Source organism: Streptomyces klenkii (assembly GCF_003626645.1).
Lineage (GTDB): Bacteria > Actinomycetota > Actinomycetes > Streptomycetales > Streptomycetaceae > Streptomyces > Streptomyces klenkii.
Genome location: NZ_RBAM01000001.1, coordinates 1 through 55,145 on the forward strand (window position 1 = coordinate 1; position 55,145 = coordinate 55,145).

Genomic DNA, 55,145 nt, shown 5'->3' on the forward strand with positions numbered 1-55,145 from the left:
ACGTCAATGCCGTGAACGGTGTGCCGTCGAAGGGTCTGCTTCAGGTGATCGACCCGACGTTCAAGGCGTACCACGTCGAGGGCACGTCCTGGGACATCTACGACCCGGTCGCCAACATCACCGCCGCTTGCAACTACGCGGCCGACAAGTACGGCTCGATGGACAACGTCAACTCCGCGTACTGAGTCGTAGCTGAACATCATCGCAAGGGCGGTGGCGCCCCGGAACGGAATCCGGGGCGCCACCGCCCTTTACGGTTTGCGCCTGATGGCGATCAGCGCGGCGTCGTCGCCGAGGGATCCGCCCGCGTGGTCGAGCAGGTCCTCGTGGAGGCGCCGTACCAGGCTCCGGGGATCCCGCTCGCCCCACGACGCCAGCCGCTCGGTGAGGGGATAGAACGTGCCGTGGGCGTCGCGGGCCTCGATGACGCCGTCGGTGTACAGCAGGAGCAGCGCGCCGACGGGGAACTCGAAGGTGTCGGCTTCGTAGTCCTTCTCCGTCGTGGGCGCCCCCAGACCGAGGGGCAGGTACGGGTCGGGAATCTCCAGGGGTACGACTTCGCCGCCGCGGACGAGGATCGGTGGCGGGTGGCCGCAGTCGATGACGTGCACCCGGGGCTCGCCGTCGGGGATCTCCAGGACGGCCGCCGTGATGAAGCTTTCCCCCGCCGCGAGGTCGTCGGCCGGTTCCTCGGCGTCCCAGTACACGGTGTTGTGCAAGTGTGCGACCAGCCGGGGGAGCGGGGGGAAGCGGTGCGCGGCGGCGTGGAAGGCGCCGAGGAGCAGGGCGGCGTCCCCGACGGCGGTGAAGCCCTTGCCGCGCGAGTCGCCGATCAGGAGGCGGGTGGCGTCCCGGGCGCGGACCGCCGCGTACAGGTCGCCACCGATCTGCGCCTCGGCCTCGGCCGCCACGTACGCCGAGGCCAGCTCCAGCGGGCCGATCTGCGCCGGAAGGGGCTTGAGCAGGACCTTCTGCGCCACGTCGGCGACCCAGCGGGCGCGGTCGAGCGCTTGTTCGCGCCGTTCGTGGACGGCACGGAAGGCCACGAGGAAGATGGTGGCCAGGAACAGGGCCGCCGTCTGCGTCTGGTGGTCCGCCGTCAAGGTGCGGCCGAAGAGGAGGCCCAGGACGATCTGCGCGGCGACGGCCACGGCTCCGATCGCCGCGGTCAGCCGTGCGCTGCCGAACGTCGCGGTGAGCGCAGGAGCGGCGACGAGCAGCGGGCCGAGGTGGATGTCCGGGCCGGTCGACAGATCCGCCACCATGATCACGGCGATCAGCCCCAGGGGTGCGGCAAGCAGCGCGCGCCGGCCCCCCGAGAGACGGGCTCCTGCCGGCGGGAACTGGATGCGCATGTCCCTTGCTTACCGCCCGTCCCTGCCGTCCGGCCCCTGCGACACGGGGGAGGCGCCGGGACGGTGCCCGGCAGGGGACGCCTCCGGACGGCGTCGGACGCCGTCGGGCCGGGTCAGACGGCGTCCAGCGCCGGGGCGATGACGGCGAACGCGCGGTCGATCAGTTCGTCGGGGTCCTCGGCACCGTCGCTGCCGCTCCACCGGTGCAGCACCGCGTCGAACGCGGTCAGTGCCATCCCGGCGGCCAGCCGCGGATACAGGTCGGTGCCGGGGTCGCGCCCCAGCCGGTGCGCCAGCTCCGCCGCCAGGTCGTCGCGCCACTGCGCCTGGCGTTCGAGGAAGCGCGCGTGCAGGGCGGGGGTGCGCAGGATCAGCTGCACCACGCGCAGCGCCCGGTCGGAGTGGTCGGCGCAGGTGGCGATGGGGACGCCCACGGTGTGCCGCAGCGCCGCGGACGGCCGCTCCCCGGCGGGGCGGGCCGCCAGCGCCGTGTGCATGTCGGCGCCCATACCGGCCAGGAACTGGACGACCACGTCCTCCTTGGACGCGAAGTAGCGGAAGAACGTCCGCTTGGAGACGCCGGCGGCCGTCGCGATCTCGTCGATGGTGACCGCGTCGAACCCGTTCGACGCCAGTAGTTGCAGCGCGGCTTCGGTCAGCTCGTTCGAGACGAGCTGCCGTTTGCGCTGAGCCATGCTCACTTCGGGGCGGGAACTCACCGGACGATGGTAACGCCATGCCTCGCATGGCACTCGATGACACCTTGACACCGAGTGACAGCAGGGGCAGTGTGTGCCGCATGACCAAGCAGGTGAAGCAGGCTACGAAGCAGCAGTGGACCGCCGGGCAGATGCCGGACCAGACCGGGCGGGTGTTCGTCGTCACCGGAGCCAACAGCGGCCTCGGCCTGGCGACCACCCGGGCGCTCGCCCACCGGGGCGGGCACGTGATTCTGGCGGTGCGCGACGAGGAGAAGGGCCGCAGGGCGGCCGCCGGCATCACCGCCGGACGGCCGGGCGCCCGGCTCGACGTACGCCGCCTCGACCTGGCCGACCTCGACTCGGTCCGGGACTTCTCCGACCGGCTGCACGCCGACCACCCGCGGCTGGACGTGCTCATCAACAACGCCGGAGTGATGGCGCCGCCCCGGTCGCTGAGCGCGCAAGGCCACGAGTTGCAGTTCGCCTGCAACCACCTCGGCCACTTCGCGCTCACCGGGCTTCTGCTCGACCTGCTGACCGCCGGGCGCGCCCCCCGCGTGGTCACGGTGAGCTCGGTCAACCACCGCAAGGCGCGCCTCCGCTTCGACGACCTCGCCGGTGAGCGCGCGTACTCGCCCATGGGCTTCTACAACCAGTCGAAGCTCGCCAACGCCGTCTTCGGGTACGAGCTCCACCGGCGGCTGGCCGGCGTCGCCAGCCCGGTGCGCAGCGTGCTCGCCCACCCCGGCTACACCGCCACCAACCTTCAGACGAGCGCGCCGACCGGCCTGTGGCGGGTTGTCTTCGGCAGGATCGGCAACCCCCTCTTCGCCCAGACCCCGGCTCAGGGCGCGCTGCCGCAGCTCTACGCGGCCACCGCCCCGGACGCGGAGGGCGGTCAGTTCATCGGCCCCGACGGCCCGGCCGAGCTGCGCGGCGGCCCGACGCGGGTGCCGCTCGCCCCCGCGGCAGCCGACTCCGCGACCGCGCGGCGCCTGTGGGAGCTGTCGGAACGCATGACCGGGGTGCGGTTCCCGATCCCGGCCGGTCGGCCTGCTGGCCTGGTCTGACCGGCCCCGGCCTGCTCCGACCGGCTCTGACCTGTACTGACAGGCTCCCCCGGGCCCGGACCGCCCGTGTGAGATCCTCCCGCACTGGTGCACCAGTTGCACGGGTTCCGGCCGTGGAGGGCGAAGATGTACGCGATATCCCTGGGTGACGACGGCGCGGAGCTGCGCCCGCTCGAACCGTGGCAGGCCGGGGAGCTCCTGGCCCACGTGGACCGGGGACGGGAGTTCATCGGGCAGTACAACGGGCTGCCCGACATCATCACGGACCTGGGATCGAGCCGGGCGTTCCTCCGGACGTACGTGGAGAAGGCCGCGGCCGACACCGGGCGGATCTGCGGCATCTGGACGGGCGGCACGCTGGTCGGCGCGGTCTGCCTGCGGACGATGGACGTCGAGCAGGGCACCGCCGAGGCGGGCTGCTGGCTGGAGCCGGCGGCGGTGGGCAAGGGGCTGGTGACCCGCGCCGTGCGCGCGCTCATCGACTGGGCCGTCCAGGAGCGGGGCATCCACCGCGTGGAGTGGTGGGTCTCCGCGGAGAACGAGCCCAGCAAGGCCGTGGCCCGGCGCCTCGGCATGACGAGGGACGGCGTACTGCGCGAGAGCTTCCTGTACCGGGGAAAGCGGCACGACGAGGAGATCTGGTCGGTGCTCGCCCCGCAGTGGCGCGAGGCCGAGCGGGCTTCCTGAACCCGGCGGGCCGCGCGGCGGCGGGGAGCCCGGCGCCTCCGCGGATCGCCGGGCTCCGCCTCACAGCACGCGACGCGTGTGCGACGCATGCGAAGCCCGTGGCTCAGGCCCCGGCGGCGGTGTGCAGCGTGGCGAACAGGCCCCGGGCGCGTGTGCCGTCCGGCAGCTGCCAGCAGCCGCCGACGTGGCCGGCCGTTCCCGCGGTGGGGCCGTCGGTGCCGGGCCGGAGGAGCCGGTGCAGGCGGAGCGTGGCGCCGTGCGGAACGGGCAGCTCGGTGCCCTCCCGGCCGTCCGTGGCGGTGAGTTCGGCCGGCGACGCCGGGGCCGCGACCGGGCCGTCACCGGTGAACGAGCGGGTGACCTCCCGGTCGGGGGCGTCGCTGACGTCCTGGTCCTGGGCTTGCGCCCGGCCCTCGATCAGGGCGAGCAACTCGGCGACCAGCACCGGGTCGTGACACCCGTCGTAGACCCAGCGCCGCCCCAGCACCCCGTGCTGCATCGTGCCGACGAGGGCGTGCTCCGCTCCGTCCAGCGGGGCGCCGCGGTAGGTGAGCGGCACCAGGTAGGAGACCGGCTCGGCGCCACCGGTGTCGGTGACCACGATGAACTCCATGCCGACCTCGCCCTGCGGGTCGTCGAGCCGGAACCCGCCGGCCCTGGTCAGCTGCGGCTCTCCCGCGCCTCCCCGGTACCACGGCCTGGAGGGGAGCCAGGAGGTGAGCAGTTCGAGTTTGTTCGGCTTGAGGGTGGTGCTATGGATGACGGCCATACCGTGAGTCCTCTTCGGTTTCCGTAGCGCGTGCTGCGAACGCCCATACTTTCCCATGATCACCGAACCGGACCGCGGCACGGACCTCACGGACCTCACGAGGGACTACCCCGGAGCCCCGGGGGCGGTGAAGGCGCGGGCGCCCCTGCCTGCCGTGGCTACCGGGCCGGCGGAGACGTGAGGAAGGCGCCGATCTCCCGTGCCACGGCCTCCGGTTCGTCCAGCATGGACAGCACGTACGCGCCGGGCACTTCGGCGTACCGGCCCGCCGGCAGCAGCGCCGCCAGGCGGGGGCCGTGCTCGGGCGGCATGACGCGGTTGTCGGGGGACCACAGGACGAGCGCGTCGCCGGGGAAGCGGCGCAGGGCCTCCGTGTCGCGGATGAGCGTCTGCTTGTCGAACGGCCCGCGGCAGTAGGCGAGCAGGTCGCGCCGGACGGCGGGGTCGCGCAGGAGCGGCTCGGTCCAGCGGCGCGCGAGTGCGTCCGGCAGCGGCCGCCGCGCCATCTGCCCGAGCAGCATGGGCAGCCGGCGCAGCCGGGCCACGCGCAGCTGGCGGGCGGCGAGCTGGAGCCCGCCGGGCACGCGGACGGCGAGGGACACCATCCTGCCCGGCAGGCCGGGCGGGAAGTTGTCGAACGCCTCGCACGGGAGGATCACCTGCCGGGCCACGCGCCGGTCCAGCCCGTGGGCGGTGAGGAACAGCGCCCCGCCCCAGTCCGCGTGCACCAAGGTGACGCCGTCGAGACCGAGCGCGTCGAGGAAGCCGGCGACCAGGCGGACCTGCCCGGGCAGGGTGAGGTCGGCGTCCGGGCGCATCGGCCGGCGGTGGGCGCCGAGCGGCAGGACCGGCCGCACGTACGTGAACCCCGCCGGGAGGAGGGGCAGGACGCGGTCCCACAGCGTGTGATCCATCAGCAGCCCGTGCAACAGGACGACCGGCGGCCCCGATCCGGTCACGTCGTACTCGATGGTGCCTGCGGATACCAGGGCTTCCCTCATACACAGCACTGTAGGAGCGCCGTCAACGGCTCCTTTCGGGCCGCGGGCCGGGCCCACGGCGGCGGCCGTGGGCCCGGCGGGGCCGTTCACTTGTCGGCGGTCAGCTTTCCCGCAACGCCCCAGCTGTCGGCCGGCACCTCGTGGATCCACACCTGCACGGCCTCGGCCGGGATCTGGAGGGAGTCCACGAAGGCGTCGGTGACCCGGGCCACCAGGTCACGCTTGAGCTCGATGTCGCGGGGGCCCTGCTGAATGGTGACGATGGGCATGAGGGTGCTCCTTCACGGTGGGGCCGGTAAGGCCGATAGGCGTTGCTGCCGGGAAACAGTTCACCGCGCGGGCCCCCTCGCCACCCAGACCCGGATCGCTCTCGCAGCGATCACGATTGCTGATCGTCGCTGGTCAGGCGGGGGAAGGGGCGTCCATCACGGCGTCGCGCAGCAAGGCGAGCGGCCTGGAGGACGCGCCGCCGCGGACCACCAGCTCGACGGGCAGCCGGAGCCCGGGCGCGGCGAAGGGGACGAAGGCGACCCTCGGCAGCGTCATCCGCCGGGCGTTGCCGGCGTACACCACCGTCCACATCGGCGTACCCGATCCGATCGCCGCGAGGGTGTCCTGGAGGGAGCTGTACGCCGGGCCGGGCACGGGCTCGAAGCCCGCCCGCCGGCAGCTTCCCAGGACGAGGTCGACCAACGACGGGTGATTCCGGCGCTCGGTCAGGCGCAGCGGCAGTTCCGCGAGTTCGGCGAGGCCCACCGCAGGCCGCTCCGCGAGCGGGTGCCGGGCGGGTATCGCGGCCATCAGCTCGTCCTCCCAGACCACGCGGCGGCGCAGTTCGGCACCGTCCCGTGCCGCCGCCGTGCCGGCGGCCGGGGCGGCGCCGCGGACGAACGCGGCGTCCAGCCTGCCGTCGGCGAGCCGCGCGAGCCGCTCCCGTACCGGAAGCGTCACCAGCTCCACCCGTACGCCCGGCGCGTGCTTCTCGAAGGCGTCCAGCACCCGGTCGAGCCGCTCGCCGAGCCCGGTGACCGTGCCGAGCCGGAAGACGCCGGCACCGCTGCCGGCCAGCTCCGCCGCCACCGCCCGAGCGGCGTCTTCCGCGGCCAGCACGGCACGGGCCGCGGGCAGGAAGGCCTGCCCGGCCGCCGTGAGCCGGACCAGCCGGGGCGACCGGTCGAACAGCTCGACCTTCAGCTCCCGTTCCAGCCGCCGTATCTGCTGGCTGACGGCCGGCTGGCCGATCACCAGCCGCTCGGCCGCCCGCCCGAAGTGCAGCTCCTCCGCGACGGTCACGAAATAGCGCAGCTGACGCAGCTCCACCGGCGCCCCCTCCCCTGATTGACGCTCGACCCGGTCGATCCTGCCGCATCGGCACGGGGACGCGAGCGCCCGGGACCGCGGGCCCGGGCCGGGGGGCTCACCCTCTCGACTTCACTCTGTTGTCACCCGGCATTCATCTTTCGGCCCCCCTTGCGGCGCCGCATGGAGCACACACTGACCCCACAGCCTGATCCGCTGTTCCTCCCTCTGCTTTTCCCCTCTGCTTTTCCCCTGTTCCTCCGCTCAAGGATGCAAGGCCCGTGCCCGTACCTGTCACCCTCCACGGTCGCGCCGTCCGGCTCGAGCCGCTCGCCGAGCACCATGTCGAGGCCCTGGCCGCGGCCGCCGCCGAAGACCGCGGCAGCTATGCCTTCACGCCCGTGCCCAGCGGGGTCGAGGCGACCGGGCAGTACGTCGCCGACGCGCTGGCGGCGCGGGCGGCGGGGCGGGCGATGCCCTTCGCCACGGTGCGGGTCGCGGACGGGCGGGTCGTGGGGTCGACCCGCTTCTGCGAGCTGGACTACTGGCAGGGCCCGGTGCTCTGGCCGCCGGCCCCGCGCGGCCCGCTGGGCCCGCCGCTCACCGCGATCCCCGACGCCGCGGAGATCGGCGGCACCTGGCTCTCCGCGGCCGCCCAGGGCACGGGCATCAACACCGAGGCCAAGTTGCTGATGCTGCGGCACGCCTTCGAGACCTGGGGCGTACGCCGGGTGTCCCTGCGCGCCGACGCCCGCAACGTACGCTCACGCGCCGCGATCGAGCGGCTCGGCGCGGTCCTCGAAGGCGTGCACCGCGCCCACACCCGCGGCCTGGACGGCGTGGTCCGGGGCACGGCGTTCTACTCGATCCTCGACGAGGAGTGGCCCCGGGTGCGCGCACAGCTCCGGCGGCGGGTGGGCGAGCGCGGGCACCGCGGGACGACACGGATACGCACCCTCGTTCCGGCGTGACGGCGTGACGGCTCCTGCCGGGCGGGGCCGGCAGGAACCGTGCGCACCGGCTCAGGCGAGGGAGATCAGGTCCCGGTAGTCCTCGTTCCACAGGTCCTCGTCCGCGTCGGGCAGCAGCAGGACGCGGTCGGGGCGCAGCGCGTCGACGGCGCCCTCGTCGTGGGTGACCATCACGATCGCGCCGGGGTACGAACCGACGGCCGCGAGGACCTCGCCGCGGGAGGCGGGGTCGAGGTTGTTGGTCGGCTCGTCCAGGAGCAGGACGTTCGCCCCGGAGTGCACCAGACCGGCCAGCGCCAGCCGGGTCTTCTCGCCGCCGGAGAGGACGCCCGCCGGCTTGTCGGCGTCGGCCCCGGAGAACAGGAACGCGCCCAGGACGTGCCGGGCCTCGCCGTCCGTCAGGTGCGGGGCGGCCGCGGCGAGGTTCTCCCGTACGGTGCGCGCGCCGTCCAAGGTGTCGTGCTCCTGGGCGAAGTAGCCCAGCCGCAGGCCGTGCCCGTGCACCACCCGGCCGGCGTCGGGGCGCTCCTCGCCGGCGAGGACGCGCAGCAGCGTGGTCTTGCCGGCGCCGTTGAGGCCGAGGACCACCAGGCGGCTGCCGCGGTCCACGGCGAGGTCCACGCCGGCGAGGACCCGGTGGTCGCCGTAGGACTTGGCCAGGCCGGCGGCGCCGAGCGGCATCCGCCCGCACGGGGCGGGCTCGGGCAGCCGGATCTTCGCGGTCTTCTCGGTCCGGCGGGCCGGTTCGAGCCCGGAGAGGAGGCGGTCGGCGCGGCGCGCCATGCTCCTGGCGGTCACGGCCGTCGCCGACCGGGCCTTCATCTTGTCCGCCTGGGCGTGCAGGGCCGCCGCCTTGCGTTCGGCGCCGGCGCGCTCGCGGGCGCGGCGCCGTTCGTCCGTGTCCCGCTGCGTCAGGTACGTGGTCCAGCCGGTGTTGTGGACGTCGATCGTCGCGCGGGTCGCGTCGAGGTGGAAGACGCGGTTGACGACGTCGCCGAGCAGGCCCGTGTCGTGGCTGATCACGACCAGCCCGCCCGTGTGCGCCCGGAGGAACGCGCGCAGCCAGGCGAGGGAGTCGGCGTCGAGGTGGTTGGTCGGCTCGTCGAGCAGCAGCGTGCCGCCGTGGCCGGCGAACAGGATGCGGGCCAGCTCCACCCGGCGCCGCTGCCCGCCGGACAGCGTGCCCACGGGCTCGTGCATGACCCGGTCGGGCAGCCCGACCCCGGCCGCCACGCGGGCGGCCTCGGCCTCAGCTGCATACCCGCCGCCCGCCTGGAAGGCGGCTTCCGCGCGGGCATAGGCGCTCATCGCCCGCTCCAGGGCGCCGGGCCCGGCGGCGTCCGCCATCGCGGCTTCGGCCTTGCGCAGTTGCCGCAGGGCCAGGTCCAGGCCGCGGGCGGAGAGGATGCGCTCGGTGACGGTCGTGGCCGGGTCGGCGGCGCGGGAGTCCTGGGCGAGGAACCCGACGGGGCCGGTACGGGTGACGGTGCCGGCGGCGGGCCGGGCCCGGCCCGCCAGCGCGTTCATCAAGGTGGTCTTGCCCGCGCCGTTGCGGCCGACCAGGCCGATGCGGTCGCCGGGGGAGACGGTGAAGGAGACGCCGGACAGCAGCAGGCGCGCGCCGGCGCGCAGCTCGGCGCCGCGAACGGTAATCATGGGGTAACGCTCCGAAAAGACTGAAGGACACACTTCTGGCGTGGAAGCGGGTCCTCAGCTAGGAAATTCGGGGCGTAGACATGCGGCCACCGTAAACGCGGCCCGGTGCGCTGTGCATCTGCTTTTTGCGCTCAGCCCTCTCCGGGCTTGGACCACACGGCGGGTCCGCCGCCGCGCCAGTCGACCAGGCGCGGGTCCTCCAGTTGCATGTCGTCCGGGGCGACGCCGGCCCGCCGCAGGAACTCGATCACGTCCACGACGCCGTACGCCACGCCCAGGTTCTCCGCACCGACCGTCACCCGCCGGCCGCCCGACGACGACGGCGGGTGCACGACGACGCGTGCAGTACCTGACATGCCTCCAGCCTGCGCCCGGATCCGCCCGGACGCATCCGGACGTGTCCGGACGCGGACATCGAGGCGCGGTTCGCGCTCATGGACGAGGCGGGCGATATCAACCGGGCGGTATCAGCAGGGCCGCGCCGACCGGGCCGTGAGGCCGAGCCCCGGTGTGTACGAACCGGAGCCGAGGACGACGGCCCGGCCCGCGTACGACGGGCGCGGGTAGAGGCACCAGGTCTGCCCGGTCTGGTTCTTCGCGCTGCGGACGGGCGGGTTCAGGCGGGGCGCGGGGCGCTGGAGCATGCTCGCCGGGCCCTCGGCATCGGCCTCCGCCCACGTGCACAGGCCGATGACCTGCGGGCAGATGGGGAACCGCGCCTGAGCCCGGCTCTCGGTCCAGCCCGCTGTCCGGCTCTCTGCCTGCCCCGGTGTCCGGCCCTGTGCCGCGGCCGCCGGCAACAGGACCGACGCTCCCACGACCGCCGCGGCGATCACGGACCTCACTGATTTCCTCGACGCAGGCCTCACGCCTGTCTCCTCCCGGCTCGCGGCACTGGCATTCCGTCCGGATGGTGGCCTTTCCTGCCGATAGGCCCGTCAAACAGTGAATCGTCCCGGAGTCCGGCCGGGCCGGTACCGGTACGGGCAGCCGCGATCTTCAGCTGGCGGACGTACATGAAGACCGAGAAGCTCGCGCACAGCGCCAGCGCCGGGGCGCCCACGATGTACGCCCACACGTAGCGGATCCCGAGTCGCCGCGACTCGACGATCATGAAGGCCGACAGGGCGGCCCAGATCAGCACCAGGTCGGCGTAGATGAACTGGGAGGCGAGATTGGTCAGGGCGTCGTGGATGAAGTTCCGTATGACACCGTACGGGCCGGCGTCCAGGTTCTCCCGGACGAAGGCGACGGCCAGCGCCCCCATGATGAGGGTCCCGGCGAGGCCGAACAGCCCGTAGAAGAGGCACAGGGAGCGGTCCCGTCCCCGCACGTCGGCGAGTCGCATCACGCCGGCCTCCGGAGCGGTCGTTCGTCCTCGTGTGCCTTCGCGTGCGCGCCCTCGTATGCCTCTTCGTGCACGTCGTCGTACGCGCACTCGTACGCGTAGTCGTCGAGGTCGAAGCGCCTGGCCCGCCGGGCGGCCTCGTACGTGCTGGCCGGCCGGACGGCAGGCGCGTCCCCGCGCTCGTCGAAGTAGTAGCTGTTCGACACCCGGCAGCTCCCGTGCGAGAACACGGTGTGCGGCATGCGGCGCAGCGTCTCCCGGAACGACCTGTCGTGCTCCTCCGGCCGGACGACGGCTTGCGTGGCGCGCCGCCGCCGCGCCTCGCCGATCACCCGCAGGGCGTGGGTGACCTGATAGTCGATCATGCCGAACCACGACCCGCCGGTGAAGGAGTACGGCCCCACGATGAACCACAGGTTCGGGAACCCCTTGACCGACGTCCCCTCGTACGCCTGGAACCGCTCGGTCCGCCAGAACTCCTTGAGTTCGCGGCCGCCGGCGCCGTGCACCGGGAAGGGCGGGAGGTTCTCCAGGGTCTGGAAGCCGGTGGCCAGCAGCAGCACGTCGAACCTCTGCTCGTCGCCGTCCGCCGTACGGATGCCGGTCGCGGTGATCCGCTCGATGGGCTCGGTCACGAGACGGACGTTGTCGCGGGTGAAGGCCCGCCAGTAGCCCTTGCCGAACGACGGCCGCTTGCAGCCCAGCCGGTACGCGGGGGTGAGCTTGCCCATCAGCTCGCGGTCGCCCCTGACCTGCCTGCGCAGGTAGAGCCGGGAGGCCGCTTCCCCGGCCTTCACCAGGAAGGGGAACCGGCGGTGGTGGATCATGGCGATCACGAAGCCGACTTCCGTCGCGGTGTCCGTGACCAGCCGGATCGCCCGCTGCGTCCACGGTGCCGCCCCGAACAGCCGGCGGACGGGCTCCGGAACGGCGAAGTCCGGCTTGGGGAAGACCCAGATGGGGGTGCGCTGGTAGACGTGGAGCGACTCCACCCGCGGGGCGATCTCCGGGATCACCTGGACCGCTGACGCGCCGGTGCCGATCAGTCCCACGCTCCGGCCGGCCAGCTTAAGGGACGGATCCCAGTGCGCGGTGTGCAGGACGTCGCCCATGAAGGAATCCAGCCCCTCGATGGCGGGGCGCTTCGGCTCGGTGAGCCAGCCGGTGGCGCAGATGACGAACCGGGCCGTCATGGCGGTGCCGTCGGCAAGCGAAATCCGCCACAGGTGGTGCGGCTCGCTGTATTCGGCGCGTACGACTTTCGCGCCGAAGCGTAAATGGGGCCGGAGACCGTATTTGTCGATGCAGTGCTCCGCGTACGCCTTCAGCTCCGCTCCGGGAGGGAAGATCCTGGACCAGGACGGAAAGGGTTCGAAGGCGTAGGAGTAGGAGAAGGAGGTGATGTCCACGGCGATTCCGGGATACCTGTTGGTGTGCCAGGAACCGCCGGCTCCGTCCTGCTGGTCGATGACGGCGAAGTCTTCGATGCCGGCCCGGCGCAGGCGGATACCCGCGCCTATTCCGGCGAATCCCGCGCCTATCACCAGCACTTCGTGATCCGGTGTCACTGATGTCTCTCCTTCGGCTGGTTACAGGGCGAGGCCGATCGCCAGGAGGGTCCCGAACGCGAGCAGCAGCAGGCAGGTGTGCTCCAGCGCCGCTATCAGGTCGCTTCCGCGCGCCCCGCCCAGCACCCGGCGCAGCGGGAAGACGGCGGACGGGACCGCGGCGATCACCAGCAGTGCCCAGGGCCGGGCGCCGGCCAGGAGCAGCGCGGACGCGAAGGCGGCGGCGACGCAGAGCGCGTAGTACGCGCGGGTGCGCTTGTCGCCCAGCAGCACGGCGACGGTGATCTTTCCCGCGGCGGCGTCGGTCCGTATGTCGCGGAGGTTGTTCGTCGTCAGCAGCGCGCAGGCCAGCAGGCCGATCGGCACGGACGCGCCGAGGGCGAGCGGGGGCACGCGGCCGAGCTGGACGGCGGCTGTGGCGCACACGGCGATGACGCCGTGGAAGAGGAAGATGCTGAGGTCGCCGAGCGCCCGGTAGCCGTAGGGCCGGGGGCCGCCGGTGTAGAACCAGCCGGCGAGCCCGCAGTACGCCGTCACGGCGAGCATCCACCAGGAGACCGTCACGGCCAGGACCGCTCCTGCCAGGATCGCGACGGCGTACAGGAACATGCCGAAGCGCAGCACCTGTTGGGGCGAAGCCTGCCCGGAGCCCACGAGCCGGGCCGGCCCCAGGCGCTCGTCGTCGGTTCCCCGCACTCCGTCGCTGTAGTCGTTGAAGAAGTTCGTGCCGAGGACGAAGCCCAGCAGGAACAGCAGCGTCAGGACGGTGCGCCACCAGCTGACGTGACCGAGCGAATGGGCGATGCCCTCCCCGACCGCGATCGGAGCCAAGGTCACGGGCAGGGTCTTCAGCCGGGCGCCGACCAGCCATGCCCGCACCGCGCCGCTCCGGGCCGGCCGCTGTTGCTGTTGCTGATGATGAACGGTCGTCGTCATCGCTTCGTCCCCACTCCGAGGTAGAGGACGGAAGTGGACGTGATGGGCACCATGCGGACCTCCTCGCGTCGTCCGGCCAGATAGCGGATGAAGTCACGGAACCGCGGACGCAGCCCGAGCAGCCGCAGCTCCACGCCGTGCGCCCGCGCGACGCGGGTCAGGCGTTCCCGGTTGACGAAGAGGCGGTGGTCGTGGGTGCCGCGGGCGGGCCTGCCCGGAAGGGGCAGGTTCTCGGCGAGCGTGATGGCGACCAGCCGGGCGGTCCGGGTGTCGGGGATCGTGTCGACGATCAGCGTGCCGCCGGGGCGCAGGACCCGGCACAGCTCCGCCACCACGGCGTAGGGATCCGGTACGTGTTCGAGGCATTGCCCCGCCGTGACGACGTCGAAGGACGCGTCGGCGAACGGAAGCCGGGTGATGTCGGCGCGGGCGACCGCGTCGAAGCCGTGCCCGAGCGCTTCCTTGAGCGCCATGGCCGACAAGTCCACGCCGAACACGCGATATCCCTTGCCGGCCAGATGCGGACCGAAAAGGCCGCCCCCGCAGGCGACGTCGAGCAGCCGGGCCTGCGGGATATCGGCACCGCCGTCAGCGGTATTGGCAGCGGGAACGAATTCTGCGCGGGCCCGGGCGATCCAGCCGAGCGGCGCAAGCGGCCCGCGGGGGTCCCACCATTGACCGGCGAGACCGTCGTAATCGGAGATGAAATTCCGTCTGTACCCTGACACAACCACCGTCCGGGGTGGATCCGGGCCAAGTTTTTCCGGAGCCTTGGCATCAGCTGTGAAGCGGCCTTTCGGAGGCCGTTTCCACAGGCTAGGGCGACGGGTACGGTGGTGGCCAGAATTCACGCCCCGTTGCCCGCTTAGCCTGTCAGGTGCGACGCGGGCCACACGGAGCAGCTAAGGCTACGGCTGACGGCTTCGGCCGGAACTTCGTTGGGCCGTAGGGGGTAATGAGCCCGGCGGCCCTCCGCGCCTCCCGCGGGACCACCCGTACCGCGGTGAACAATCGCCATCACCGCGGCGGCAGGACCCAGGTGCCGGCGCGCGCGTGCGTGTCAGCGATGCCGAGGGGAACGACCGATGGACTCAGCAGGACATCCGCATCGCCGGGCGATGCTCGCCGGCGGTCTCGCGGCCGCCGCCGCGGCCGTGCTCTCGGGGTGCGCGAAGGACACCGGGCAGGCGAAGAGCGCGGGGAAGGCGGCGGCCGCCGACCTGAAGGCGACGCCCGCGTCGCCGACCGTGCGCCCGGTCACGTCCAAGGAGGCGCTCGCGCGGCTGCTGGAGGGCAACGAGCGCTGGGTGACCGGAAGGCTCCAGCACCCCGACCGCGACCCGGACCGCCGCCAGTTCGTGGCCCAGACGCAGGAGCCGTACGGGGTGATCCTCTCCTGCATCGACTCCCGCGTGCCCCCCGAGCTCCTCTTCGACACCGGCCTCGGCGACCTCTACGTGCTGCGCACCGGCGCGCAGGCGGTCGGGCCGGTGGTCACCGGATCCGTCGAGTACGGACCCATGACGACCGGTACGCCGCTGATCGTCGTCCTCGGGCACCAGCGCTGCGGCGCGGCGAAGGCGGCGTACGACGCCCTGCGCGACGGCGCGACCCTGCCCGGCAACCTGCAAGCGCTCGTCGAGGCCCTGCAACCGGCGTACAAGAAGACCCTCAAGCACCGCGGCCCCGACCCCGTCGACACCATGATCCGCATCCAGTCCGAGCTGACCGCGGCCGACCTGCGCTCCAACAAGGACCTCTCCCCGCTGGTGAAGAAGGGCGCGCTCGCGGTGGTCAGCGCCTACTACTCGCTCGACACGGGCCGCGTCGACATCCTCAGCGGCGCCCCTGCCTGAGCCGCCCCGCGGGTGTTCCGCACGGCGTGAGGGACCGGCCGGGGAGGCCGTGGCCGCTCGATAGGCTCGGCGCCTCTCCGCTCGCCACCCTCCGCAGGAAGACGCAGGCACCACGATGAAGACATGGGACAGGACGCTCACCGCCGCGGGCATACACGGCCCGCGGCTGCGGGACGACTACACCCGGCAGCGCTCCCTGGTCGCGGCCTACCGGCGGCACGCCTACGTGGCCGTACGTCTCCTGCTGCCCGCGGAGGTCGTTCCGCACGTCATCGCCGCGACCGCGTTCATGCACCACACGGACACGCTTCTCGACCAGGGCGCGGCGGAGGCGGGGAACGCGGCCGCGGAGGACGCCGCGGCGTGGGAGAAGGAGGTCGCCGACGCTCTGGCCTCCGGGGAGAGCGGGCACCCGGTGCTGCGCGCGCTGCTGCACACCGTCTCCGTCCACCCCCGCATGAAGGGCCACATCGAGGAGTTCCTCGCCGGGGCCTCCCTGGACCGGGACTTCACCGGATTCGCCGACGAGGCCGGGTACCAGCGCTACGTCGACGCGTACGCGCTGCCGGCGTTCATGCTCGTGGCCTGTCTCCTGCTGGGACCGGACACCGGCGCCGGGACCGACGGCGCCGCCGGCAGCCGCGCGCTGTGCCGGGCCTACATCGACGGGAGCCAGCGGCTCGACTTCGTCAACGATCTCGCCGAGGACCTGCGGGACGGGCGGCTCGCCCTTCCCGCGGAGGCGCTGGAGCGGCACGGCGTGTCCCGCGCCGACCTGGAGCGGGGACGGGACACGCCGGGGACGCGGGCCCTGCTGGCGGCCTCGCTGGACCGGGCGCGGCGCGATCTGCTGGCCAGCCGGCGGCTGCCGGGCTTCGCGCCGCCCGCCCACCGCGCGTTCATCCGGGCGTTCGTCTCCCTGGAGGTGCTCACCGCCGACGCGGCCCTGAGGAAGGGCGTCGCGCTGTTCGGCGGGCCGGCGCGCCCCGCCGTGCCCGCCGCGCTCGGGGTGCTCCTCCGGGAGTACGGCAGGCGGGGGCGCTGACGTGCGGGATGCGTGCGCCGGTGTCCTCCAGGTGGCTGGTCGTCGCGCCGTGGTTCCCCGGCGAGGCGCATCCCGGTGCGTTAGTGTGTGGGCTCGTCGGCCGGCCGCCCGGTGAGCGGCGGCCCTGCCGTCGCACGGCCGTGCCGTCACGCGGCGCGGGCGGAGGTGAGCCCGCCGCGGGACCGGAGTCCCGCGACGGGCAGCCGAAGGGTTGGCTCCACGGGGCGTACTGGTGATACGCCCCGCGGGTCATCCCCTGCCGGCCATCACCAGGGCCAGCGTGGTCATGGCCGTCAGCAGTTCCACCCACGGCGTCACTGCTCGGGCCACGCTGCGGACCAGGTTCCAGTCGACCGGCGCTTTCGGCCTTCTGTGCTGCACCATGTGTGCGCCTTTCCTCGGACCACGAGACCCGCCGGCCGGCGAGACCCTGAGAGAGCCCTCGGGTGCGGCAGCGCTACCGGCCCCGCCCGAGACCCCTGGGTGAGGCCCCGACGCGACAGGTTGACCCGACGTCAGCGCTGGTACGGCACAAGGTGACTTTATCGGTGAAGCACCCGAATGCGGGGCATTTGGCAGATGAACGTCGGCGAGTCCCTTCCTCCGCAGGAGTGGGGTCACGGCCCGGACGTCTCAGCGGATATCGGCGGACATCACAGGAGACATGGGGAAGAAGTAACGAAAATGGCCCGGAAAGCCGCCCTTTTGGGAGACGCTTCCGCCGGGAGAAACAAGACTTGAGCCCCCTTCCCCTTTCGGGCGGCCGTCGAGGAGCCTTCTCGTATCGAGGAGGTCCGGCACGCCGGACCTGAACGAGTTCGGAGGGGTCACCCCGTGAACGATGCACACACCGCCCGCCCCGGATCCGCAGACGACCCCGGCTGGTACGTGGACGACCGCTGCACCGACTGCGACGTCGCCAGGCAGCTCGCGCCGGGCCTGATCGGCGAGGGCGGCGGGCGCTCCGTCGTCATCCGGCAGCCGGCCGGCGCGGAGGAGGAACGCCGGTTGTACGCCGCCGCGTTCGCCTGTCACACCCGTTCCATCCGTCTCACTTCCGGCCGGCTGGATCCGGCGCGGGACCCCTACCCCTTGCCGCTCGACGAGACCGTGTACTTCTGCGGGCACAACTCCCCGGACACCGCCGCGGCCAACTCCTACCTCCTGCGGCGGCCGTCCGGATCCCTGATGATGATCGACACCCCGCGGTGGAGCGAGGAACTGGTCACCCGCTTCGAAGGGCTCGGCACCGTCACCGACGTCCTCCTCACCCACCGGGACCACGCGGCGCACGCCCGGCGCTACGCCGGGCGGTTCGGGGCCCGGCTGTGGATCCACGAGGGCGACCTGGCCGCCGTTCCCGACGCCGACCGCGTCCTGCGCGGCACGGAATCCGTGGAGATCGCCGACGGCGTGGTCGCCCACCCGCTTCCCGGCCACACCGAGGGGAGTGTGCTCTACGTGGCCGACGAGCGGTACTGCTTCAGCGGGGACAGCTTCTTCTGGTCGCGCTCGAAGAACGGCATCGAGGTGGCGGAGAGCGTCACCTGGTACTCCATCAGGGACCTGGCGGCGTCGCTGGCCCGGACGGCCGGCCGGCTGCGGTTCGAGTGGCTGCTGCCGGGACACGGCGACCGCATGGTCCTGCCCGCCGCGGCGATGGCCGAGAAGATGAGGGACCTGACGGCGCGCGCCCAGCACATGCAGCCGCGGCCGATCGACTTCACCGCGGTGCCCTGGTGAGGTGAGGGGGCCCGGCCTCGCTGGCGGAGGACGCCGCGGCGGCGCACCATGAAAGCGGTGGCCGGGGAGCACCGCGGCCGACGGCGGGCGGCAGGAGGAGTGCTGAGGTGCTGAGCGCGAGGGACGGCGCAGCGACCACACGAGCCTGGGTCGTCGACCGCACGGCACCGGCCGCGGAGCATCTCCTGCGGCGCGTGGAACGCCCCCTCGGCCCCCTGGGACCTGCCGGTCTGCTCGTCGAGGTGCGGGCCTGCGGCGTGTGCCGCACCGACCTGCACCTCGCCGAGGGCGACCTGGCGCCGCGGGTCCCGCACTGCACCCCGGGCCACGAGGTCGTGGGCCGGGTGCTCGACACGGGCCCCGAAGCCGGGGGCTTCGCCCGGGGCGACCGGGTGGGCATCGCCTGGCTGGCGGGCACGTGCGGGTCCTGCCGGTACTGCACGGCCGGCCGGGAGAACCTGTGCCCGGCCTCGCGTTACACGGGATGGGACGTCCACGGCGGCTACGCGCAGCACGCCGTCGTCGACGCCCGCTACGCCTACCGCCTGCCCGAGAACCTGCCGGACGAGGAGCTGGCGCCGCTGCTGTGCGCCGGGATCATCGGCTACCGGGCCCTGGAGCGCGCCGAGCTGCCGCCCGGCGGGCGCCTCGGGGTCTACGGGTTCGGCGCCTCCGCCCACCTCACCGCCCAGCTCGCCATGGCCAGGGGCGCGACGGTGCACGTGATGACCCGCGCCGCGGACGCGCGGCGGCTGGCCCTCGACCTGGGGGCCGCCTCCGCCACGGGCGCGTACGACGCCCCGCCCGAGCCCCTCGACGCGGCGATCCTCTTCGCGCCGGTCGGCGATCTGGTTCCCGTCGCCCTGGCCGCGCTCGACCGCGGTGGCACGCTCGCCGTGGCCGGCATCCACCTGACGGACGTCCCGCGGCTGAACTACCAGCGGCACCTCTTCCAGGAACGCACCCTGCGCAGCGTCACCGCCAACACCCGGGCCGACGGCCGCGCGTACCTCGCCGAGGTGGCGCGGCACCGCCCCGTCGTCCACGTCCAGCGCTATCCGCTGAGCAGGGCGGACGAGGCGCTCGCCGACCTGGCCGCGGACCGCGTCACCGGGGCGGCGGTCCTCATGGCGGACTGAGCTGCCGGGGCGCGGCCTCGCCCCGCGGCGCGGCCTCACCTTGCGGCGAAGCCTCGCCCCGCAGCGCGGGTGTGGTCTCCGGCCGCCACGCCGTCGGCAGGTCCCGTGTCCGCCCCATGGGGGAGAAGAGCAGGATCAGCCCGGCGAGCGGGACCCCCGCCGTGGTGATCCACATGGCGGTGCGGAGGCCGAGGGCGCTGCCGAGCGCTCCGCCGAGCAGCGCTCCCAGCGGGATGGTCCCGTAGTTCAGGAACGCCGTGCTCGCGGTCAGGCGGCCGAGGAGCCCGGGCGGGCAGTAGCGCTGCTGGAAGCTCGCTTTGACGACGTTGCCGGCCACGACGCCGGCGGAGACGCAGAAGCCGCCCGCGACGCACAGCAGCACGCCGGCCCCGCCCGTGGTCAGCGGGATGAGCAGGGCGCACACCGGCAGCCCGAGCTCGAAGAACAGCGTCGCCCGTGCCGTGCCGGTCCGGGCGGCGACCCGCCGCGCGAGGAAGGCCCCGGCGATGCCGCCGCTGCCGGCGGCCGCGACGACCGCGCCGACGGTTCCGGGAGCCAGCCCGACCGTACGGGCCAGGAACACCACCAGAATCGACTGATACCCCATCAGGGCCAGGTTGGAGACCGCGCCGAACAGCGTCAGCGTGCGCAGCCAGGGGTCCCCTACGACCAGCCGCAGGCCCTCACCGATCTCACCGGCCAGGGAACCGGGACGACGCGCCGCTCCGGCGGGGCGCGGCTCGCGGTGGCGGATGCCCGACAGGCACAGGAGGGAGACGAGGAACGTTGCGGCGTTGGCGAACATCCCGTTGACGGCACCGGCGCATTGCGCGATCAGCCCGCCGGAGCTCTGGCCGGCGATCTGCGCGGCGGACGCGCTGCCGTGCAGCTTGGCGTTGCCCTCGGGCTGGTCGGCGGGTTCCAGGATGCCGGGCAGATAGGCGCTGTAGGCGGTCTGGAAGAACACCGTGGCCGTGCCCGCCAGGAGCGTTACGGTCAGCAGCAGGCCCATGCTCAGCTGCCCGGCCCGGGCGGCGACCGGGACACCGGCGAACAGGACGAGGGAGACGGAGGCGGCGGCCGTCATGACCGGCCTGCGCCGGCAGCGGTCCACCCAGGCGCCCACCGGCAGGCCGATGACCAGCCACGGCGCCCAGGAGGCCGCGGTCAGCAGGCCGACCTCGAACGGGCCGGCGTGCAGGTCGGAGACGGCGATCAGCGGCATCGCCACACCGGTGACGGACGCGCCGAACTTGCCGGCGGTCTCTCCGCACCACAGCAGCCGGAAGTCCCGGTGCCGCCGCAGGAGACCGCCGCGCGTGCCGCGGCTCATGAGGTGCCGCGCTCCTTGCGGGGGAAGGACTGGAGCTGCACGACGACGGGGAGCGCGTCCGGGGCCGGCTCGGCGTCCGCGGCGGGGGTGTGGCGCGCGATGACGGCCATCAGCTCGGCGTTGAGCGCCGCCAGCTGATCCGGCGTCATCCGCAGGTCCCGCCAGTCCGAGACCGTACCGGCGCTGCGCCACGACTCGTCCCAGTCCTCGGTGAAGTAGTGGGTGACCCTGTCGAAGTACTGCCGCGTCAGCTCGTGCAGGTAGACCGAGAGCGCGCCCCGGCTGTCGGGATCGTCGCGGAAGTCGGCGGTGTTGAGCTCGTTGGCGACGCCGACCCGCCTCCACCACCGTTCCCGCTTCGTGCCCCGCCCGGTCTCCTCCTCGATGAAGCCGTGCTCGGCGAGGTGGCGCAGGTGCCAGCTGACGGTGCCCGTGTTCTCCCCGAGGCGCCCGGCGAGCCCGGTGGCGGTCGCGGGGCCGTCCAGGCTGAGCAGTTCGAAGATCTTCATCCGCAGCGGATGGGCCAGGCCCCGCAGGCTGCGCGCGTCGATGCGGCGTGACGGCCTGGTCGACTGCGGTGCGGGGGCGGGCGGTTGAGAGGTGCGCTCGGGCTTCTCGGGCATGCCGACATCGTAGGTTGCAGAGGGTTCTCTGCAAAGATCTCTCTGCAAAGAATCCTCTGCAACCCATGTCGTCGTACGGGGCAAGGCGTACGAGGCGGCCTACCGGTGGGTGAACTCCGGCGGGCGCTTCTCCGCGAACGCCGCCATGCCCTCCTTCTGGTCGGCCGTCGCGAAGACCGCGTGGAACAGGCGGCGTTCGAAGCGCACCCCCTCGGCGAGGGTGGTCTCGAACGCGCGGTTGACCGCCTCCTTGGCCATCATCGCGACGGGCGCCGACATGCCCGCCACGGTCTCGGCGACCGCGAGCGCCTCGGCGAGGAGCTCGCCGGCCGGCACGATCCGGGAGACGAGGCCCGCCCGCTCGGCCTCGGCGGCGTCCATGGTCCGGCCGGTCAGGCACAGCTCCATCGCCTTGGCCTTGCCGACCGCCCGGGTCAGGCGCTGGGAGCCGCCGATGCCCGGGATGACCCCGAGCTTGATCTCCGGCTGGCCGAAGACCGCGCTGTCGGCGGCGAGGAGGATGTCACAGAGCATGGCCAGCTCGCAGCCGCCCCCGAGGGCGTAGCCGGAGACGGCGGCGATCGTGGGCGTACGGAGCTGCGCCAGCCGGTCCCAGGCGGTGAACCAGTCGCTGAGGTACATGTCCATGTACCCCTGGGGCCGCATCTCCTTGATGTCGGCGCCGGCCGCGAAGGCCTTCTCGGAGCCGGTGAGGACGATGCAGCCCACGTCCGGGTCGCGGTCGAGGACCTCGGTCGCCGCGACGACCTCGTTCATGACCTGGAGGTTGAGGGCGTTGAGGGCCTTGGGGCGGTTGAGCGTCAGGAGAGCGGTGCGGCCCTTGCGCTCGACCAGGATCGTCTCGTACGGGCCGGGGCCGGTGGCGTCGGTCATGCCGGGGTTCCGTTCTGAGCGGGGGAGGCTTCGGAGAGGGAAGCCGCGGAAGCGGAAGCGGAGGCGTCGGGGGAGCCGGAGGAGGAGCCGGAGCGCTCGCGGATGGCCCGGACGATGCCCGAGAAGTCCCGGTCCGCTCCCTCGGCGTCCGCGAACTCGGTGTACATGCGCGCGGCCCGCAGGCCGAGTTCGGCGTCGACGCCGCCCGCGCGGGCCGCGTTCGCCGCGAGCCCGAGGTCCTTGGCCATCAGCGGGGCGGCGAACCCGGGCGCGTAGCCGCGCCCGGCGGGGCTGCCCGGCACCGGCCCGGGCACCGGGCAGTTGACGGTCAGGGCCCAGCACTGGCCGGACGCGGTGGAGGCGACATCGAACAGGGCCTGGTGGCTCAGGCCCAGGCTCTCGCCCAGCACGAACGCCTCGCTGACCGCGATCATCGAGATCCCCAGGATCATGTTGTTGCAGATCTTGGCGGCCTGCCCCGAACCGGCGGCCCCGCAGTGCACGGCCTTGCGGCCCATGGCCGACAGCAGCGGCTCGGCCCGCGCGAAGTCCGTGGCCTCGCCGCCCGCCATGAACGTCAAGGTGCCCGCCTCGGCGCCGACGACGCCGCCGGAGACCGGGGCGTCGAGCGCCCGGTGGCCCGCGGCGAGCGCCGCCTCGTGCGCGGCCCGCGCGTCGGCGACGTCGATGGTGGAGCAGTCGACGAACAGCGTGCCGGGCGCCGCCGAGGCGAGCAGCCCCTCCTCCCGGTAGAGGGCGAGGACATGGCGGCCGGCGGGCAGCATGGTGATCACCACGTCCGCACCGGACGCGGCCTCCGCCGCCGAAGCCGCCGCCTCGACCCCCGCGTCCACCGCCGAGGCGAGCAGGCCGGGCACGAGGTCGTAACCGATGACGCGGTACCCGGCCTTGACGAGGCTGGCGGCCATCGGCCCGCCCATGTGACCGAGCCCGACGAACCCGACGACGCCGCTCACCAGGGCACCTCCTGAAGGGAACCGGTCACGTCCAGACGGAGCTCCCGCTCGCCGAGCGGCGCGAAGAACCGGGACACGTCCGCCTCGCCCACCTCGGCGAGCGTGGCGGGGGACCAGCGCGGACTGCGGTCCTTGTCGATCACCTGCGCCCGGATGCCCTCGACGAGGTCCGCCGAGGCCAGCGCCGCGCACGAGACGCGGTACTCCTGCTCCAGGACCCGCTCCAGGGGACCGAGCTCCCGCGCCCGGCGCAGTGCGGCCAGGGTGACCTTCAGCGCGGTGGGGGACTTGGCGAGGAGCGTCGCGGCGGCGTCCCCGGCGGCCGGCGCGCCGCTGCCGAGCAGCCGTTCCAGGATCTCCTCCACGGTGCCGGCGGCGTAGCAGTGGTCGATCCACTCCTGGTGGGCGGCGAGTTCGCCGGGCGGCGCCTGGCCGACGTACCGGGCGAGGACGTCGCGCACGGGCGCCTGCGCCAGGTCGCCGATCAGGCCGGGCAGCAGCTCCGAGGGGACGTAGTGGTCCGCGAGCCCGCACAGCAGGGCGTCCGCCGCGCCCACCGCCGCGCCGGACAGCGCCAGGTGGGTGCCCAGCTCGCCGGGGGCGAGGCCGAGCAGATACGTTCCGCCGACGTCGGGGACGAAGCCGATGCCCGTCTCCGGCATGGCGACGCGCGAGCGTTCGGTGACGATCCGCACGCTGCCGTGCGCCGAGACGCCGACGCCGCCGCCCATGACGATGCCGTCCATGACGGCCACGTACGGCTTGGAGTAGCGGGCGATGCGGGCGTTGAGCCGGTACTCGTCCCGCCAGAAGTCCGCCGACGCGGATCCGCCGGCCCGCGCGTCCTCGTGGATGGAGCGGATGTCGCCGCCGGCGCACAGCCCCCGCTCGCCCGCGCCCGTGATGACGACGGTCTCGACGGCGGGATCCTTCTCCCACTCCGTCAGCGCCTCGTCGATGCGGAGCGCCATGGCGTGGGTGAGGGCGTTGAGTGCCTTGGGGCGGTTGAGGGTGATGTACGCGGCGCGTCCCTCCGTACGCAGCAGGACGCTGTCCCCGCTTCCCGCGTTGCTCGCGCTGTTCGCGTTGTCCGTGCCGGCCGTCGTCATCGGACGTCTTCCGTCAGCCCGCGGGCCACGATGAGGCGCATGATCTCGTTCGTTCCTTCCAGGATCCGGTGCACCCTGAGATCGCGGACGATCTTCTCGATGCCGTATTCGCTGAGATAGCCGTATCCGCCGTGCAGCTGGAGGGCCTCGTCGGCGATCGCGTAGCCGGTGTCGGTGGCGAACCGCTTGGCCATCGCGCACAGTTGCGCGGCCTGGGGGAGGCCCTGGTCCAGGGCCTCCGCGGCCTGGCGGACCAGCGCCCGGGCCGCGGTCAGCCCGGTCGCCATGTCGGCGAGCCGGAACTGCAGGGCCTGCGCGTCGAGCAGCCGCGCCCCGAACGCCTCGCGGTCCGCGAGGTGGTCGAGGCTGCGGCGCAGGGCGCTCCGCGCGCCGCCGAGGGAGCAGGCGGCGATGCCGAGCCGGCCGCCGTTGAGCCCGTTCATGGCGATGCGGAATCCGTCGCCCTCGGCGCCGAGCCTGCGGTCGGCCGGGACGCGGACGCCGTCGAGGACGACCTGGCGGGTCGGCTGGGCGTTCCAGCCCATCTTCGTCTCGTTCGGCCCGAAGGACAGCCCCGCGTCGTCCCGTTCGACGACGAAGGCCGACACGCCGCGCGGCCCCGGCTCGCCCGTGCGCGCCATCACGATGTACAGGTGCGAGGCGCCCGCGCCGGAGATGAACTGCTTGACGCCCGTCAGGACGTAGTGGTCGCCGTCGCGCTCGGCGCGCGTGCGCAGCGCGGCGGCGTCGGAACCCGCTCCCGGCTCGGTCAGGCAGTAGCTGCCGAAGGCGTCCATGGCGCACAGCGCCGGGAGCCAGCGGGCGCGCTGGGCCTCGTCGCCGTAGCGGTCGATCATCCAGCCGACCATGTTGTGGATGGAGAGGTAGCCGGCGATGGAGGGGCAGCCGGTGGCCAGCGTCTCGAAGATCACGACGCCGTCCGAGCGGGTCAGGCCGGAGCCCCCGGAGGCCTCACGGACGTAGACGCCGCCGAGGCCGAGGTCCGCGCCCTTGCGGAGGACGCCGGTGGGGAAGTGCTTGTCCCGGTCCCAGGCGACGGCGTGCGGGGCGAGGTGCTCGGCCGCGAAGTCCAGCGTCGTCCCGGCGATGGCGAGCTGCTCCTCGGAGAGCAGGCCGTCGGTCATCGTCGCCGTCATCGCATCGTCGGGATGGTGAAGCTCGCGCCTTCCTTGACCCCGGAGGGCCAGCGCGAGGTGACGGTCTTGGTACGGGTGTAGAAGCGGACGGCGTCCGGGCCGTGCTGGTTCAGGTCGCCGAAGCCGGAGCGCTTCCAGCCGCCGAAGGTGTGGTACGCGACGGGCACCGGGATCGGCACGTTCACGCCGACCATGCCGGTGTTCACTCGGCGGGTGAAGTCCCGGGCGGTGTCCCCGTCCCGCGTGAAGATGGCCACGCCGTTGCCGTACGGGTGCTCGCTGGGCAGCCGCAGCGCCTCCTCGTAGCCGGCCGCGCGGACGACGCACAGGACCGGCCCGAAGATCTCCTCCCGGTAGATCCGCATGCTGGTGGAGACGCGGTCGAAGAGGGAGGCGCCCGCGAAGAAGCCGTTCTCGTGGCCGGGCAGGACGAAGCCGCGCCCGTCGACGACGAGTTCGGCGCCCTCGGTGGTGCCGATGTCCACGTAGCGGCGCACGCGGTCGAGGGCGTCCCGGCTCACCAGCGGACCGAAGTCGGCGTCCGGGTCGTCGGAGCGGCCGATGCGCAGGGCGCCGATGCGCTCCTTCAGCTTCGCGACCAGGGCGTCGGCGGTCTCCTCGCCGACGGGGACGGCGACGGAGATCGCCATGCAGCGCTCGCCCGCCGATCCGTAGCCGGCGCCGACCAGCGCGTCGACGGCCTGGTCGAGGTCGGCGTCCGGCATGATGATCATGTGGTTCTTGGCGCCGCCGAAGCACTGGGCGCGCTTGCCGCGGGCGGCGGCGGTGGCGTAGACGTGCGCCGCGACCTGCGTGGAGCCGACGAAGCCGAGGGCCTGGACCCGGGGGTCCTCCAGCAGGGTGCCGACCGCTTCCTTGCCGCCGTTGACCACGTTCAGCACGCCCGGGGGCAGCCCCGCCTCCAGGAAGAGCTCGGCGAGCCGCAGCGGCACGGACGGGGCGCGCTCGGACGGCTTGAGGACGAAGGAGTTGCCGCACGCGATCGCGGGCGCGGCCTTCCACAGCGGGATCATCGCGGGGAAGTTGAACGGCGTGATGCCGGCGACGACGCCGAGCGGGGCGCGCAGCGAGTGCACGTCGATGCCCGTGCCGGCGTTGTCGGTGAACTCGCCCTTCAGCAGGTGCGGGATCCCGGCGGCGAACTCGGCGACCTCCAGGCCCCGCTGGAGGTCGCCGTGGGCGTCGGCGACGGTCTTGCCGTGCTCGGCCGACAGCAGCCGGGCGAGCGCCTCGCGCTCGCCCTCCACCAGTTGCAGGAACCTCAGCAGGACGCGGGCGCGCCGCTGCGGGTTCCACTCGGCCCACTCCGGCTGGGCGGCCGCGGCGTTCGCGATCGCGGCCGTCGTGTCCGCGTGCCCCGCCAGGGGGATCCGGGCCTGGACGGCGCCGGTGTTGGGGTCGTACACGTCGGTGAAGAGCCCCGACGTGCCCGGGGTGTGTTCACCGCCGATGAAATGCGTCAGTTCACGGACCATGGAAGCCTGCTCTCGTCAGGTCAGGTGAGATCCGGGGATGGGCATGGGGCATTGCCGCTCTTTCCGGGGCCTGCTGAGCCCTGCGCAGAGCTAGCGTTGCGCGGACATGACGGACATGTGCGCGCGCTTCGCCGGATCACCAGGGTCGTGAGTGCGGACCGGTGCCATGCGTGTCTGCTCCATCCTCGTGGACAACACGGAACATCCCGCGGCCGGTATCCTGACTCCCGGATCATCGCGCGCCCCCGGCCTTCCCGACGAGTGACGCGTCCGGTGACGCACCTCGTCAGTGGCCTTCTCTCGACGGCGCACTCCCCGGTCACAGTGGCGGGACCGTGCCGGATTCACACCGGCTTCCCTGCACCGCGGGCCTTGTTCACGAAGATATAGTTGGACGTCCTAGTAAGTCCACCCCCGGCTTGATCGCGTCTCCCGCCGTGGCGCGATCACTCCTCCGCCACCGGATAGGGCACGAACGTGCTGCTGTTCTCGTCGACGGCGAGGGGGCGGCCGAGCGGCGGCACGGCCCGCTGCGGGCAGTCGAGGCGTTCGCAGATGCGGCAGCCCATGCCGATGGGGGTGGCGGCGGAGGCGTTGCCCAGGTCGAGGCCGTCGGAGTAGACGAGCCGGCCGGCGTGCCGGATCTCGCAGCCCAGGCCGATGGCGAACGACTTGCCCGGCTCGCCCCAGCCGCCGCGCTGCCGGGTCACGGTGCGCGCGGTCCACAGATACCGCTGCCCGTCGGGCATGGCCGCGATCTGCACCTGGATCCGGCCCGGCGCGGCGAACGCCTCGTACACGTTCCACAGCGGGCAGGTGCCGCCCGCGCGGGAGAAGTGGAAGCCCGTCGCCGACTGCCGCTTGGACATGTTGCCCGCCCGGTCGACGCGGACGAAGGAGAACGGCACGCCGCGCAGCCGCGGCCGCTGGAGGGTGCTCAGCCGGTGGCAGACCGTCTCGTAGCCGACGCCGAAGTGGTCGGTGAGGCGCTCGATGTCGTAGCGCATCTCCTCGGCCGTCGCGTGGAAGGCGCGGTACGGCAGGATCAGCGCGGCGGCCATGTAGTTGGCGATGCCGATCCGGGCGAGCGACCACGCGGTGGAGCCCTCGGGGTAGTCCTCCGAGGCGAGCGCGGAGATCTCGCCGTCGCATTCGAGGAGGGCCAGCTGCGTGGCCATCCGGAAGGCCCGCTGGCCGGGGCGGAGCCTGCCGGAGAGGTGCAGGACCCGGCGCACCGGGTCGTAGTGGTGCGGGCGGCCGGAGTCCGCGGCCAGGTGGACGGCGTGCCGCTCCGTGAGCCGCGCCGAGAGGGCCGGGAGCACGCCGCCGGGCCGGATGCCGAGGCCCGCGGCCAGCTCCTCGGCGGCGAGGTCGAGGTCGTGGAGGTAGTTCCGGCGGCGGTAGAAGAACTCCCGGATCTCCTCGTGCGGCGTGCGGGGCACGGCCGGGCCGGCGCCGCCGCCCCTGCCGTCCGCCGCCTCGGCCAGGCGCTCGGTCAGGGCCTGGTTGCGGCGGCCCAGGTCGAGTAGGACGGAGGCCACGGCGGGCAGCCGGGAGGCGAGTTCGGACAGGTCCGCCGGGGAGACCCGGGCGGCCGAGATCTCCTCGGCGAGGGCCTCGCGCAGGTCGGCGACGACCCGGGCGGTGCCGAGCTCCGAGAAGAAACCGGGCTCCACGCCGAACGCCTCGGTCAGGCGCAGCAGGACGGGGACGGTCAGCGGCCGGGAGTCGTGCTCCATCTGGTTGAGGTAGCTGGGGGAGATGGCCAGGACACGGGCGAACTCCGCCTGGCTGAGCCGCCGCTCCTCGCGCAGCCTGCGCAGCCGTGCTCCCGCGTACGTCTTGCTCACCATCGCCTCCGGTCTCTGCTCTCCGCGTCCGTCCGTTCCCCGCGTCCGTCCCGGTGCGCGTGGGGAATTGAACCTTCGCAGACTTGGCGGAACGCAGAGAGAAGATTCGCAAGAATTGGCAGAAGGCCATGCTTGATGGCACTCAGTGCCACTGTCAGAGTCGTACCACGGCCCGCCGGAACCCCGGCGAACCGCCCCTCGCGCACCAGCGAAGGCACGGCGGGCCATGACATCCGATGGCATCCGAGGGAGAGCGACTCTCTTCGCAGGATTGACAGAACTTCGACGCGGTTCAGGACGCGGTCCCGAACGCGACACCGGGAGACGAACATGGCTCAGGCACAGACGGCGGCGGAAGCACTGGCGCAACAGTGGGCCGAGGACCCCCGCTGGAAGGGCATCGAGCGCACCTACAGCGCGGAGGACGTCGTCCGGCTGTCCGGCAGCGTCCGCGAGGAGCACACCCTCGCCCGGCGCGGCGCCGAACGCCTCTGGCGGCAGCTCCACGAGCGCGACTACGTCCACGCGCTCGGCGCGCTCACCGGCGGCCAGGCCGTCCAGATGGTCAGGGCCGGGCTCCAGGCGATCTACCTGTCCGGCTGGCAGGTCGCCGCCGACGCCAACCTGGTCGGCCACACCTACCCCGACCAGAGCCTCTACCCGGCCAACTCGGTGCCGCAGGTGGTGCGCCGCATCAACAACGCCCTGCTGCGGGCCGACCAGATCGCCACCGCCGAGGGCACCGACACCGCCGTCGACTGGCTCGCGCCGATCGTCGCCGACGCCGAGGCCGGCTTCGGCGGCCCCCTCAACGCCTTCGAGCTCACCAAGGCGATGATCGCCGCCGGCGCGGCCGGCATCCACTACGAGGACCAGCTCGCCTCCGAGAAGAAGTGCGGCCACCTCGGCGGCAAGGTCCTCGTCCCGACCGCCCAGCACATCCGCACTCTCAACGCGGCCCGCCTCGCCGCCGACATCGCGGGCGTCCCCACCCTGATCGTGGCCCGTACGGACGCGCTCGCCGCGAACCTGCTGACCAGCGACGTCGACGAGCGCGACGCGCAGTTCGTCACGGGAGAACGCACCGCCGAGGGCTTCTACCGCGTGCAGAACGGCATGGCACCGGTCATCGCCCGCGGCCTCGCCTACGCCCCGTACGCCGACCTCATCTGGGTCGAGACCGGCACCCCGGACCTGGCCCAGGCCCGCGAGTTCGCCGAGGCCCTCCACGCCGAGTACCCCGGCAAGATGCTGGCCTACAACTGCTCGCCCTCCTTCAACTGGAAGGCGGCCCTGGACGACGACCAGATCGCCAAGTTCCAGCGCGAGCTCGGCGCGATGGGATACCGCTTCCAGTTCATCACCCTGGCCGGCTTCCACTCCCTCAACCACGCCATGTTCGACCTCGCCCACGGCTACGCCGAGCACGGCATGACCGCCTACGTCGACCTCCAGGAGCGCGAGTTCGCCTCCCAGGCGCAGGGTTTCACCGCCGTCAAGCACCAGCGGGAGGTCGGCACCGGCTACTTCGACCTCGTCTCGACCGCCGTCAACCCCGCCTCCTCCACCACCGCGCTGACCGGCTCCACGGAGGAGGAGCAGTTCCACTAGGAGAGCCCGGTCAGGTGAGGGCCGGACGACCTCCCCGTCCGGCCCTCACCGCCTCTCACCACCCTCTTCGCCCCTCATCGCCCCGCAGATGGAGACCCGCATGCCCCTCACCGCACTGACCGGCCGTGCCGAGGTCCTCGGCACACCGGGCGACCGCCACGACGAGATCCTCACACCCGAGGCGCTGGACTTCATCAGCCGCCTGCATGCCGCCTTTGCCGAGCGGCGCACCGAGTTGCTCAGAGAACGCCGCCGCCGCGCCCTGCTCCTCGCCTCCGGCGCCGCGCTCGACTTCCCGCTCGTCACCTCCGCCGTCCGCACCGACCGCGTCTGGCGCGTCGCACCGCCCGCGCCGGGGCTCACCGACCGCCGGGTGGAGATCACCGGCCCGCCCGAGCGGCGCATGACCGTCAACGCCCTCAACTCCGGCGCGCAGGTGTGGATGGCCGACTTCGAGGACGCCACCTCGCCCACCTGGGACAACATCGTCGGCGGCCAGCTGAACCTGCTCGACGCCGTCGAACGGCGCCTCGACTTCACCACGCCCGGGGGCAAGCACTACCGGCTCGGGGAACGGCTCGCGACCATCATGGTCCGCCCCCGCGGCTGGCACCTCACCGAGGAGCACCTGACCGTCGGCGGCCGCCCCGTGCCGGCCTCGCTCGTCGACTTCGGCCTGTACTTCTTCCACTGCGCCCAGCGGCGGATCGACGCCGGGAGCGGCCCCTACTTCTATCTCCCCAAGCTGGAGAACCGCTACGAGGCCCGGCTGTGGAACGACGTGTTCGTCCTCGCCCAGGACCTGCTCGGCATCCCCCGCGGCACGGTCCGCGCCACCGTCCTCATCGAGACGGTCACCGCCGCCTTCGAGATGGAGGAGATCCTTTACGAGCTGCGCGAGCACAGCGCCGGACTCAACGCGGGCCGCTGGGACTACCTCTTCAGCGTGATCAAGAACTTCGCCCACCGCCCCGACTTCGTCCTCCCGGACCGGGCCCGGGTCACCATGACCGCCCCCTTCATGCGCGCCTACACCGAACTGCTGGTGCGCACCTGCCACCGGCGGGGCGCCCACGCGATCGGCGGGATGGCGGCCCAGGTCCCGAGCCGCGACGCGGCGGCCGACGAGGCGGCGCTCGCCAAGGTGCGGCTGGACAAGGAGCGCGAGGCCGAGGACGGCTTCGACGGCTCGTGGGTCGCCCACCCCGGCCTCGTCCCCGTCTGCCGCGACGCCTTCGACGCCGTCCTGGACGACCGGCCGCACCAGATCGACCGCACCCGCGACGACGTCGACGTGACCGCCGCCGGCCTCCTCGCCGTCCGCCGCGTCAGCGGCCCGCCGACCGGGGAAGGCGTCCGCGCGAACATCGCCGTCGCCCTGCGGTACTTCGACGCGTGGCTGCGCGGCAGCGGAGCCGTCGCGCTGGGCGGCCTGATGGAGGACGCCGCCACCGCCGAGATCGCCCGCTGCCAGATCTGGCAGTGGATCCGCCACGGCGCCGTCGACCGGGACACGGTGCTCACCCTCCTCGACGCGGAGACCGCGGCCCTGACCGGGGAAGACCCGCACGCACGCGCCGCGCAGGCCCGCGAGATCTTCGAACGCACCGCCCTCGCCGGAGAACTGCCGGCGTTCTTCACCGCCGACGCCTACGACCGGTACCTCGTCCGCCGGACGGAGGTGCGGCCGTGAGCGCCTCCATGAGCGCATCCATCCAGCGGGTCGGGGTCGTCGGCGGCGGCCGGATGGGCGCCGGCATCGCGGAGGTCTGCGCCCGCGCCGGCCTCGGCACCGTGGTCTGCGAGGCCGACGCGACCGCCGCCCGCGCGGCGCGCGACCGCGTCACGGCCTCCCTCGAACGCGCCGTCGACCGGGGCAAGCTGGACCGTACGGACGCCGAGGACGCCCTGGGCCGCCTCGTCTTCACCGGCAGCCTCGACGACCTGGCCGACCGCCACCTCGTCATCGAGGCCGTCATCGAGAACACCGACGTGAAGACCGAGGTCTTCGCGGCCCTCGACAAGATCGTCGAGGACCCGGCGGCGATCCTCGCCACCAACACCTCCTCCATCCCCGTCATGCGGCTCGGCATGGCGACACGGCGCGCCGACCGCGTCGTGGGCCTGCACTTCTTCAACCCGGTACCCGTCCTGCCGCTGGTCGAAGTGGTCGCGTCCCTGCACACCGCGCCCGCGGCCGTCACCGCCGTCGAGGCCTTCGCCGCCACCCTGGGCAAGACCGTCGTCCGCTCGCAGGACCGGGCCGGATTCGTCGTCAACGCGCTCCTCGTCCCGTACCTCCTCGCGGCCGTCCGCATGGCCGAGTCCGGGTTCGCCGCCGCCACCGATATCGACGCCGGCATGGAGCTGGGCTGCGCGCACCCGATGGGCCCGCTCAAGCTCGCCGACCTCATCGGGCTGGACACCGTCGCCTCCATCGCGGAATCCCTCTACGAGGAGTTCAAGGAGCCGCTCTACGCCCCGCCCCCGCTGTTGCAGCGGATGGTCCAGGCAGGCCTCCTCGGCCGCAAGACGGGCAGGGGCTTCCACGTCTACGCCGGTACGGGCGGCAGCGGGTCCGGCCCGGTGTAGGCGTTCAAAGGCGGCCGGATGACGGCCCTCTACCAGGCCAGGAGCAGCAGTTCGCTCGTGAGGCCCGGCCCGAGGGCGAGGAGCAGGCCGGCGGAGCCCGGTGCGGGCGGCGCGGCGAGGGTCCTGCGGAGGACGTCGAGCACCGAGGCGGAGGAGACGTTGCCGTACTCGGCCAGCGAATCCCGGGAGAGGGCGAGCGCCCCGGGCGGCAGGCCGAGTCCCTGGTCCAGGGCCTCCATGATCTTCGGGCCGCCGGGGTGGCAGACCCAGGAGGTGATGTCCTCCGTGGTCAGACCGTGGCCCGCGAGGAAGTCGTGGACCTCGCCGGGGAGGTGCTTCTCGGCGAACGCGGGGACTTCCGGGGAGAGGAAGACGGCGAAGCCGCCGGTGCCCACGCGCATGCCCATCAGGTGCTCGGTCCCCGGGTGCAGGCGGCTGCGGGTCGCCACGAGCGCGGGGCCGGCGGCCGTACGGGCCCGGTGGGCGCCGAGGACCACGACGGCGGCAGCGGCGTCGCCGAACAGCGCGGTGGCGACGAGATTGGCGGCGGACGCGTCCGCGTACTGGAAGTTCAGCGAGCACAGCTCGACGGAGACCAGGACGGCCACGTCGTCGGGCCGCCCCCGCAGGTAGTCGTGCACCCGCGACAGACCCGCGGCACCTCCCGCGCAGCCGAGACCGAGCAGCGGCATGCGGGCCACGTGCGGAGGCAGTCCGGCCCGCTGGACGAGCTCGGCGTCGAAGGACGGGACGGAGGCCCCGGTGGTGGTCGTGGTGACGATCGCACCGACCTCGCCGGGCTGTACGCCCGCCGCCGCCAGGGCCTTTTCGAGGGCGTCGAGCCCCACCCGGCGGGCCGTGTCGGTCCACGTCGCGTTGTACTCGGTGAACGTGCGCGGCCGGGGGTACTCGGCCAGGGGCAGCGACAGATTGCGGTACGCGATGCCCGTGTGCGCGGCGATGCCGGTGAACTGCCGGCGCACGGACGCGTCGGAGGAGAGGAACGCCTCGGCGAACACGGCGGCGATGTCCCGCTGACGGTGCCGGTGCGGGGGTGCGGACACCGCCACGGAGGCCACCCGGGGAGCCGGCGGGCTCGCGTCGTTCATCAGGCCTCCCAGGGGCGGTCGTGCCGGTCACCGGGTCCGCCCGGTACGGGACAGCCCACGGTGACGCGGGCGCGGTCCGGTCCGGCAGGGCGTGAAGCAGGGCGCGAGTGCGCCTCGTGCGGCGTGCGGGGCACCGCGGTGCTTTCGGCGGCCCGGGAAAGCCGGTGGAACCGGAGGTGTCCGGGGTAGCCACGTGGCCTCAGCCGCGCCCGGCCGGCGCGTGTGTGAAGCGAAGGGGTACCCATGATCGGCAAGCGTGGCGTCGGGATCGCTCTGTCCTCCCTCGCCCTGGTCGCGTCGGGCATCGGCGGGGCACCGGCGGCCCGGGCCCGTGACCACGACCACGACCGTGGCCATGCCTTCCAGGACTGCACGGGCCGCGAGAACATCACGTACGGACCGGGGCTCAGCCTCTCCTCCGGCACCTCGGCCGTCAGCGTCGACGGTACGTACCGCTGCACGGACGTCCCGGGCCGCACCATCACGGCCACATACCACACCGAGGGCACCACCGGAGGCACCTGTCTGCTCCTCGCCTCGAACAAGTCGGAGGAGACCCTGCACTACGCGGACGGCAGCACGACCGTCATCGCGTACCGCTCGGGCCCCTCCGTCCGCCTCGCGGGCGTCAACACCGCGGTGCTCGACGGAGTGGTCGTCTCCGGGCGCGGCAAGGGGTCGGCCGCGGAGAAGACCATCCAGACGCTGCCCGCCGGCCTGCCGACCGACTGCGTGCTCGGCGGCGGCATCCGGCACACCGTCGCCTTCACGCACTTGAGCATCACCCGGTGACGGAGAGGACGGGGCGGCTCCGGTCCGCGGTGGCGTCCAGCGTGGGGTAGTCGTTGTAGCCGGTCTCGCCGCCCACGTACATCGAGTACTCCTCGCGGACCGGGTTCAGCGGGGCGCCGGCACGCGAGCGCTCGACCAGGTCGGGGTTGGCGATGAAGGCGCGGCCCAGGGCGATCAGGTCGGCGCCCGAGGCCAGCAGGCGTTCGCCGGCGCTCCGCCCGCCGTCGGCGGGCAGCGTCCCCGAACGGCGCAGGTCGGGGTTGGCCATCAGCACGCCGGACCAGTCGTCGCGGATCCGCCGGTACAGGGGCTGGTCCGGGTCGGCGAACAGCACGTGCAGGTAGGCCAGTCCGAGGTCGCCGACGGCGTCGAGGAGGGCCGGGTAGATGTGGTCGGTGTCGCCCTCGTCGATGCCGTTGACGGTGTTCGCCGGGGAGATCCGCAGCCCCACCCGCTCCGGGCCGATCGCGTCGGCCACGGCGCGGGCCGTTTCGGCCGCGAAGCGGACGCGGGCGGCGGCGGAACCGCCGTAGGCGTCCGTGCGCCGGTTGGTGTTCTGCGCCATGAACTGGTGGAGGAGCATGCCGTTGGCGGCGTGCACCTCCACTCCGGCGAAGCCCGCGGCGACGGCGTTGCGGGCGGCCTGGGCGAAGTCGGCGATGGTGGAGCGGATGTCGTCGGCGGTCATCTCGCGGGGCACGACGGAGGGCCGGCGTCCGGCGGGCGTGTGGATCGTCTCCGGGAGCGCGAGCGGCGAGGGCGAGACCGGCGTCAGACCGCTGTTGTCCGGGTGACCGACCCGCCCGCCGTGCTGGAGCTGGAGGAACATCCGGCCGCCCGCGGCGTCCACCGCGTCCGTGACCCGGCGCCATCCGGCCACGTGCTCCGGGCGGTGGATGGCGGGGATGTTCGCGTACGTCCGGCCCACGGCGTTCGGGGTGGTGCCTTCGGCGATGATCAGGCCGGCGGAGGCGCGCTGCGCGTAGTGGGTGGCCATCATCGGCGTCGGTACGCCGTCGGCACCGGCCCGGGTCCTCGTCAGAGGGGCCATGACCAGGCGGTTCGGCAGGTGCAGCGGGCCGAGGCGGAAGGGTGCGAAGAGACCGGAGTCAGCAGGTGCGTTCGTCATGCCCGTACGGTAGAAGTTGACACCAGTGTCAGGTTCAAGTCCCGCCGGGCGCCTTCGGGCGGTCCCGCCGCGGGCGAGAGGGGGATGGCCGGAGTGCGGATAGGTGAACTGGCCCGGCGGACCGGTGTGAGCGAGCGGTCGCTGCGCTACTACGAGAAGCAGCAGTTGCTGACGTCCGAACGGACGCCCGGCGGGCAGCGCGAGTACGGGGAGTGGGCGGTCGACCGGGTCATCCGGATCCAGGTGCTCTTCGCCGCGGGGCTCAACAGCACGAAGATCGGGCAGCTGCTGCCCTGCATGCGGGACCCGGACGGCGCCCCGTCGGAGCGGGCGGACGGCCTGCTGGTCGCCGAACTGGCCGGGGAGCGGCAGCGCATCGACCGGATGATCGCCGACCTGGTGCGTACCCGCGACGTCCTCGACGAGGTGATCGACACGGCGTCGCAGCCGGGCCGGGAGAGGGCCGCCGCCTGAACGGCCCCCGTGGGTCGGGTGGTATCAGAACGCGGCGATCGAGGCAGGGGCGCGTTCGGCCCGGGCGAGGGCGCGGAGGACGGCGGTGGAGCCGTGGCGGCGCCGGGCCAGGCGGGCGAGGAGCGCGACGACGGTGTCGGCGGCGCGCTCGGGGAGCTCGGGCGCGGACGTGCCGACGCTGACGGCGAGGTCGTCGTTGTGGACCGCGAGCTCCATCATGCGGGTGACGAGCAGGTCGTCGAGGCGCAGCGACCACGGCCCCCACAGGGGGATGCGCACCGGCCGGTCCGCGTCCGCCGGCCGCAGGAGGGCGGGCAGTTCCTCAAGTGCGGCGGCGAGGCGCGCTGTCATGACGGCGTGGCCTTCGGAGGCGACGTCCTCGCCGCCCTGCCGGATACGGACGTTGGCGTCGGCGTCGGCTGCGGCACCGATCCAGCCGACCCGGGCGTAGTGGCCGAGCAGGGAGACGACCAGGTCACGCGGCTCCGGGCCGGTCAGGGCCGGGGCGACGCAGAGGACCTGATAGGCCAGATGCCCGGCGAGACCGCGCACGGTGAAGCCGGGCAGCGCACTCGGGCCGTCCCAGGCGGCGGCGACCGCCTCCTCGCGCAGCAGCGCGGCAGCGGCGCGGGCGGTGGCGAGGAAATCGTCCTGGACGGCGGTCAGGGTGCCGGTCATGCGGGCAGCGTCCCACGTCAGCCGGCGGATATGCGCGCCCCGGCCCGGTCCGCTGCCGCGCGGGTCAGCCGTTCAGGTGTAATCCGCCCGCCGGACGAGGGCATCCGGAGGAACCGCTGGCAAGATCACCTCGTCACTCCCGCCGCGAGATCAGGAGACGTGAACCATCGTGGGAATCAAGACGAGTTGGGCGCTGCGCGCAGGACTGAGCGCCCTCGGCGCCCTGGCACTCCTTGTCACCGGCGTGCCCTCCGCGGAGGCCGGTGCGCGGGGCTGCAACCACCGGACGTGCATCTCCGTCCAGGGGTCGGGTCTCCACGTCGATTCGGTCTCGGCGTCGACGACCTGGAACGGTGACTTCACCGGGCACTTCCACATCTGGGGCGGCGGCCTGAACGCCAACAGCGCGACGGGCTACTGGGGATACCACCAGCAGTACACGGTGCACGTCGGCCGCGACCTGCCGAACCGCTCGGTGGTGTGCGCGGAGGGATGGGAGCACGTCAACGGCCACCTGGAGTCCCGCGGCCGCGCCTGCGAGGAGATCCGCTTCTAGCCGCTCCCAGCCCCTTCCAGCCGCTTAAAGTGCGCTCGCCGGGGCTTCACTCCTCGTCCAGCACCGCCCGGATCACATAGCGGGCGTTGCGGGCCATCGCCGGGTTCGTCCGGCGGTAGTACGGCAGCGCGATCAGGGCCTGCGAGAGGGCGCGGCCCCGGCCGCGGGCCCAGGTCGCGCCGTCCACGCCGAGCGCTTCGCGGAAGGCCTCCCGCGCGGCGGGCGGCAGCAGGTTCCACGCCGGGAACAGGTCGCAGGCCGGGTCGCCCACCCCCGCGCACCCGAAGTCGATCACCGAGGCCAGCCTGCCGCCGGCCACCAGCAGATTGCCCGGCATCAGGTCGGCGTGCAGCCAGACCGGCGGCCCGTCCCAGGCCGGGGCGCGCAGCGCGCCCTCCCATACGGCGGTCACGGCATCGCAGTCGACACCCTCCTCGGGGATCCCGCGCAGTTCCGCGATCGCCGCCCGGGTCGCCTCGTCGAGCGAGGCGAGCGGCCCGCCGCGGTGGGCTTGCGGCGCACCCGGCAGGGTGACGCTCCGCATCGCGGCCACGAACCCGGCCAGGTCCCCGGCCAGCAGTACGGGCTCGCTCAGGGCCCCCGCCTCGGGGTTCTCTCCCGCCAGCCACCCGTGCACCGACCAGGGCCACGGATACCCCTCGGCGGGCTTCCCGGCCCCGAGCACCTCGGGGATCGCCGCGGGCAGCCGGGGCGCGAGCCGGGGCAGCCACTCCTGCTCCAGCAACACGTCCGGGGCGCCGCCCCGCACCAGCGGCAGCCGCACGACCATGTCGCCGCCCAGCCGGAACATGGCGTTCACCGTGCCGCCGGACGCGAACCGCTCCACGTCCCGCCCCGCCCACTGCGGGAACTGCCCGGCGACCAGCCGGCGTACGAGGTTCTCATCGACGGGGTGCTCGCCGGCGTGCATCTGCCCTGTGCTCATGGGCGCCCATCCGACCGCCGGACGCCGGCGGGCGTCAAACACATTTCCCCGCCCGTACGTCTCCCCGCCCGTACGCCGGCGTCAGCCCGCGGCCGCCGCCCGGCGGTAGAAGTCGAACTGGGTGACACCGTTGTAGCCGTAGCTCTCCGGGTGCAGTTCGTGCAGCGCCACACCGGCCCGGGGGAGCGGGCCGAGGACGCGGGTCAGCAGTTCTTCGGCCCGGGCGATGAACGCGGCCTTCTCCGCCGCGCTGTTCGTGCCCGCGGTGAGGCTGCCTTCGACGTGTGCGTCGCGGGCGCCGGCCAGGGGCCTGCCGGCGACGAAGTAGCTGCCGGCAGGCACCAGGTTGATATGGACGATGGTGCGCGCCCGGTCCTTGCGCAGCACCGACACCGCCAGCTCGGTCAGCCCCTCGGCGAGGGCGCTCCGGACGTCGGCCGGAAGGGCGGGATCGGGGACGGTGACCCGGAAGTACGGCATGACTCTCCTCCGCATGTACGTGATCCGCTGCGTGTGCGCGGACCGCCGCCCCGGCGGATCCGGTAGCGGCGCGGAGCAAGCCTCGCCCGGCCTGGCACCATAGATCCAACGCATAGATGTCATACGCATATGAGGCTGTTGCATGACCGTCAACCTTCCCCAGCTGCGGGCCTTCCTCGCCGTCGTGGACACCGGCGGCTTCAGCGCGGCCGCCGCCGAACTCGGCATGAGCCAGTCCGCGGTGTCGCACGCCGTCGCCTCGCTGGAGCGCGAACTGGCCGCTCCGCTCCTGGTCCGTGCCACCCCGGCCCGGACGACGGCGCTCGGGGAGCGCGTCCTGCCGCACGCCCGCGTCGCGCTGTCGGCGGCCCGGTCCGTGGAACAGATCGCGGCCGAGGCCACCGGGGCCCTGACCGGCATCGTGCGGCTGGCCGCCACCCCGACGGTCTGCCAGGGCATGGTTCCCGGCCTGCTCCGGCACTGGCGTGAGGACCAGCCCCGGATCACCGTGCGGGTCTTCGAGGGCGACAGCGCCGAAGTGACGACCTGGCTGGCCGACGGGACGGCCGACGCCGCCGTCCTGATCGACCCGCCGCCCGGCCCCGGCATCCAGCTCGCCACGGACCACTACCGGGCCCTGCTGCCCCGGGACCACCCCCTGGCGGGAGAGCCGTCCGTCGACATCCGCGACCTGGAGGACGACCAGTTCCTGATATCGCCCAACGGCTGCGAAGCCCGCATCCGTACGATCCACGGGCTGGCCGGGCTGCGCTTCAACCCGACCCACCGGGTGCGGGACCTGGCGACGCTGATCAGCATGGTGCAGGCCGGCATCGGCGTGACCGTCCTGTCCGAGGTCTCCCGCTCGCTCATCCCTCCCGACCTGGTCCTGCTGCCGCTGGAACCCCGCACCGCGCGCCGCCTCGTCCTGACCGGGCCGCCCGGCCGCCCCTGGCACCCGGCGGTCCGCGCCCTGGCGGAGTCGGCGGCCGGCCACCTGGCCCGTACGGCTTGAGGCCACGCGGCTCTGCGGTCGGCCTGCCCGGTCCTCAGAGCCAGCCGCGGCGCGCCGCCTGGACTCCCGCCTGGAAGCGGGTGGTGGCGCCCAGCCTCGCCAGGAGGGCGGAGACGCGGCGGACGACGGTGCGGCGGCCCAGGCCCAGCCGCCTGGCGATCGCGTCGTCGGTGGCGCCGCTGGCCATCAGCGTGAGGATCTGCCGGTCGCGTTCGTCGATCTGCGTGCCGGTGCCGTCCGCCGACACCGGTACGGCGAGCCGCCACAGCGACTCGAACACGTTGGACAGCGCCCGGAACAGGCTGGACGGGCGGATCAGGAGGGAGACGACGCCGGGGCGGGCGTCCGCGGCGAGGGTGACCACGGCCAGCTCGTCGTCGCTGATGGCGAGCTTCAAGGGCGGGTCGTCCAGCGTCCGCGCCTGTTCCCCGGCCGCGATCATGCGCGCCATGTTGGGCCCCGCGACGGGGTCGTCGAACGCGGAGCCGTGGTAGATGGTGCGGTAGGCGACACCGGCGGCCATGCGCTCGCGTTGCAGCACCTCTTGTTCGAGGTAGTGGCCGGCCGTCCCGGAGTACGGCGGCATGTCGATGACCCGGATCTGGTGGCGCGCGGCCTGCTGGAGTTGCCGGCTGATCGCCAGGACGCGCGCGGCGTCCTCGACGACCTCCAGCGCGCCGTAGTGACCGGCGTCCTTCCTGGCGAAGCGGTAGAGCTGTTCGAGCTCCGTACCGGTCCGGCGCAGGGCCGACCGCAGGGCGGCGTCGCGTTGCAGCAGCGCCTCGACGACCTGCGCGGGCGGTAACGCCTCCCAGGCGTCCTCCCAGGAGTCCTCCCCGGCGGCACTCACTCCGGGCTCCGGATCCGTCGCCACGACGAACTCTTCGGCGGCCAGTTCCTTGAGCACCGCCCGGACGACGGTCTCGCTGAGCCCGCAGCGGGCCGCCAACCGGCTCGCGGGCTCACGCGGATGACCGACCAGGTAGTGGTAGACCCGTCCGCGGTCGGAGTCCGGGTCCAATACGTCGTGCACGACACCCCCTCGCCGTACCGCAGCCGTTCGAGTTGTTCGATACGGCCACCGGCCGCCGCAGCATACTGCGAAGGCGGCGCACTTGCGCCAGTGGCTCACCTGCGCCACCGCCCCGTATGGCTTCGTGCGGAGCGCTGCGCTGAGATTTCGGGTGTCCGGCCGCACCACCACCTTCCCCCGGCATCGAGCCCACCCCGAGGACAGCTGATGAGACCAGTCCTGCCCACCCGGCTGCTGCGCGCGAAGGCGGCGGTCGCCGCCGCGGCCGCCGCGCTCCTGTGCCTCGGCCTCGGCGCGCCCGCCGCGCGTGCCGAGGCCCCGGGCCCGCCGCGCATGAACGACGGCTTCGGCCTGTCCCAGACCGGCGCCGCCACCGGCACCGCCACCAACTTCGTGATCACGGTGCACACACCAGAGGTCTCCGGGGAGCACCGGATCCGGATCCTGCTGCCCAGCGACTACGCGGCCGATCCCACCAAGCGGTACCCGGTGCTCTACTTCCTGCACGGCGCGTCGGACAACCCGGGCAACGCGAACCTGGCCTACCCCGCCCTCGCCGCGGCCAAGTCGATGATCACGGTCATCCCGGACGGGGGCCTGCGGGGCTGGTACGCCAACTGGCTCGACCAGTCCACCGCCGCCGGTGTGCAGAACTGGGAGAACTTCCACATCAAGCAGGTGATCCCGTTCATCGACGCCAACCTCCGCACCGTCGCGGCCAAGAAGGGCCGGGCCGTCGCCGGCCTCTCGATGGGCGGATTCGGCTCCCTGCACTACGCCCAGACCTACCCCGGGCTGTTCAGCCAGGTCGCCTCGCTCTCCGGCGCGGCCGACCTCTCGGTGAACCACATGGTCATGCGAGGGGCCGTGGTCGCCACGCTGACCAACATCGGCGCCGCGCTGTGCGGCTCCAGCGGCCCCGACTGCTCCCTCAACTTCGGGCCCACGGTGTCGAGCGACGCAATCTTCGGCTCGCCGTACCCCATCTTCAACGCCGACCGGCGCTGGAACGAGGTGGACCCGTCCGCGCACATGGACCGGCTGGCCGGCATGGGCGTCTCGCTCTACACGGGCAACGGCAACGGCAACCCCGCCGAGCCGGAGTTCTGGGTCAAGTCGGCGACGGAACACGCCAGGGACGGCCTGGAGCGGCTCGGACAGCCCTCCCACTACGTGGACTACGGCAACGGATCCGGCTGGGGCGAGAACTGCAACGGCGGCCACAACTACGGGTGCTGGGCGCAGGACCTCGTGGACTTCGTCCCGCGCCTCGAAGCGGCCTTCGCGTCCGCCGCCTGACCGCGCGGCCCGACGCCTTCCGCCCGACCACCCGCCGCCCCGGCAGAACGGAACCCGCGCATGATGAAGCGACTGCGCACGCTCGTACTCGGCCTGGCCGTCATCTGTGCCTCGGGACTCACCGCAGGCACCGCCGCCCCGGCCCACGCGGCAGAGGGCAAGCGCGTCCACAACGGGATGCAGATCATCTTCAGCCCGTCCATGCCCGACGCCTTCTGCACGATCGGTGCGGTGGGCACGGACAAGTACCAGCACAAGATCGCCATTTCGGCGGGCCACTGCATCAACGACCCGAAGTACGCGGACCGCGAGATCCCCGAGAACGTCGGCCCCGTCTACGACCGGGCGGACAGCGGGTCCGGCCCGATCGGCTACGTGCGCTACTTCAAGGACGCCGAGGGCTCCCAGACGGGCCACGTGACCAAGGACTACATGGTCATCGAGCTGGTCCCGCAGATGACGCTCTCCTCGCAAGGGCCGTACCTGAAGCAGACGGGCGAGCTGAAGGTCCCCGGCGGAACCGCCAGCCCGAACGCACCGGGTGCCGCGCTCGACAGTGAGCGGCTGCTCGCCCCCGGCTCCACCGAGCTCATCACCTCGGGCCAGTCGGGCGTGTGGTACGGGACCGTCATGGACAACGACCAAGGCGTCTACCGGTCGGCGGCAGTGAACATGAGGGGCGACTCGGGCGGGCCGGCCATCGCGCGCGTCCCCGGGAGCGAGCTGCCCTCCCAGAGCAACGGATTCAAGGCCTCCGGACCGTGGGCCGGCATCACCAAGGGCATCACCCTGAACCTGCCGCCCTTCCTCTACACCAGCTCGGCGAACATCCTCGCCGATCTGCGCGCACGGGACGCCGCCGCAGCCCCGGCCGGTGTCTTCGGCGCGGGCTTCACGGTGACCGCCAACCCGTGAGCCGGGGCACCGGATCCCGCACTGACCTCGGTCAGTGCGGGATCTTCTCCTTCCCCGGGGCTGCGCCCGGGGCGGAGGCGGCACCGAGTACCGCGAGGACGGCCAGGACGAGGACGGCGACGCCGAGGACCAGGGCGACGACCGCCGTCGTGGGGTAGTTCCACAGGATCAGGGCCAGGGCCGCCGCCGCGATGACGATGCCGGTGGTCCAGGGCCGGTGCGTCTCCAGCCACTGGCCCGTGGCCCCGGTCCGCAGGCCGGAGCGGGCCATGGCCCGCCCGGTGGCGCCGGTGGCCCGGGTGGTCACCGAGCGGATGAACCGGGCGCCGCGCCCGGGGCCGTAGAGGTATCCGGCCAGCGCCGTGATGACCGCCGTGACGAGAACCGTGCGGGTGCTGTTCCGCAGGAAGCGGACGAAGGTGTCGTAGATCGTGGCGGCCGCGTCCGCGGGCAGGACGGTGGCCGGGACGGAGTCCAGATAGACGCGCCGTGCGACGGCGAGTCCCACCAGGAGCAGCAGCATCATCACGCCGATGCCGACGGCCGCGGCGATGAGGGCCACCCGGTGTGCGGGAGCCGTCCACACCGCGAGCGCGGCCAGGACGAACACGGTGACGGGCAGCCAGGTCCCGACGGTGTCGAGCAGGCGCATGAGCCCCTGGGCGTCGTCGAGTTTGTCGGTCCGGAACAGGGTGATCGTCTTGTCGACGTCGGGGATGTGGGCGGCCTTCTCGTAGCCCTCGTCGACCAGCTTCGCCTCGACCTTGTCGGCGACGGTGCCCAGGTCGAGGACGACGGCGTCGCCCTTGGCCCGCACGGCGCTGCTCCCCTCACCCGTGAGCGTCTTGACGACGGCGGCGTGGGCCCGCCGGTTCGCGGCGTCCCACAGCTCCGCGACCTGGTCGCTCGTGACGACCTCGTTGACCACGGCGCGGACGGACGCGGTGAGGGCGTTCTTGAGGGGACCGGCGAGGAGGTGCGACTTGTCCACGACCACCGGTGGCGCGTCGGCCTTGGCGAGCGCGCCGCTGACGGCGTCGGTGATGCCGTTGACGTCGACGTTGTCGACCACGCCCGTGGTCAGCCGGTCCGTGACGGCGTTCTGCACGGACGGGTCCTCGGCCAGTGGCGCGACGGTCTGGACGTACCGGTCGGTGTCCGAGACCTGGCTGCCGGCCCAGGCCGCCACCACGGCGAACGGCGAGAGCACGAAGACGAGCAGCAGCAGGACGGACGTCACCGCGTAGCGCGACCGCCGGTGACGCAGGGCCTCGCTCCGGCGAAGGCGCGCGTAGTCCCGGCGCTCGCTGGGGACCAGGGGTCCGTCACCGTACGACGGGCCGGGATCCCGCGGGCCGCGGGCACGAGGCGGGTCCATGGCGCTCCCTCCTCCGGGCGGGACGTGTGCGGACCGGCGTGTGACGTGTGCGGGCCGGCGTGTACGGATCGGATCGGGCACGTGCCGGGCGCTCGGAAGGCCGGTCTCCTCCGCAGGCTGGCCGACCGGCGGCGCGGGCCGCATCACCCGCAGCAGGTGAACCGGGCCCGTCCGTCACTCGGGCAGGCGGCGCATCTCCTCCACGCTCAGGCCGAGGTCCTGGAAGCGGGCGAGGAGCCCGTACAGGTGGGCCTCGTCCGTGACCGCGCCGGAGAACAGCGTCTGCCGGGGTACCGGTTCCGCCTTCAGCTCCGGGAAGGCCTCGGCCATGAGCCGGGAGACGCTGCCCGTCACGCGGAATTCGTAGCGCATGGTCGAACCGCTCCCACCTAGGGCACTTCGGGGCACAGCATTCGGTGCCAGGGTGCGCCGCCGGAAGGCCTCCGCCATCACCCGGCACGGGTGGAGGCCGGCCGGCCCGCCACCCCGTCAGAGGATGCGGAGCTCCCTGCCCCGCTCCACGGCCTCACGGCGCCGGGAGACGCCCAGCTTGCGGTAGACGCTGCGCAGGTGGGTCTTCACGGTGTTGACGGACAGGGACAGATCGTCGGCGATCTCGTCGGCGGACATCATCCTCTGCACGCACAGCAGAACGTCGCGTTCGCGGCCGCTGAGGGGCTGGACCGGGTCCGGGAGGTCCGCGCCCCCGCGGGCAGTGAGCCAGCTGCCGGGGGCGGGCGCGGGGCCCGTGCCGCCGGTGCCGTCCAGCAGGTGGCGCAGCCAGGGGCCGGCGTCGCCGAAGGGCCGGCGCAGCCGCTCGGGCCGGGCGGCCTCCAGCGCCCGGCCGAGCAAGTGCTGAGCGGCCGCCCGGTCGCCGGCCTGGAGCGCGGCCCGGGCCCGCAGCAGCTGGACGCCCACGCGGTCCGGGAGGCTGAGGTCCGGCGAGTTTCCGGCGCGGGCCAGCAGCCGCAGGGAGCGGTCGGTGCGCCCGGCGGCGAAGTGGGCGCGGGCCAGGGCGAGGAGGGGCGCCGGGCCGTCGGCCCGGGTGCCGTGCACGGCGACGGCGGCGGCCTCGTGATCCCCGCGGGCGAGCGCCGCGGCCGAGCGGGTGAGCGCGAGCCGCTGGGCGGGCCACGGCGCGTCGCCCGCGCCCGGGAGGGGGAGGGCGGCCAGAGCGGTCTCCCAGCGTCCCAGCGCGAGTTCGAGGCGGGACCGGAGCACCGCGGCCTCGGCCGCCAGGAGCGGGTCCTCGTGCACGTCGCGGCACGCGAGGGCCTGTCCGAGCCGGCGGTGGGCGGCTTCCTGGTCGTCCCGTTCGCACGCGACCGCAGCCAAAGCGAGGCAGGCGGCGCCGGAACGGCGGTCCGGCGCGGCACCGCACTGGTCGGCGACCGCCAGCGAGCGCAGCGCGTGGTCCTCCGCCGCGGTCAGGGCGCCCGCGGCCGCCTCGGCCACGGCGAGCAGCCCGAGGGACAAGTGCTGTACGGGGAGCGACGCCTGCGTGGTGCAGGCGCCGGCCGCCTCGGCGCAGAGCCGGCGGCCTTCGGCGAGGCGGCCGCGGCCCAGGAACGACCGGGCGAGCCCGTAAAGCCGCAGCGCCTCGATCTCGGGGTGCGCCCGGATCAGCTCGGGCGGCATCCGCCGCATCAGATCCGCGACGGCACGCGCGGCTTCCTCGGCCGGGCCCGGCGGCCCCGGCCCGTCCGCTTGCCGGTCCGGCCCCGGCCCGTCCGCTCGCCCGTCCGTTTGCCGGTCCGCCCGGGGTTCGCACAGCAGGCACAGCAGCGCGTGGGTGAGCCCGGCCTCCGGGGTGGGCTCCTTGCCACTGCGCCGCAGGTGCCGTCCGGCTTCGGTGAGGCGCTCGCGGCAGCCGGCGCGGTCGTGTCGCGCCAGCCGGCAGGCGGCTGCCAGCAGGGCGGGCCCGGCACCCGGCACGGAGGCTGGCATACGGGAGAAGGCCCGCTCTATCCGCTCGCCGTCCGGAGCCGTGAACATGGCTACGGCCAGCAGGTGGCGGACGGCCTCGGAGGCGGCGTACTGCCAGTCGCCGGCCTCCGCGGCGTGCTCCAGCGCCTCGGTGACGCGGCCCTCCCCGGCCAGCCACCGGGCGGCACGGGCGTGGAGCCGCGGTACGAGAGCGGGGTGCCGGATGCGCAGCTGGGCGCGGAGCACGTCGGCGAACAGCGGGTGGACCCGGCACCACGGGGTGCCGGGGACGGGGTCGACGAAGGCGTTCTCGCGGGTCAGCCCGGCCAGGACCGCCTCGGCGTCCTTGCGCCCGGTCAGGGCGTTGACCAGGTCCGGGTGGAGGCGGTCGAGGATACTTGCGCGCAGCAGCAGTTCTCCGGTGGCGGCGGGCCGGGTGTCGAGCACCTCGGCGACCAGGTAGTCGGAGACCGCCTGCTCGGTGCCGGTGAACGAGCGGGTGAAACCGTCCGGATCACCGGTGCGCTGCACGGCCAGGGCGCACAGCCTCAGGCCGGCGGCCCACCCTCCGGTGCGCCGCGTCAGGGCCCGGGCGACGTCGTCGCCGGGCTTGAGGCCGTGTCCGTGCAGCAGTGCTGACGCCTCGTGGGAGGTGAAGGCCAGGTCGGCGCCGCGGATCTCCGTGAGCCGGTCCTCCGCCCGGTAGCGGTGGAGCGGCAGCAGGGGGTCCGCCCGGCTGGTTACGACCAGCCGCAGCAGGGGCCCGCAGTGGTCGAGGAGGAACTCCAGGCCGGCCGGTACGCGCCGCCCCGCTACCTTCTCGAAGCCGTCGAGGACGAGGACCACGGGGCCGGGGAAGTGTTCCGTCGCGGCGGCGAGGCGGGTCAGCAGGGACGTGCCGACGCTGCCGGGGCGGGCGGGCATGCTGATCCCGCCGGGCGACCGGGGCAGGGCACGCCCCAGGGCCTCCACCACGTAGCTCCAGAAGATGCCCGGTGCCGCGTCGTGCGGGTCGAGCGTCAGCCACGCCACGGGCCCCGGGGGCTCGCCGTCCCGTGTCCACGCGGCGGCGAGGGCGGTCTTTCCCGCGCCCGCGGGGCCGGTGACCAGCGTGACCGGCCCGTGCGTGCCCGCACCGACCCTGCCGAGCAGCCGGGGCCGGGAGACGTGGTGGCGAGGAGCGGCGGGCACCGTGAACTTGGCGGCGAGCAGGGGATCGTCCGACCAGGCCAGCGTCGTCCCCCGCCCGTCACCGGAGAGCGGGAATCCGCTCGGAGGCATCCGATCACCACCGTGCCCTGGGGAGCCGCGGCGCCGCTGCGGACGCCCTCACCTGCGGCCGGTCCGTCTCGGCGGACCGTTCCTTCCATCTTCACCACGCGCGGCCGGTGATCGCACACGGGCCCGCCCCGGAACCTCCGGCCACCCGCCCCGGAACCTCCGGCCCCCGGCGCGGGTCGGCGACACGCCCCGTCCAAGGCGCCGGCCGGTCAGCGTGCGGTTCTAGAGTGCGATCAAGTGCCGCTCGCCGGTCACCGGGGCGCACCGGAAGGCGGAGAGGTGCAGGCGTGAAGCGATGGCGGGCCCTGATCGTGCTCGGGACGGCCCAGTTCCTGATGGTGCTGGACACGTCGGTGATGAACGTCTCCATCAGCAAGCTGGTCGAGGACTTCGACACCGAGGTCACGGCGATCCAGGCCGTCATCACCCTCTACACCCTGGTCATGGCCGCCTTCATGATCACCGGGGGAAAGCTCGGCGACGCGTTCGGGCGCCGCCGGGCCTTCACCGCCGGGCTCGTCGTGTACGGAGCCGGGTCCGCCGTCACCTCGCTGGCGCCGTCGCTGTGGGTGCTGGCGGCAGGCTGGGCGGTGGTCGAGGGGCTCGGCGCCACCCTCGTCCTCCCGGCGCTCGCGGCGCTGGTCGCCGGTGCGTACCGGGGCCGCGAACGGGCCGTCGCCTACGGCGTCATCGGAGGCCTGGCCGGCGCGGGCATCGCCGTGGGGCCGCTGCTCGGCGGATGGGTGACGACGTATCTGACCTGGCGGCTGGTGTTCGCGGGCGAGGTCGTGATCGTCATCGCCATGCTCTGTGCCGTCCGGTGGATCCCGGACACCCCGGCCGAGCCGAGGACCGCGCTGGACAAGGGAGGCGCCGCGCTGTCCGCGGCCGGGCTCGCCCTCGTCGTCCTGGGCGTCCTCCAGAGCAGTTCCTGGGGGTGGCTGAAGCCCCGGAACCCGCCCTTCACCGTCCTCGGCTTCTCCCCGACCGTGTTCGTCATCGCCGCGGGAGCCGTCGTCCTGTGGCTGTTCCGCGCCTGGGAACGGCGGCAGCAGGCGCGGGGGAGGGAGCCCCTGATGCGCCTGTCGCTGCTCGGGGTGCCGCCCCTGCGGGCCGGGCTGACCATGCTGCTCTGCCAGAACCTCGTCCTGCTGGGCCTGTTCTTCATCATTCCGCTGTACCTCCAGGTCGTGCAGGGCTTCGACGCCTTCCGGACCGGCCTGCGGCTGCTGCCCGTGTCGGTGACCATGCTGGTGTCCTCCATGACCGGCCCGCTGCTCGGCCGGATCGCGACGCCCAGGACCGTGGTGCGCTGCGGCCTGCTGGTGCTCGCGGCGGCGCAGGTGTGGCTGCTGGCCACGATCGAGCCCCGGATCGACAACCTCTCCTTCGGCCTGGCGATGGCCGTCCTCGGCCTGGGCATGGGGCTCCTCGCCTCCCAGCTCGGCAACGTCGTGCAGTCCGGCGTGAGCGAGGGGGAGCGCAGCGAGGCCGGCGGCTTGCAGTACACCGCGCAGAACCTCGGCTCGTCCCTGGGCACCGCACTCATCGGCTCCTTGCTGATCGGCGCCCTGGTCCACGCGTTCACCACGCAGATCAGCGACAACCCGAAGATCTCGGACGCGGCACGCCACCAGGCCGGCATCGCCATGGAGGCGGGAGTCAGCTTCGTCAGCACGGACCAGGTGCGCGCCTCCGCCCGACGCGCTTCCCTCCCGCCGGCCGAGACCGATGCGCTCGTCGACTCCTACGCCGCGGCGCAGCTCGACGCCCTCAAGGCCGCCGTCCTGGCCGCGGCGGCCGTCACCCTCGGCGCCTTCCCGTTCACCCGCCGGCTGCCGGCCGAGCGGCTGACGAGGGAGGACGGCCGGTGAGGGCGGTCCTGCGCCCCCTGGGCACGTCGACCGGCCTCGTCCTCGCCTACTACCTCCTCCCCCTGAACAAGAGGTTCGAGGGAGGCACCGCCGTCGCTCTCGTCCTCGGACTGGCCGCCGTGACGGCCCTCTTCGCCTGGCAGATCCGCTCGATCCTGGACTCTCCCCGGCCCCGTCTGCGGGCCGTCGAGGCCCTGGCCACCACGGTGCCGCTGTTCCTGCTGCTCTTCGCGGCCGCGTACTACCTCATGGACCAGGCCCGGCCGGGCGGGTTCGGCGAGCCCCTCAGCCGCACCGACGCCCTGTACTTCGCGCTCACGGTCTTCAGCACGGTCGGCTTCGGCGACATCGCTCCTCGTACGGAGGCCGCGCGGATCGTCACCATGGTGCAGATGACGGGTGACATCCTGCTCGTCGGCGTCGCCGCCCACGTCGTCGTCGGGGCGGTCCAGTCAGCCCTCGCCCGCAAGCCCGCCGACGACGGGTAGGGCACGGCCGGGCGCGAACGCGAGCCCTCATAGGCGCCACCGGTCCGGCCGCGGCCGGCCACCCTCACCCGGAACGGGTGAGGCAGCCCGGCGCGCCGGGCCTCACAGTGGCAGTGATGAACGGCGGCGGACGTACCACCGAGGGATCGCCGCCGGCCCGCACGGCAGGGTCGGCCACGGTGCAGGCCCAGGCGCTGCTGCCGATGATCTGGGCCGACCCGCAGCACATGCCCGAGCAGCTGGCCTTCTTCGCGGTGCGCCGGTTCGGCCCCCGGGCCGCCGCCTCGGTGGCCCGCCGCAAGCAGGGCGGACCCGCCGCGGGGGACGACGAACTGCGCCGGGAGGCCATCGCCCACGGAACGCACATGACGATCGCCGACGGCGCCGTGCTGGGCGGCCCGTTCATCGTCCTCATGCCCGTCAGCTTCGTCGCGGCGCTGCTCTCCCAGGCCCGGATGGTGCTCGAACTGGCCGTCCTCGCCGGGCGCGACCCCCTCAGCGAACAACGAGTGGCCGACCTGCTGGTCCTCCAGGACGTGTACCCCTCGACGGAGGCGGCCACCGAGGCCCTGCGCGAGGCGAAGCGCCGTCCCCCCGGGGGCCGGGGCCGGATCCCCCGGCGGACACGCTGGTCGCTGATCGCCCGGATGGCGGCGATCCTCGGCCTCGTGGGCGGCAGCGGCAAGCAGAGCACACTCCGGCGCGTGGTGTCGTCCCTCCCGATCGCCGTTCTGTTCCTCGTGGGCATGGTGCTGCCGCTGATCTGGGTGCCCGCTCTGGCGGTGATCTACCGGAAGAACACGCTGCGGCTCGGAGCGAAGGCCGTGCAGTACTACACGCCGGGCGCCGCGGGGGACCTGCTCAGGCACCGGAAGCGGCTCACCCGCATGCCCAGGACGGTGGGCGTCGCCGCCGTTCTGCGCGTGTTCGCCCTCGCCGTGGTGCCCTTCGCGGCCGCGGCCGCGGCGGCATTCGCGGGGCTGCGGCTGGCCGGCGGGTTCTGGGGCACCTGTCTGATCGTCCTCGTCGCGGCCTCCCTGCTCGCGGCAACCCTCTGGTTCATGCACCGCCGGTCGCGCCGGTGATGAAGAGGAAGGAGACCGCCGTGACTCCGCAGGAACCCCACCTGTCACCGCAGGAACGCGCGGCGCTCGGCAAGGCCGCCCGTCGCCGGATGCCGCGCTCGGCCCACGCCGAGCCGCCGCCCGCGGCGGGCCGGGCCGATCCGGTGGAGCTCCTCGAACGGCAGAGCGCCGACCGCGTGCCGGAGCTCGTCCCCCTCCGCTACGGCAGGATGCTGGAGTCCCCGCTCGCCTTCTACCGCGGCGCCGCCGCCGTCATGGCGGCGGACCTGGGCGCCCGGCCCCGCACCGGGATCGAGGCGCAGCTGTGCGGGGACGCCCACCTGCTGAACTTCGGGCTCTTCGCCTCGCCCGAACGCCACCTGGTCTTCGACGTCAACGACTTCGACGAGACCCTGCCCGGCCCGTGGGAGTGGGACATCACGCGGCTGGCCGCCAGCCTGGCGATAGCGGGACGCGAGAACGGCTTCCCGGAGGAGCGGCGCAGGGACGTCGTCCGCGGCACCGTGCGCGCATACCGAGAAGCGATGCGCGGCTTCGCCGGGATGCGCAACCTCGACGTGTGGTACGCGCACTTCGACGCCGGGCAACTGCACGTGCTCTTCGCCGAGCGGCTCGGCAAGCAAGGACGCCGCCGGATGGCACGAGCGCTGGAGACCGCGCGCGGCCGCGACCACCTGCACGCCTCCCAGCGGCTCACCGAGGCCGTCGACGGCACCCGGCGGATCGCCGCCGATCCGCCCCTGCTCGTCCCGCTGGGCGACCTGATGACCGGCGACCGCCGGGCCGAGCTCGAAGAACGCCTCCGCCGGCTCGTCGAGCGGTACGGCCGCAGCCTCGCCTCCGACCGCCGACACCTCCTGGACCAGTTCCGGATGGCCGACGCCGCACGGAAGGTCGTGGGCGTCGGCAGCGTGGGCACCCGCTGCTGGATCGTGCTCATGCTCGGCCGGGACGCCGACGATCCGCTGATCCTCCAGGCCAAGGAGGCCGGCTCGTCGGTACTGGCACCGTTCCTGCGACCGAGCCCGTACGGCAATCAAGGGCAACGCGTGGTCTGCGGACAGCGCTTGATGCAGGCCGTCAGCGACATCCTCCTCGGCTGGGAGCGCGCCGCCGGGTTCGACGGGCGGCAGCGCGACTTCTACGTCCGGCAGTTGCGCGACTGGAAGGGAGCCGCCCGGCCCGAGACGATGCCGCCCGGCCGGCTCCGGGCCTACGGGGAGCTGTGCGGCGCCACGCTGGCCCGCGCCCACGCCCGGTCCGGCGACCGGATCGCGATCGCCGCGTACCTGGGCGGCGGCGACGCCTTCGAACGGGCCCTGGCCGAGTTCGCCGAGGCCTACGCCGACCGGAACGAGCGCGACTTCCACGCGCTCGCCGAAGCCGCGCGGCACGGCCGCGTCGTGGCCCGGCGAGTCTGACGCGTCCCGGTCGGCCGGGCCCGGTCTGTGGTCCGGCGTCACCGCCTCTTCCACTCGGGGAGGGGCAGCCCGCCGGAGACGCTCTCCCGCAGGGACGGCCGGCGGGACGCGGCCGCCTCGTACCACCGGCCGTACCGGTCGGCCAGGGGGACGGACGAGACGCCGTGCAGGAGGACGCCGAGGCCGACGGTGACGGCGACCGCGGTGCCCATGGACCGGGCTCCGGGCGCCGCCTCGGCCGCCACGATCAGCCCGAGCACGAGGGAGGGAAGGCCGCGGGACCCGAACCAGGCGGTATAGGCCACGGTGGGGGGACGCAGCCGGCTGCCGGCGAGCGCGAGGACGGTGGGCAGCGCGCGCACGACCGTCAGGCTCAGCACCGCGTAGCAGGCGACGCGCCAGCTCAGGTGCGCCAGCGCGGGGCCGAGCAGCACCGCGCCGAAGACCAGGAAGCTCAGCGCGGCCAGGAGCGCCGCAAGGTGTTCCACCGACTCCAGGGTGTCGTCCGCGCCGTCCTCGCCGTCCGTGGCGGGGCCCGGCGGCGGTCCCGCGCGCAGGGCCGCCGCGAAGGCGAAGCCCGCCACCCACGCCGCCACGAAGGCACTGCCGCCCGTGGCCGCCGCGAGCGCCCCCGCCCCGGTGGCGAGTGCGAGGGGGAGGATGCGGCGCCACTCGTCGGTGACCCGGCCCGCCGCCCGCGACCTGCTCAGCAGCATCCCGCCGAGGCCCCCGGCCACCAGCCCCAGCAAGGGACTGAGCAGCAGCACGTGCCGCAGGATCCCCGCCGCTCCCTGATGGGAGGCCGGTGTCCCGGGCAGAGCGACGAGGAGGACGGCGAACGCGGGCAGGACCAGGCACTCGTTCAGGCCGCACTCCGCATTGAGCCCGTGCCGCACGACCGCCGGGATGCGCGGCGCGAACACGGCGGCCTTGCTCACCGACGCGTCGGTGGGCGCGAGGATCACCCCGACGAGCGCCGCCTCCCATCCCGTCAGGCCCGGCAGCAGCCCCCACGCGAGCAGGCCACCGCCCGCGATCGTCAGCGGCAGCCCGACGACGAGGAGACGGCCGGGGAGGAACCAGCCGCTGCGGAACTCCTCCGACCGTACGGTGGCGGCGTCGGTGAACAGGACCAGGGCCAGGGCCGCTTCGGCGAGGGTGAGCACCGGCCCGGCGTCGCGCTCCAGGTCCAGGAGGCCGAGGCCGGCCGGGCCGATGAGCAGCCCGGCAGCGGTGAACACCATCGGCGCCGACACGGCGCTCGCGGCCAGGCGCCGGGAGACCAGCGCGTATCCACCGGTGACGGCGGCCACGGCAGCCACCGCCCATCCGCCGTTTCCGCTCACGGTCCCTCCTCCGGCCGCCCGGACGGACCTGTCCAGGAAGAGTGATCGGTCCGGTGCCCGGTGCGGCACCGGACACGCGGACGCTCACCCGATGGACGGACACCGGAAGGAACTCACTCTGCGCCGGCCGGGTCCTCCTTCTCGTGATCGAGGGCAAGATCGAGGGCAAGGAGGGCGGCGCCGATCCACCCGGCCTCCGGGCCGAGGCGGGCGGGCACGACGGCCGGCAGGTCGCGGTGGCCGGCGGCGGTGACGTAACGGGCGAAGGACGCGCGGACGGGCTCCAGCAGGAGTTCGCCGACTTCCGCGACGCCGCCGCCGATGACCACCAGCTCGACGTCGAAGAGGTTCACGAGCGTCGCGACGCCGATGCCGAGCCACTGGCCGAGGCGCTCCAGCTGGGCCCGTGCCGCCGGGTCTCCGGCGCGTGCGGCCGCGGAGACCGCCTCGCCGGACACCCGGCCGGACGCGTCGGCGAGCGCGGCCAGCGCTCCGCCGGGTTCGGCCGCGGCCGCCGCACTGCCGTAGCGGCCGAGGGCCCGTCCGGAGGCCAGGGGTTCGAGGCAGCCGACGGTGCCGCAGCCGCAGCGTTCGGTGCCGTGCGGGTCGACGATCATGTGCCCGATCTCCGTGGCGATCCCGGTGCGGCCGCGGAAGAGGCGGTCGGCCAGGACGATGCCTCCGCCGACACCCGTGCCCACGGTGAGGAACGCCATGTCGGCGGCGCTGTTTCCCGAGCGGTACTCCGCCCAGCAGGCGGCGTTGGCGTCGTTCTCGACGACGGCCGGCAGCCCGGTGGACTCCTGGAGCAGCTGCTGGAGCGGCAGGTCGTGGAAGTCGGAGTTGTGGGCCGTGCGGATGCGGCCTTCGGGCCAGCTGACGAGGCCCGGCACCCCCACGCCGACGGCTGCGACGCCCGGGTTGCGGGAGCGCAGTCCGTCGACCAGGACGGAGACGGCTTTGAGGATGGTCGCCTGGTCGGAGGGGCTCGGCACGGCCGGGACGCGGTCGACGACCCGGCCCTCCGCGTCGGCCACTCCTGCCGCGATCTTCGTTCCGCCGATGTCGAGGCCGACGGAGAGCCGGCCGTCGGCGGGGATTCGTGGACGCATGGGGGCACTCCTACCGGGGTTG

The 55,145-nt window shown here is 73.4% G+C and carries 55 protein-coding genes and 1 riboswitch (1 of these 56 running past the window's edge); of the genes, 21 read left to right on the top strand and 34 right to left on the bottom strand.

The window, feature by feature from the left end; genetic code table 11:
* The coding region (locus D7231_RS00005; RefSeq protein WP_158673692.1) for a transglycosylase SLT domain-containing protein at positions 1 to 185 on the top strand (185 nt) is incomplete at its 5' end.
* A gap of 66 nt (positions 186 to 251) precedes the next feature.
* Here D7231_RS00005 and D7231_RS00010 read toward each other — a convergent pair.
* Both D7231_RS00010 and D7231_RS00015 read right to left on the bottom strand, forming a co-directional pair.
* Positions 252 to 1,355, bottom strand: a complete 1,104-nt coding sequence (locus D7231_RS00010) for a PP2C family protein-serine/threonine phosphatase (protein ID WP_120752797.1) — start codon at positions 1,353 to 1,355, stop codon at positions 252 to 254.
* A gap of 113 nt (positions 1,356 to 1,468) precedes the next feature.
* Positions 1,469 to 2,050, bottom strand: coding sequence for an acyl-CoA-like ligand-binding transcription factor (locus D7231_RS00015; protein ID WP_120752798.1), 582 nt, complete (start codon positions 2,048 to 2,050; stop codon positions 1,469 to 1,471).
* 104 nt (positions 2,051 to 2,154) lie between these two features.
* On the opposite strand from D7231_RS00015, the gene D7231_RS00020 reads away from it, so the two are divergent.
* Both D7231_RS00020 and D7231_RS00025 read left to right on the top strand, forming a co-directional pair.
* Positions 2,155 to 3,126 (top strand): oxidoreductase, encoded by a 972-nt coding sequence (locus D7231_RS00020; RefSeq protein WP_120752799.1) that lies wholly within the window; start codon positions 2,155 to 2,157, stop codon positions 3,124 to 3,126.
* A 126-nt stretch (positions 3,127 to 3,252) separates the two neighbouring features.
* The gene (locus tag D7231_RS00025) at positions 3,253 to 3,813 is read left to right on the top strand and encodes a GNAT family N-acetyltransferase (RefSeq protein WP_120752800.1); all 561 of its coding nucleotides are present in this window, start codon (positions 3,253 to 3,255) and stop codon (positions 3,811 to 3,813) included.
* Between the two features lie 103 nt (positions 3,814 to 3,916).
* Here the strand turns inward: D7231_RS00025 and D7231_RS00030 are convergent, their stop codons facing one another.
* The 4 genes from D7231_RS00030 to D7231_RS00045 form a co-directional block, all read right to left on the bottom strand.
* Complete coding sequence (locus D7231_RS00030; RefSeq protein WP_120752801.1) at positions 3,917 to 4,582, bottom strand: maltokinase N-terminal cap-like domain-containing protein; 666 nt, start codon at positions 4,580 to 4,582, stop codon at positions 3,917 to 3,919.
* A 158-nt stretch (positions 4,583 to 4,740) separates the two neighbouring features.
* Entirely contained in the window at positions 4,741 to 5,583 is an 843-nt protein-coding gene (locus tag D7231_RS00035; RefSeq protein ID WP_120752802.1) for an alpha/beta fold hydrolase, read from the bottom strand.
* A gap of 86 nt (positions 5,584 to 5,669) precedes the next feature.
* Positions 5,670 to 5,852, bottom strand: coding sequence for a 4-oxalocrotonate tautomerase DmpI (dmpI, locus tag D7231_RS00040; protein ID WP_120752803.1), 183 nt, complete (start codon positions 5,850 to 5,852; stop codon positions 5,670 to 5,672).
* Positions 5,853 to 5,985: 133 nt separating this feature from the next.
* Positions 5,986 to 6,903, bottom strand: coding sequence for a LysR family transcriptional regulator (locus D7231_RS00045; RefSeq protein WP_120752804.1), 918 nt, complete (start codon positions 6,901 to 6,903; stop codon positions 5,986 to 5,988).
* 260 nt (positions 6,904 to 7,163) lie between these two features.
* Here D7231_RS00045 and D7231_RS00050 point away from each other — a divergent pair, with 260 nt between their 5' ends.
* Entirely contained in the window at positions 7,164 to 7,853 is a 690-nt protein-coding gene (locus D7231_RS00050; protein ID WP_120752805.1) for a GNAT family N-acetyltransferase, read from the top strand.
* Positions 7,854 to 7,904: 51 nt separating this feature from the next.
* On the opposite strand, the gene D7231_RS00055 is transcribed toward D7231_RS00050, so the two are convergent.
* From D7231_RS00055 to ubiG, 7 genes are all read right to left on the bottom strand, one after another.
* Positions 7,905 to 9,509, bottom strand: coding sequence for an ABC-F family ATP-binding cassette domain-containing protein (locus D7231_RS00055; protein ID WP_199739272.1), 1,605 nt, complete (start codon positions 9,507 to 9,509; stop codon positions 7,905 to 7,907).
* Positions 9,510 to 9,640: 131 nt separating this feature from the next.
* Positions 9,641 to 9,865 carry a hypothetical protein gene (locus D7231_RS00060; protein ID WP_120752806.1) on the bottom strand — a complete coding sequence of 75 codons (225 nt, stop codon included), beginning with the start codon at positions 9,863 to 9,865 and terminating at the stop codon, positions 9,641 to 9,643.
* 111 nt (positions 9,866 to 9,976) lie between these two features.
* Positions 9,977 to 10,354 (bottom strand): peptidase inhibitor family I36 protein, encoded by a 378-nt coding sequence (locus tag D7231_RS00065; RefSeq protein ID WP_158673693.1) that lies wholly within the window; start codon positions 10,352 to 10,354, stop codon positions 9,977 to 9,979.
* 20 nt (positions 10,355 to 10,374) lie between these two features.
* The gene (locus D7231_RS00070; RefSeq protein WP_120752808.1) at positions 10,375 to 10,857 is read right to left on the bottom strand and encodes a DUF2834 domain-containing protein; all 483 of its coding nucleotides are present in this window, start codon (positions 10,855 to 10,857) and stop codon (positions 10,375 to 10,377) included.
* Positions 10,857 to 12,425 (bottom strand): flavin-containing monooxygenase, encoded by a 1,569-nt coding sequence (locus D7231_RS00075; RefSeq protein ID WP_120752809.1) that lies wholly within the window; start codon positions 12,423 to 12,425, stop codon positions 10,857 to 10,859. The genes D7231_RS00070 and D7231_RS00075 overlap by 1 nt, the downstream gene beginning before the upstream one ends.
* A 21-nt stretch (positions 12,426 to 12,446) precedes the next feature.
* Complete coding sequence (locus D7231_RS00080; protein ID WP_120752810.1) at positions 12,447 to 13,361, bottom strand: 1,4-dihydroxy-2-naphthoate polyprenyltransferase; 915 nt, start codon at positions 13,359 to 13,361, stop codon at positions 12,447 to 12,449.
* Positions 13,358 to 14,254: a bifunctional 2-polyprenyl-6-hydroxyphenol methylase/3-demethylubiquinol 3-O-methyltransferase UbiG gene (gene ubiG / locus D7231_RS00085; protein ID WP_338419807.1), complete on the bottom strand. Its 897-nt coding sequence runs from the start codon at positions 14,252 to 14,254 to the stop codon at positions 13,358 to 13,360. Before ubiG ends, D7231_RS00080 begins: the two co-directional genes overlap by 4 nt.
* A gap of 192 nt (positions 14,255 to 14,446) precedes the next feature.
* Here ubiG and D7231_RS00090 point away from each other — a divergent pair, with 192 nt between their 5' ends.
* Together D7231_RS00090 and D7231_RS00095 are read left to right on the top strand one after the other, a co-directional pair.
* Positions 14,447 to 15,217 carry a carbonic anhydrase gene (locus D7231_RS00090; protein ID WP_194960850.1) on the top strand — a complete coding sequence of 257 codons (771 nt, stop codon included), beginning with the start codon at positions 14,447 to 14,449 and terminating at the stop codon, positions 15,215 to 15,217.
* Between the two features lie 115 nt (positions 15,218 to 15,332).
* Complete coding sequence (locus D7231_RS00095) at positions 15,333 to 16,262, top strand: phytoene/squalene synthase family protein (RefSeq protein ID WP_120752812.1); 930 nt, start codon at positions 15,333 to 15,335, stop codon at positions 16,260 to 16,262.
* Positions 16,263 to 16,511: 249 nt separating this feature from the next.
* Here the strand turns inward: D7231_RS00095 and D7231_RS38055 are convergent, their stop codons facing one another.
* Positions 16,512 to 16,646 (bottom strand): hypothetical protein, encoded by a 135-nt coding sequence (locus D7231_RS38055; protein WP_267470816.1) that lies wholly within the window; start codon positions 16,644 to 16,646, stop codon positions 16,512 to 16,514.
* A gap of 450 nt (positions 16,647 to 17,096) precedes the next feature.
* On the opposite strand from D7231_RS38055, the gene D7231_RS00100 reads away from it, so the two are divergent.
* On the top strand, positions 17,097 to 18,005 hold the full coding sequence (locus D7231_RS00100; protein WP_120752813.1) for a 4Fe-4S domain-containing protein: 909 nt from the start codon (positions 17,097 to 17,099) through the stop codon (positions 18,003 to 18,005).
* A 110-nt stretch (positions 18,006 to 18,115) separates the two neighbouring features.
* Positions 18,116 to 19,144, top strand: a complete 1,029-nt coding sequence (locus tag D7231_RS00105; RefSeq protein ID WP_120753356.1) for a zinc-binding alcohol dehydrogenase family protein — start codon at positions 18,116 to 18,118, stop codon at positions 19,142 to 19,144.
* Here the strand turns inward: D7231_RS00105 and D7231_RS00110 are convergent.
* The 8 genes from D7231_RS00110 to D7231_RS00145 all read right to left on the bottom strand — a co-directional run bounded on the left by D7231_RS00110 (position 19,131) and on the right by D7231_RS00145 (position 28,583).
* A complete protein-coding gene (locus D7231_RS00110; protein WP_120752814.1) occupies positions 19,131 to 20,477 on the bottom strand; it encodes an MFS transporter in 1,347 nt (448 codons plus the stop codon). The genes D7231_RS00105 and D7231_RS00110 overlap by 14 nt on opposite strands.
* Complete coding sequence (locus D7231_RS00115) at positions 20,474 to 21,100, bottom strand: ArsR/SmtB family transcription factor (RefSeq protein ID WP_120752815.1); 627 nt, start codon at positions 21,098 to 21,100, stop codon at positions 20,474 to 20,476. Before D7231_RS00115 ends, D7231_RS00110 begins: the two co-directional genes overlap by 4 nt.
* A 99-nt stretch (positions 21,101 to 21,199) precedes the next feature.
* Positions 21,200 to 21,994, bottom strand: a complete 795-nt coding sequence (locus D7231_RS00120) for an enoyl-CoA hydratase (protein ID WP_120752816.1) — start codon at positions 21,992 to 21,994, stop codon at positions 21,200 to 21,202.
* Complete coding sequence (mmsB, locus tag D7231_RS00125; protein WP_120752817.1) at positions 21,991 to 22,971, bottom strand: 3-hydroxyisobutyrate dehydrogenase; 981 nt, start codon at positions 22,969 to 22,971, stop codon at positions 21,991 to 21,993. The genes D7231_RS00120 and mmsB overlap by 4 nt, the downstream gene beginning before the upstream one ends.
* Complete coding sequence (locus tag D7231_RS00130; RefSeq protein WP_120752818.1) at positions 22,968 to 24,080, bottom strand: enoyl-CoA hydratase/isomerase family protein; 1,113 nt, start codon at positions 24,078 to 24,080, stop codon at positions 22,968 to 22,970. Before D7231_RS00130 ends, mmsB begins: the two co-directional genes overlap by 4 nt.
* A complete protein-coding gene (locus tag D7231_RS00135; protein ID WP_422396651.1) occupies positions 24,077 to 25,237 on the bottom strand; it encodes an acyl-CoA dehydrogenase family protein in 1,161 nt (386 codons plus the stop codon). Before D7231_RS00135 ends, D7231_RS00130 begins: the two co-directional genes overlap by 4 nt.
* Positions 25,234 to 26,733, bottom strand: coding sequence for a CoA-acylating methylmalonate-semialdehyde dehydrogenase (locus D7231_RS00140; protein WP_120752819.1), 1,500 nt, complete (start codon positions 26,731 to 26,733; stop codon positions 25,234 to 25,236). Before D7231_RS00140 ends, D7231_RS00135 begins: the two co-directional genes overlap by 4 nt.
* A 193-nt stretch (positions 26,734 to 26,926) precedes the next feature.
* Positions 26,927 to 27,116, bottom strand: a riboswitch (cobalamin riboswitch).
* A gap of 63 nt (positions 27,117 to 27,179) precedes the next feature.
* Positions 27,180 to 28,583 carry a short-chain fatty acyl-CoA regulator family protein gene (locus D7231_RS00145; protein WP_120753358.1) on the bottom strand — a complete coding sequence of 468 codons (1,404 nt, stop codon included), beginning with the start codon at positions 28,581 to 28,583 and terminating at the stop codon, positions 27,180 to 27,182.
* Positions 28,584 to 28,913: 330 nt separating this feature from the next.
* Between D7231_RS00145 and aceA the strand changes: the two genes are divergently transcribed.
* The 3 genes from aceA (at position 28,914) to D7231_RS00160 (ending at position 32,786) form a co-directional block, all read left to right on the top strand.
* Complete coding sequence (gene aceA / locus D7231_RS00150; RefSeq protein WP_120752820.1) at positions 28,914 to 30,194, top strand: isocitrate lyase; 1,281 nt, start codon at positions 28,914 to 28,916, stop codon at positions 30,192 to 30,194.
* A gap of 100 nt (positions 30,195 to 30,294) precedes the next feature.
* The gene (gene aceB, locus D7231_RS00155; RefSeq protein WP_120752821.1) at positions 30,295 to 31,887 is read left to right on the top strand and encodes a malate synthase A; all 1,593 of its coding nucleotides are present in this window, start codon (positions 30,295 to 30,297) and stop codon (positions 31,885 to 31,887) included.
* Between the two features lie 8 nt (positions 31,888 to 31,895).
* Positions 31,896 to 32,786, top strand: coding sequence for a 3-hydroxybutyryl-CoA dehydrogenase (locus D7231_RS00160; RefSeq protein WP_120753359.1), 891 nt, complete (start codon positions 31,896 to 31,898; stop codon positions 32,784 to 32,786).
* Between the two features lie 29 nt (positions 32,787 to 32,815).
* On the opposite strand, the gene D7231_RS00165 is transcribed toward D7231_RS00160, so the two are convergent.
* The gene (locus D7231_RS00165) at positions 32,816 to 33,895 is read right to left on the bottom strand and encodes a type III polyketide synthase (RefSeq protein WP_120752822.1); all 1,080 of its coding nucleotides are present in this window, start codon (positions 33,893 to 33,895) and stop codon (positions 32,816 to 32,818) included.
* Between the two features lie 243 nt (positions 33,896 to 34,138).
* Between D7231_RS00165 and D7231_RS00170 the strand changes: the two genes are divergently transcribed.
* A complete protein-coding gene (locus D7231_RS00170; protein ID WP_120752823.1) occupies positions 34,139 to 34,687 on the top strand; it encodes a hypothetical protein in 549 nt (182 codons plus the stop codon).
* Here D7231_RS00170 and D7231_RS00175 read toward each other — a convergent pair.
* Complete coding sequence (locus D7231_RS00175; RefSeq protein ID WP_120752824.1) at positions 34,677 to 35,816, bottom strand: alkene reductase; 1,140 nt, start codon at positions 35,814 to 35,816, stop codon at positions 34,677 to 34,679. The genes D7231_RS00170 and D7231_RS00175 overlap by 11 nt on opposite strands.
* A 93-nt stretch (positions 35,817 to 35,909) precedes the next feature.
* Here D7231_RS00175 and D7231_RS00180 point away from each other — a divergent pair, with 93 nt between their 5' ends.
* The gene (locus tag D7231_RS00180) at positions 35,910 to 36,290 is read left to right on the top strand and encodes a MerR family transcriptional regulator (RefSeq protein ID WP_120752825.1); all 381 of its coding nucleotides are present in this window, start codon (positions 35,910 to 35,912) and stop codon (positions 36,288 to 36,290) included.
* A 24-nt stretch (positions 36,291 to 36,314) separates the two neighbouring features.
* On the opposite strand, the gene D7231_RS00185 is transcribed toward D7231_RS00180, so the two are convergent.
* Complete coding sequence (locus tag D7231_RS00185) at positions 36,315 to 36,968, bottom strand: maleylpyruvate isomerase N-terminal domain-containing protein (protein WP_241999480.1); 654 nt, start codon at positions 36,966 to 36,968, stop codon at positions 36,315 to 36,317.
* A gap of 169 nt (positions 36,969 to 37,137) precedes the next feature.
* Between D7231_RS00185 and D7231_RS00190 the strand changes: the two genes are divergently transcribed.
* Complete coding sequence (locus D7231_RS00190; protein ID WP_120752826.1) at positions 37,138 to 37,524, top strand: hypothetical protein; 387 nt, start codon at positions 37,138 to 37,140, stop codon at positions 37,522 to 37,524.
* Positions 37,525 to 37,570: 46 nt separating this feature from the next.
* Here the strand turns inward: D7231_RS00190 and D7231_RS00195 are convergent, their stop codons facing one another.
* Positions 37,571 to 38,470: an aminoglycoside phosphotransferase family protein gene (locus D7231_RS00195; RefSeq protein ID WP_199739273.1), complete on the bottom strand. Its 900-nt coding sequence runs from the start codon at positions 38,468 to 38,470 to the stop codon at positions 37,571 to 37,573.
* Positions 38,471 to 38,551: 81 nt separating this feature from the next.
* The gene (locus D7231_RS00200) at positions 38,552 to 38,950 is read right to left on the bottom strand and encodes a tautomerase family protein (RefSeq protein ID WP_120752828.1); all 399 of its coding nucleotides are present in this window, start codon (positions 38,948 to 38,950) and stop codon (positions 38,552 to 38,554) included.
* A gap of 142 nt (positions 38,951 to 39,092) precedes the next feature.
* On the opposite strand from D7231_RS00200, the gene D7231_RS00205 reads away from it, so the two are divergent.
* Entirely contained in the window at positions 39,093 to 39,965 is an 873-nt protein-coding gene (locus tag D7231_RS00205) for a LysR family transcriptional regulator (protein ID WP_120752829.1), read from the top strand.
* Between the two features lie 34 nt (positions 39,966 to 39,999).
* Here the strand turns inward: D7231_RS00205 and D7231_RS00210 are convergent, their stop codons facing one another.
* Positions 40,000 to 40,998: a helix-turn-helix transcriptional regulator gene (locus D7231_RS00210; RefSeq protein WP_147449657.1), complete on the bottom strand. Its 999-nt coding sequence runs from the start codon at positions 40,996 to 40,998 to the stop codon at positions 40,000 to 40,002.
* A 207-nt stretch (positions 40,999 to 41,205) separates the two neighbouring features.
* Between D7231_RS00210 and D7231_RS00215 the strand changes: the two genes are divergently transcribed.
* Positions 41,206 to 42,297: an alpha/beta hydrolase gene (locus D7231_RS00215; RefSeq protein WP_120752831.1), complete on the top strand. Its 1,092-nt coding sequence runs from the start codon at positions 41,206 to 41,208 to the stop codon at positions 42,295 to 42,297.
* A 60-nt stretch (positions 42,298 to 42,357) separates the two neighbouring features.
* Positions 42,358 to 43,212, top strand: a complete 855-nt coding sequence (locus D7231_RS00220) for a chymotrypsin family serine protease (protein WP_199739274.1) — start codon at positions 42,358 to 42,360, stop codon at positions 43,210 to 43,212.
* A 31-nt stretch (positions 43,213 to 43,243) separates the two neighbouring features.
* Here D7231_RS00220 and D7231_RS00225 read toward each other — a convergent pair whose 3' ends face one another.
* From D7231_RS00225 to D7231_RS00235, 3 genes are all read right to left on the bottom strand, one after another.
* Positions 43,244 to 44,590 (bottom strand): hypothetical protein, encoded by a 1,347-nt coding sequence (locus tag D7231_RS00225; protein WP_120752832.1) that lies wholly within the window; start codon positions 44,588 to 44,590, stop codon positions 43,244 to 43,246.
* Positions 44,591 to 44,764: 174 nt separating this feature from the next.
* On the bottom strand, positions 44,765 to 44,962 hold the full coding sequence (locus tag D7231_RS00230) for a hypothetical protein (protein ID WP_120752833.1): 198 nt from the start codon (positions 44,960 to 44,962) through the stop codon (positions 44,765 to 44,767).
* A gap of 117 nt (positions 44,963 to 45,079) precedes the next feature.
* Entirely contained in the window at positions 45,080 to 47,797 is a 2,718-nt protein-coding gene (locus tag D7231_RS00235) for a winged helix-turn-helix domain-containing protein (protein WP_120752834.1), read from the bottom strand.
* A 287-nt stretch (positions 47,798 to 48,084) separates the two neighbouring features.
* Between D7231_RS00235 and D7231_RS00240 the strand changes: the two genes are divergently transcribed.
* The 4 genes from D7231_RS00240 to D7231_RS00255 all read left to right on the top strand — a co-directional run bounded on the left by D7231_RS00240 (position 48,085) and on the right by D7231_RS00255 (position 52,665).
* Positions 48,085 to 49,671, top strand: coding sequence for an MFS transporter (locus D7231_RS00240; protein WP_120752835.1), 1,587 nt, complete (start codon positions 48,085 to 48,087; stop codon positions 49,669 to 49,671).
* Positions 49,668 to 50,159, top strand: coding sequence for a potassium channel family protein (locus D7231_RS00245; RefSeq protein ID WP_120752836.1), 492 nt, complete (start codon positions 49,668 to 49,670; stop codon positions 50,157 to 50,159). Before D7231_RS00240 ends, D7231_RS00245 begins: the two co-directional genes overlap by 4 nt.
* Positions 50,160 to 50,275: 116 nt before the next feature.
* Entirely contained in the window at positions 50,276 to 51,244 is a 969-nt protein-coding gene (locus D7231_RS00250) for a hypothetical protein (protein WP_120752837.1), read from the top strand.
* Positions 51,244 to 52,665 carry a DUF2252 domain-containing protein gene (locus D7231_RS00255; protein WP_120752838.1) on the top strand — a complete coding sequence of 474 codons (1,422 nt, stop codon included), beginning with the start codon at positions 51,244 to 51,246 and terminating at the stop codon, positions 52,663 to 52,665. The genes D7231_RS00250 and D7231_RS00255 overlap by 1 nt, the downstream gene beginning before the upstream one ends.
* 38 nt (positions 52,666 to 52,703) lie before the next feature.
* On the opposite strand, the gene D7231_RS00260 is transcribed toward D7231_RS00255, so the two are convergent.
* The 3 genes from D7231_RS00260 to D7231_RS00270 form a co-directional block, all read right to left on the bottom strand.
* Positions 52,704 to 54,011 carry a cation:proton antiporter domain-containing protein gene (locus tag D7231_RS00260; RefSeq protein ID WP_120752839.1) on the bottom strand — a complete coding sequence of 436 codons (1,308 nt, stop codon included), beginning with the start codon at positions 54,009 to 54,011 and terminating at the stop codon, positions 52,704 to 52,706.
* Positions 54,012 to 54,124: 113 nt separating this feature from the next.
* Complete coding sequence (locus D7231_RS00265; RefSeq protein ID WP_120752840.1) at positions 54,125 to 55,123, bottom strand: ROK family protein; 999 nt, start codon at positions 55,121 to 55,123, stop codon at positions 54,125 to 54,127.
* 10 nt (positions 55,124 to 55,133) lie between these two features.
* A protein-coding gene (locus D7231_RS00270) for an ROK family protein (protein WP_120752841.1) crosses the window boundary here: on the bottom strand, positions 55,134 to 55,145 show its 3' portion. Its footprint extends 1,047 nt past the window's final position; only the last 12 of its 1,059 coding nucleotides appear in the window; the start codon falls outside the window, past its right edge; its stop codon occupies positions 55,134 to 55,136.

Excerpts from the sequence above, each read along its gene's own strand:
- D7231_RS00010 (WP_120752797.1), bottom strand. The coding sequence starts at position 1,355 with ATGCGCATCCAGTTCCCGCCGGCAGGAGCCCGTCTCTCGGGGGGCCGG.
- D7231_RS00015 (WP_120752798.1), bottom strand. The coding sequence starts at position 2,050 with ATGGCTCAGCGCAAACGGCAGCTCGTCTCGAACGAGCTGACCGAAGCC.
- D7231_RS00020 (WP_120752799.1), top strand. The coding sequence starts at position 2,155 with ATGACCAAGCAGGTGAAGCAGGCTACGAAGCAGCAGTGGACCGCCGGG.
- D7231_RS00025 (WP_120752800.1), top strand. The coding sequence starts at position 3,253 with ATGTACGCGATATCCCTGGGTGACGACGGCGCGGAGCTGCGCCCGCTC.
- D7231_RS00030 (WP_120752801.1), bottom strand. The coding sequence starts at position 4,582 with ATGGCCGTCATCCATAGCACCACCCTCAAGCCGAACAAACTCGAACTG.
- D7231_RS00035 (WP_120752802.1), bottom strand. The coding sequence starts at position 5,583 with ATGAGGGAAGCCCTGGTATCCGCAGGCACCATCGAGTACGACGTGACC.
- dmpI (WP_120752803.1), bottom strand. The coding sequence starts at position 5,852 with ATGCCCATCGTCACCATTCAGCAGGGCCCCCGCGACATCGAGCTCAAG.
- D7231_RS00055 (WP_199739272.1), bottom strand. The coding sequence starts at position 9,509 with ATGATTACCGTTCGCGGCGCCGAGCTGCGCGCCGGCGCGCGCCTGCTG.
- D7231_RS00060 (WP_120752806.1), bottom strand. The coding sequence starts at position 9,865 with ATGTCAGGTACTGCACGCGTCGTCGTGCACCCGCCGTCGTCGTCGGGC.
- D7231_RS00070 (WP_120752808.1), bottom strand. The coding sequence starts at position 10,857 with ATGCGACTCGCCGACGTGCGGGGACGGGACCGCTCCCTGTGCCTCTTC.
- D7231_RS00080 (WP_120752810.1), bottom strand. The coding sequence starts at position 13,361 with ATGACGACGACCGTTCATCATCAGCAACAGCAACAGCGGCCGGCCCGG.
- D7231_RS00090 (WP_194960850.1), top strand. The coding sequence starts at position 14,447 with ATGGACTCAGCAGGACATCCGCATCGCCGGGCGATGCTCGCCGGCGGT.
- D7231_RS00095 (WP_120752812.1), top strand. The coding sequence starts at position 15,333 with ATGAAGACATGGGACAGGACGCTCACCGCCGCGGGCATACACGGCCCG.
- D7231_RS38055 (WP_267470816.1), bottom strand. The coding sequence starts at position 16,646 with ATGGTGCAGCACAGAAGGCCGAAAGCGCCGGTCGACTGGAACCTGGTC.
- D7231_RS00110 (WP_120752814.1), bottom strand. The coding sequence starts at position 20,477 with ATGAGCCGCGGCACGCGCGGCGGTCTCCTGCGGCGGCACCGGGACTTC.
- D7231_RS00115 (WP_120752815.1), bottom strand. The coding sequence starts at position 21,100 with ATGCCCGAGAAGCCCGAGCGCACCTCTCAACCGCCCGCCCCCGCACCG.
- D7231_RS00120 (WP_120752816.1), bottom strand. The coding sequence starts at position 21,994 with ATGACCGACGCCACCGGCCCCGGCCCGTACGAGACGATCCTGGTCGAG.
- D7231_RS00130 (WP_120752818.1), bottom strand. The coding sequence starts at position 24,080 with ATGACGACGGCCGGCACGGACAACGCGAACAGCGCGAGCAACGCGGGA.
- D7231_RS00135 (WP_422396651.1), bottom strand. The coding sequence starts at position 25,237 with ATGACGGCGACGATGACCGACGGCCTGCTCTCCGAGGAGCAGCTCGCC.
- D7231_RS00140 (WP_120752819.1), bottom strand. The coding sequence starts at position 26,733 with ATGGTCCGTGAACTGACGCATTTCATCGGCGGTGAACACACCCCGGGC.
- aceA (WP_120752820.1), top strand. The coding sequence starts at position 28,914 with ATGGCTCAGGCACAGACGGCGGCGGAAGCACTGGCGCAACAGTGGGCC.
- aceB (WP_120752821.1), top strand. The coding sequence starts at position 30,295 with ATGCCCCTCACCGCACTGACCGGCCGTGCCGAGGTCCTCGGCACACCG.
- D7231_RS00160 (WP_120753359.1), top strand. The coding sequence starts at position 31,896 with ATGAGCGCATCCATCCAGCGGGTCGGGGTCGTCGGCGGCGGCCGGATG.
- D7231_RS00165 (WP_120752822.1), bottom strand. The coding sequence starts at position 33,895 with ATGAACGACGCGAGCCCGCCGGCTCCCCGGGTGGCCTCCGTGGCGGTG.
- D7231_RS00170 (WP_120752823.1), top strand. The coding sequence starts at position 34,139 with ATGATCGGCAAGCGTGGCGTCGGGATCGCTCTGTCCTCCCTCGCCCTG.
- D7231_RS00175 (WP_120752824.1), bottom strand. The coding sequence starts at position 35,816 with ATGACGAACGCACCTGCTGACTCCGGTCTCTTCGCACCCTTCCGCCTC.
- D7231_RS00185 (WP_241999480.1), bottom strand. The coding sequence starts at position 36,968 with ATGACCGGCACCCTGACCGCCGTCCAGGACGATTTCCTCGCCACCGCC.
- D7231_RS00195 (WP_199739273.1), bottom strand. The coding sequence starts at position 38,470 with ATGAGCACAGGGCAGATGCACGCCGGCGAGCACCCCGTCGATGAGAAC.
- D7231_RS00200 (WP_120752828.1), bottom strand. The coding sequence starts at position 38,950 with ATGCCGTACTTCCGGGTCACCGTCCCCGATCCCGCCCTTCCGGCCGAC.
- D7231_RS00205 (WP_120752829.1), top strand. The coding sequence starts at position 39,093 with ATGACCGTCAACCTTCCCCAGCTGCGGGCCTTCCTCGCCGTCGTGGAC.
- D7231_RS00215 (WP_120752831.1), top strand. The coding sequence starts at position 41,206 with ATGAGACCAGTCCTGCCCACCCGGCTGCTGCGCGCGAAGGCGGCGGTC.
- D7231_RS00220 (WP_199739274.1), top strand. The coding sequence starts at position 42,358 with ATGATGAAGCGACTGCGCACGCTCGTACTCGGCCTGGCCGTCATCTGT.
- D7231_RS00225 (WP_120752832.1), bottom strand. The coding sequence starts at position 44,590 with ATGGACCCGCCTCGTGCCCGCGGCCCGCGGGATCCCGGCCCGTCGTAC.
- D7231_RS00230 (WP_120752833.1), bottom strand. The coding sequence starts at position 44,962 with ATGCGCTACGAATTCCGCGTGACGGGCAGCGTCTCCCGGCTCATGGCC.
- D7231_RS00235 (WP_120752834.1), bottom strand. The coding sequence starts at position 47,797 with ATGCCTCCGAGCGGATTCCCGCTCTCCGGTGACGGGCGGGGGACGACG.
- D7231_RS00250 (WP_120752837.1), top strand. The coding sequence starts at position 50,276 with ATGAACGGCGGCGGACGTACCACCGAGGGATCGCCGCCGGCCCGCACG.
- D7231_RS00255 (WP_120752838.1), top strand. The coding sequence starts at position 51,244 with ATGAAGAGGAAGGAGACCGCCGTGACTCCGCAGGAACCCCACCTGTCA.
- D7231_RS00265 (WP_120752840.1), bottom strand. The coding sequence starts at position 55,123 with ATGCGTCCACGAATCCCCGCCGACGGCCGGCTCTCCGTCGGCCTCGAC.